The 57,671-nt window shown below is 66.7% G+C and carries 43 protein-coding genes and 1 riboswitch (2 of these 44 cut by a window edge); of the genes, 20 read left to right on the top strand and 23 right to left on the bottom strand.

Annotation, left to right across the window (positions count from 1 at the left end):
• Both ACUXVE_RS11890 and ACUXVE_RS11885 read left to right on the top strand, forming a co-directional pair.
• Positions 1-76 carry the end of a carbon starvation CstA family protein gene (locus ACUXVE_RS11890; RefSeq protein WP_093818622.1) on the top strand. Its footprint begins 2,006 nt before the window's first position, so only the last 76 of its 2,082 coding nucleotides appear in the window; the start codon falls outside the window, past its left edge; the stop codon is at positions 74-76.
• Complete coding sequence (locus ACUXVE_RS11885) at positions 76-300, top strand: YbdD/YjiX family protein (protein WP_025877091.1); 225 nt, start codon at positions 76-78, stop codon at positions 298-300. Before ACUXVE_RS11890 ends, ACUXVE_RS11885 begins: the two co-directional genes overlap by 1 nt.
• Before the next feature lie 335 nt (positions 301-635).
• Here ACUXVE_RS11885 and ACUXVE_RS11880 read toward each other — a convergent pair whose 3' ends face one another.
• Positions 636-1,778: a DUF3103 family protein gene (locus tag ACUXVE_RS11880; RefSeq protein WP_222388584.1), complete on the bottom strand. Its 1,143-nt coding sequence runs from the start codon at positions 1,776-1,778 to the stop codon at positions 636-638.
• A 173-nt stretch (positions 1,779-1,951) separates the two neighbouring features.
• Complete coding sequence (locus ACUXVE_RS11875) at positions 1,952-3,202, bottom strand: DUF819 family protein (RefSeq protein WP_025877087.1); 1,251 nt, start codon at positions 3,200-3,202, stop codon at positions 1,952-1,954.
• A 156-nt stretch (positions 3,203-3,358) separates the two neighbouring features.
• On the opposite strand from ACUXVE_RS11875, the gene ACUXVE_RS11870 reads away from it, so the two are divergent.
• Positions 3,359-3,748, top strand: coding sequence for a VOC family protein (locus ACUXVE_RS11870; protein ID WP_445514461.1), 390 nt, complete (start codon positions 3,359-3,361; stop codon positions 3,746-3,748).
• 87 nt (positions 3,749-3,835) lie between these two features.
• On the opposite strand, the gene ACUXVE_RS11865 is transcribed toward ACUXVE_RS11870, so the two are convergent.
• Entirely contained in the window at positions 3,836-5,116 is a 1,281-nt protein-coding gene (locus tag ACUXVE_RS11865; RefSeq protein WP_222388583.1) for a sensor histidine kinase, read from the bottom strand.
• Entirely contained in the window at positions 5,106-5,816 is a 711-nt protein-coding gene (locus ACUXVE_RS11860) for a response regulator transcription factor (protein ID WP_093818626.1), read from the bottom strand. The genes ACUXVE_RS11865 and ACUXVE_RS11860 overlap by 11 nt, the downstream gene beginning before the upstream one ends.
• Before the next feature lie 132 nt (positions 5,817-5,948).
• Between ACUXVE_RS11860 and ACUXVE_RS11855 the strand changes: the two genes are divergently transcribed.
• The 4 genes from ACUXVE_RS11855 to ACUXVE_RS11840 all read left to right on the top strand — a co-directional run bounded on the left by ACUXVE_RS11855 (position 5,949) and on the right by ACUXVE_RS11840 (position 12,665).
• Positions 5,949-7,652 (top strand): ArnT family glycosyltransferase, encoded by a 1,704-nt coding sequence (locus ACUXVE_RS11855; RefSeq protein ID WP_093818627.1) that lies wholly within the window; start codon positions 5,949-5,951, stop codon positions 7,650-7,652.
• Positions 7,653-7,764: 112 nt separating this feature from the next.
• A complete protein-coding gene (locus tag ACUXVE_RS11850) occupies positions 7,765-8,517 on the top strand; it encodes a phosphatase PAP2 family protein (RefSeq protein ID WP_445514460.1) in 753 nt (250 codons plus the stop codon).
• On the top strand, positions 8,514-10,163 hold the full coding sequence (locus ACUXVE_RS11845) for a phosphoethanolamine transferase (protein WP_445514459.1): 1,650 nt from the start codon (positions 8,514-8,516) through the stop codon (positions 10,161-10,163). The genes ACUXVE_RS11850 and ACUXVE_RS11845 overlap by 4 nt, the downstream gene beginning before the upstream one ends.
• 537 nt (positions 10,164-10,700) lie before the next feature.
• Entirely contained in the window at positions 10,701-12,665 is a 1,965-nt protein-coding gene (locus tag ACUXVE_RS11840) for a M2 family metallopeptidase (RefSeq protein ID WP_222388579.1), read from the top strand.
• A gap of 120 nt (positions 12,666-12,785) precedes the next feature.
• Here ACUXVE_RS11840 and ACUXVE_RS11835 read toward each other — a convergent pair whose 3' ends face one another.
• From ACUXVE_RS11835 to ACUXVE_RS11825, 3 genes are all read right to left on the bottom strand, one after another.
• Positions 12,786-13,178 (bottom strand): hypothetical protein, encoded by a 393-nt coding sequence (locus tag ACUXVE_RS11835; protein WP_025877073.1) that lies wholly within the window; start codon positions 13,176-13,178, stop codon positions 12,786-12,788.
• 77 nt (positions 13,179-13,255) lie between these two features.
• Entirely contained in the window at positions 13,256-14,152 is an 897-nt protein-coding gene (locus tag ACUXVE_RS11830) for a siderophore-interacting protein (RefSeq protein WP_445514458.1), read from the bottom strand.
• A 141-nt stretch (positions 14,153-14,293) separates the two neighbouring features.
• Positions 14,294-15,520, bottom strand: a complete 1,227-nt coding sequence (locus ACUXVE_RS11825; RefSeq protein WP_222388577.1) for a multidrug effflux MFS transporter — start codon at positions 15,518-15,520, stop codon at positions 14,294-14,296.
• A gap of 299 nt (positions 15,521-15,819) precedes the next feature.
• Positions 15,820-15,922: riboswitch (glycine riboswitch) on the top strand.
• Between the two features lie 61 nt (positions 15,923-15,983).
• Between ACUXVE_RS11825 and gcvP the strand changes: the two genes are divergently transcribed.
• Positions 15,984-18,851: an aminomethyl-transferring glycine dehydrogenase gene (gcvP, locus tag ACUXVE_RS11820; RefSeq protein ID WP_093818633.1), complete on the top strand. Its 2,868-nt coding sequence runs from the start codon at positions 15,984-15,986 to the stop codon at positions 18,849-18,851.
• Positions 18,852-18,951: 100 nt separating this feature from the next.
• Here gcvP and ACUXVE_RS11815 read toward each other — a convergent pair whose 3' ends face one another.
• The 3 genes from ACUXVE_RS11815 to ACUXVE_RS11805 all read right to left on the bottom strand — a co-directional run bounded on the left by ACUXVE_RS11815 (position 18,952) and on the right by ACUXVE_RS11805 (position 21,639).
• Positions 18,952-19,362, bottom strand: a complete 411-nt coding sequence (locus tag ACUXVE_RS11815; protein WP_445514457.1) for a VOC family protein — start codon at positions 19,360-19,362, stop codon at positions 18,952-18,954.
• Between the two features lie 102 nt (positions 19,363-19,464).
• Positions 19,465-20,835, bottom strand: coding sequence for an amino acid permease (locus tag ACUXVE_RS11810; RefSeq protein WP_032951979.1), 1,371 nt, complete (start codon positions 20,833-20,835; stop codon positions 19,465-19,467).
• A gap of 81 nt (positions 20,836-20,916) precedes the next feature.
• Positions 20,917-21,639 (bottom strand): AraC family transcriptional regulator, encoded by a 723-nt coding sequence (locus tag ACUXVE_RS11805; RefSeq protein WP_222388575.1) that lies wholly within the window; start codon positions 21,637-21,639, stop codon positions 20,917-20,919.
• Between the two features lie 118 nt (positions 21,640-21,757).
• On the opposite strand from ACUXVE_RS11805, the gene ACUXVE_RS11800 reads away from it, so the two are divergent.
• Both ACUXVE_RS11800 and ACUXVE_RS11795 read left to right on the top strand, forming a co-directional pair.
• Positions 21,758-23,854, top strand: a complete 2,097-nt coding sequence (locus ACUXVE_RS11800) for a catalase (protein WP_222388574.1) — start codon at positions 21,758-21,760, stop codon at positions 23,852-23,854.
• A gap of 21 nt (positions 23,855-23,875) precedes the next feature.
• On the top strand, positions 23,876-24,361 hold the full coding sequence (locus ACUXVE_RS11795) for a hypothetical protein (RefSeq protein WP_093818636.1): 486 nt from the start codon (positions 23,876-23,878) through the stop codon (positions 24,359-24,361).
• Here ACUXVE_RS11795 and ACUXVE_RS11790 read toward each other — a convergent pair.
• Positions 24,358-25,038 (bottom strand): alpha/beta fold hydrolase, encoded by a 681-nt coding sequence (locus tag ACUXVE_RS11790; RefSeq protein WP_445514456.1) that lies wholly within the window; start codon positions 25,036-25,038, stop codon positions 24,358-24,360. The two genes, ACUXVE_RS11795 and ACUXVE_RS11790, sit on opposite strands and share 4 nt — an antisense overlap.
• Positions 25,039-25,408: 370 nt before the next feature.
• Here ACUXVE_RS11790 and ACUXVE_RS11785 point away from each other — a divergent pair, with 370 nt between their 5' ends.
• The 3 genes from ACUXVE_RS11785 to ACUXVE_RS11775 all read left to right on the top strand — a co-directional run bounded on the left by ACUXVE_RS11785 (position 25,409) and on the right by ACUXVE_RS11775 (position 31,240).
• Positions 25,409-30,292 carry a fibronectin type III domain-containing protein gene (locus tag ACUXVE_RS11785; protein ID WP_445514455.1) on the top strand — a complete coding sequence of 1,628 codons (4,884 nt, stop codon included), beginning with the start codon at positions 25,409-25,411 and terminating at the stop codon, positions 30,290-30,292.
• A gap of 103 nt (positions 30,293-30,395) precedes the next feature.
• Positions 30,396-30,935: a hypothetical protein gene (locus tag ACUXVE_RS11780; RefSeq protein WP_445514454.1), complete on the top strand. Its 540-nt coding sequence runs from the start codon at positions 30,396-30,398 to the stop codon at positions 30,933-30,935.
• Positions 30,936-30,949: 14 nt separating this feature from the next.
• Entirely contained in the window at positions 30,950-31,240 is a 291-nt protein-coding gene (locus ACUXVE_RS11775; protein WP_222388569.1) for a hypothetical protein, read from the top strand.
• An 84-nt stretch (positions 31,241-31,324) separates the two neighbouring features.
• On the opposite strand, the gene ACUXVE_RS11770 is transcribed toward ACUXVE_RS11775, so the two are convergent.
• Complete coding sequence (locus ACUXVE_RS11770; protein WP_093818639.1) at positions 31,325-33,451, bottom strand: methyl-accepting chemotaxis protein; 2,127 nt, start codon at positions 33,449-33,451, stop codon at positions 31,325-31,327.
• A gap of 235 nt (positions 33,452-33,686) precedes the next feature.
• On the opposite strand from ACUXVE_RS11770, the gene ACUXVE_RS11765 reads away from it, so the two are divergent.
• Both ACUXVE_RS11765 and ACUXVE_RS11760 read left to right on the top strand, forming a co-directional pair.
• Positions 33,687-34,652, top strand: a complete 966-nt coding sequence (locus ACUXVE_RS11765) for a L,D-transpeptidase family protein (RefSeq protein WP_445514453.1) — start codon at positions 33,687-33,689, stop codon at positions 34,650-34,652.
• Between the two features lie 4 nt (positions 34,653-34,656).
• Entirely contained in the window at positions 34,657-35,313 is a 657-nt protein-coding gene (locus tag ACUXVE_RS11760) for a M23 family metallopeptidase (RefSeq protein ID WP_445514452.1), read from the top strand.
• Between the two features lie 30 nt (positions 35,314-35,343).
• On the opposite strand, the gene ACUXVE_RS11755 is transcribed toward ACUXVE_RS11760, so the two are convergent.
• The 5 genes from ACUXVE_RS11755 to hflK all read right to left on the bottom strand — a co-directional run bounded on the left by ACUXVE_RS11755 (position 35,344) and on the right by hflK (position 39,881).
• Positions 35,344-36,000: a hypothetical protein gene (locus ACUXVE_RS11755; RefSeq protein WP_445514451.1), complete on the bottom strand. Its 657-nt coding sequence runs from the start codon at positions 35,998-36,000 to the stop codon at positions 35,344-35,346.
• A gap of 144 nt (positions 36,001-36,144) precedes the next feature.
• On the bottom strand, positions 36,145-37,437 hold the full coding sequence (locus ACUXVE_RS11750) for an adenylosuccinate synthase (protein ID WP_025877044.1): 1,293 nt from the start codon (positions 37,435-37,437) through the stop codon (positions 36,145-36,147).
• A 194-nt stretch (positions 37,438-37,631) separates the two neighbouring features.
• Entirely contained in the window at positions 37,632-37,817 is a 186-nt protein-coding gene (locus ACUXVE_RS11745; RefSeq protein WP_089236459.1) for a DUF2065 domain-containing protein, read from the bottom strand.
• Positions 37,818-37,884: 67 nt separating this feature from the next.
• Positions 37,885-38,748, bottom strand: coding sequence for a protease modulator HflC (gene hflC, locus ACUXVE_RS11740; protein ID WP_025877040.1), 864 nt, complete (start codon positions 38,746-38,748; stop codon positions 37,885-37,887).
• Positions 38,745-39,881: an FtsH protease activity modulator HflK gene (gene hflK, locus ACUXVE_RS11735; protein ID WP_093818645.1), complete on the bottom strand. Its 1,137-nt coding sequence runs from the start codon at positions 39,879-39,881 to the stop codon at positions 38,745-38,747. Before hflK ends, hflC begins: the two co-directional genes overlap by 4 nt.
• 152 nt (positions 39,882-40,033) lie before the next feature.
• On the opposite strand from hflK, the gene ACUXVE_RS11730 reads away from it, so the two are divergent.
• Together ACUXVE_RS11730 and pilH are read left to right on the top strand one after the other, a co-directional pair.
• Positions 40,034-41,029: a YhdH/YhfP family quinone oxidoreductase gene (locus tag ACUXVE_RS11730; protein WP_222388564.1), complete on the top strand. Its 996-nt coding sequence runs from the start codon at positions 40,034-40,036 to the stop codon at positions 41,027-41,029.
• A gap of 88 nt (positions 41,030-41,117) precedes the next feature.
• Positions 41,118-41,489, top strand: coding sequence for a twitching motility response regulator PilH (gene pilH / locus ACUXVE_RS11725; protein WP_005410644.1), 372 nt, complete (start codon positions 41,118-41,120; stop codon positions 41,487-41,489).
• 107 nt (positions 41,490-41,596) lie between these two features.
• Here the strand turns inward: pilH and ACUXVE_RS11720 are convergent, their stop codons facing one another.
• A complete protein-coding gene (locus ACUXVE_RS11720) occupies positions 41,597-42,487 on the bottom strand; it encodes a DnaJ C-terminal domain-containing protein (RefSeq protein ID WP_025877033.1) in 891 nt (296 codons plus the stop codon).
• 258 nt (positions 42,488-42,745) lie between these two features.
• On the opposite strand from ACUXVE_RS11720, the gene ACUXVE_RS11715 reads away from it, so the two are divergent.
• Positions 42,746-43,228 carry a peroxiredoxin gene (locus tag ACUXVE_RS11715; protein ID WP_222388563.1) on the top strand — a complete coding sequence of 161 codons (483 nt, stop codon included), beginning with the start codon at positions 42,746-42,748 and terminating at the stop codon, positions 43,226-43,228.
• A 30-nt stretch (positions 43,229-43,258) separates the two neighbouring features.
• Positions 43,259-43,840 (top strand): ferritin-like domain-containing protein, encoded by a 582-nt coding sequence (locus ACUXVE_RS11710; RefSeq protein ID WP_033831761.1) that lies wholly within the window; start codon positions 43,259-43,261, stop codon positions 43,838-43,840.
• A gap of 168 nt (positions 43,841-44,008) precedes the next feature.
• On the opposite strand, the gene pbpC is transcribed toward ACUXVE_RS11710, so the two are convergent.
• A complete protein-coding gene (pbpC, locus tag ACUXVE_RS11705) occupies positions 44,009-46,393 on the bottom strand; it encodes a penicillin-binding protein 1C (RefSeq protein WP_445514450.1) in 2,385 nt (794 codons plus the stop codon).
• Between the two features lie 49 nt (positions 46,394-46,442).
• Complete coding sequence (locus ACUXVE_RS11700) at positions 46,443-51,350, bottom strand: alpha-2-macroglobulin family protein (protein WP_445514449.1); 4,908 nt, start codon at positions 51,348-51,350, stop codon at positions 46,443-46,445.
• Positions 51,351-51,804: 454 nt separating this feature from the next.
• Between ACUXVE_RS11700 and ACUXVE_RS11695 the strand changes: the two genes are divergently transcribed.
• On the top strand, positions 51,805-52,869 hold the full coding sequence (locus ACUXVE_RS11695) for a hypothetical protein (RefSeq protein ID WP_445514448.1): 1,065 nt from the start codon (positions 51,805-51,807) through the stop codon (positions 52,867-52,869).
• A gap of 148 nt (positions 52,870-53,017) precedes the next feature.
• Here ACUXVE_RS11695 and ACUXVE_RS11690 read toward each other — a convergent pair whose 3' ends face one another.
• The 3 genes from ACUXVE_RS11690 to acnD form a co-directional block, all read right to left on the bottom strand.
• On the bottom strand, positions 53,018-54,478 hold the full coding sequence (locus ACUXVE_RS11690) for a bifunctional 2-methylcitrate dehydratase/aconitate hydratase (RefSeq protein ID WP_222388560.1): 1,461 nt from the start codon (positions 54,476-54,478) through the stop codon (positions 53,018-53,020).
• Positions 54,479-54,577: 99 nt separating this feature from the next.
• Complete coding sequence (gene prpF, locus ACUXVE_RS11685) at positions 54,578-55,762, bottom strand: 2-methylaconitate cis-trans isomerase PrpF (protein WP_445514447.1); 1,185 nt, start codon at positions 55,760-55,762, stop codon at positions 54,578-54,580.
• A 51-nt stretch (positions 55,763-55,813) separates the two neighbouring features.
• Positions 55,814-57,671, bottom strand: the 3' portion of a protein-coding gene (acnD, locus tag ACUXVE_RS11680) for a Fe/S-dependent 2-methylisocitrate dehydratase AcnD (RefSeq protein WP_445514446.1). The gene runs 761 nt beyond the window's last position; the window shows 1,858 of its 2,619 coding nt (coding positions 762-2,619); its start codon lies off the right edge, out of view — the gene reads right to left on this strand; its stop codon occupies positions 55,814-55,816.

The following is a 57,671-nucleotide window of genomic DNA, read 5'->3' as shown; positions in this document are numbered from 1 at the left end:
GCGCCGCAATCCGCAGCGCAGCGACCGCGAGACCCCTTACGTGGCGCTGAAGCCGCATGAAATGGTGGACCTGTAATGAGTACACAACTGGTTCCGGTGGGGCAGTACCAGGCGCATCGCCGGATCTGGCGACGCCTGGTGCAGACGGCGCGGCTGTGCTGCGGCATTCCCGACTACGACAACTATGTGCGGCATGTGCGGGAGAAGCATCCGGACCGCGAGCCGATGGACTACAAGACGTTCTTCCGCGAGCGGCAGGAAGCGCGGTATGGCGGGCGCAACGGTGGTCGCTGCTGTTGAGGTTTCCGGTGGGTGCCGGGCTTGCAGCCCGGCGCCCGCAGAGGCAACGGCAACGGCAACATCAACTGCAACCGCAACTGCTGGAGCGTCGGCTCTGGGGTTCTGTGGGTTTGGCGGGGCGGTGTGGGCTTGCAGGACACGCCGTAAACCCGTCCATGGGGGCTCGATGGCGCCATCCATGGCGCCAACGGTCCTGCAAGCCCACACCGCCCCGCCTTTGACAGATTTCCGGTGACGGTGCGAATCATCCGGGGCCTGATCCGTTTTCCCTGGAGAACGGATCAGGCCCCTTTCTGTTCGTGGATGCCGGCAGTTGCGGGCCCCGCCCGGCGGGACTACTCCGTGAGGGTGATCGGGGTCAGGGTGACCTTGGCGTTGTTGGCCGCGCCCATGCGGTCCTGGTAAGCCTGGCCGCGCTGCAGCAGGTAGTAGCTGTCGAGATAGTCGATGTCATTGGCAAACCACGACGTGGGCATGGCCTTGAGGATCGCGCCTGCGATGTCGGCGATGACGGCATACTCAGGGGCGAAGGCGCCCAGCGCGGCTTTGACGCCGTTGCTCAGCGCCACCAGCAGTTCCTGGTAGTTGGTATCGCCATCATCTTCGAACAGCTGCACGTTGGCGGCGTTGAAGCGATAGTTGCCCCAGATGATCAGCGGTTGCTGCGGGGTGTAGTCGGTACCGTCGTAGTCCAGGTACGGCATGTCGACGGTGACCATCTCCGGTGCGGTGGCGCCCACCTGCAGACCGGAAACAACAGCGAACACCTCGGCTGCCCCCAGCGCCCACGGCTCCTGGTCGTCGGCCAGGCGGATGCGGTCCAGGCGGGTGATATCCAGCGACGCCTGCGTACCGTCAGCCGACAGCTGGATGCGTTCAGGCGATTGCAGGCCGCGGGCCTTCAGCCCCGCATTGACCAGGGCCATGCCCTCCTGCACGGCACGCCGCGTGTCGACGTCGACGATCAGCACCGGAAAGTCCGGGGCCCGTTTCGCATCCAGTACATGCGCGCGGCCCTGCGCATCGTAGGCGGTGATCGTGGTCCAGTCGCGATCATTGCCACGCGGCAGACTGGCCACCCACAGCGGATGCACATTGATGGCCGCCAGCGAGTGACCCTCGGGCACGTACGCACGCAGCTGCAGCAGCCCCTGCCCCTGTGCCGGGAGCCCCTTGCGCTGGCGCAGCTGGCGATCGCCGGCAGCCAGCGATGCACTGGCCAGCGTCTGCGCCTGCGGATCGAAACGGCCCATCAACGATTGCACCGGCACGCCCTGCTCGGGCGCCGCATGCAGCGAGCTGCGCACTGCATCGGCGAACCCTGGCTGGGCGATCAGTGCCGCCACCTCGCGCGCACCGGCATCGGTCAGCACCTGCACATCGGCGCCGCCGGCCCTCACCTGTCCCTGCGCGAAGGCCCCCGTGCTGGCCAGCAACAGCACCAGTGCGGAAACCCGAAACCTCCATTGCTTCGTCATCGACGGCCCCATCGAACGTCGCCGGCAACCCCGGCAGGAGCTTCCCACGCTACGACGCACGCGCCATACGTTCCGGTATGTGCCGCACAGTTCCGGCAGTGTGCGGCGAAAAGCAGCCGAGCGTGGGCTCGGCGCTGCCCGTTCCTGATTTCCGTCGCTGGCCGCGAGGGGGCTCAGCCGTTGGCCATCCACTTCAGGATCAGCCCGGTCACATACGCCAGGCCGGTACCGGTGGCATAACCGACCGTACCGAGCAGCACGCCCACCGGCGCCAGCGTCGGATGGAATGCTGCCGCCACCACCGGTGCCGAGGCGGCGGCGCCGATGTTGCCCTGCGAACCAATCGCGAAGAAGAACAAAGGCGCACGCACCAGCTTGGCCACGATCCACAGCACAAGCACGTGGGTGGCCATCCAGATGGCCCCCAGCAGGAACAGCCAGGGACGATCCAGCAGCGACAACAGGTTCATCTGCATGCCGATGCAGGCGATCAGGAAATACAGGAACACGGTGCCCAGGCGCGAAGCGCCTGCCGCTTCCAGCCGGCGTGCACGGGTGAAGCTGAGCGTCAGGCCCATCGCGGTGGACAGCAGGATCACCCACACAAACTGGCTGTCGAGGCTGAACTGGCTGGCCCAGCTGACATTGGCCTTGAACCAGCCCGACAGCGGTGCGGCGATGGCATGGGCCAGGCCGACGCCGCCCAGTGCCACGCCGACGATCACCATCAGGTCGGTCATGCTGGGGATGCGCGCGTTCTGTGCCTCGTAAGCGCTGATGCGCGCCTTCATCTCATCGATGGCGCGGGTGTCGGCACCGTTGCGTGCATCGATCTGCTGGGCGCGGTTGGCCATGAACAACAGGATCGCCATCCACAGGCTGGCGCAGGCCACGTCGACCACCGCGAACTGGCCGAAGGTGGTGGCATCGGTACCGAACACTTCGCGCATGGCGACCATGTTGGCGCCACCGCCGATCCAGCTGCCGGCCAACGCGGCCATCCCGGCCCAGGTGTCGCCAGCCACGGTTTCCGGATGGATCAGCTTCATCACCTGGAAGGAGACGATTGCGCCGAGCATGATGCCGGCGGTGCCGGCGCAGAACACCAGCAGCAGCTTCGGCCCCAGCTTGGCGATGCCCTTCAGGTCGATCGACAGGGTCAGCAGGACCAGGGCCGCCGGCAACAGCACATCGCGGGCGACCGGGTTGTAGAGCGAGGTGTTGTGGCCATCGATGACACCGGCGGTGTTGTAGATGGCGGGGATGAAATAGCACAGCAGCAGTGCAGGCACCCAAGCGAAGATCTTCTTCAGCAGGGGCGTCGGGCCACTGGCGGCCCAGAAGATCAGGGCAAGGGTGGCGGCGATCAGACCAAGCCCAACGATGTCGTTGCTGATCAGGGCAGTAGCGGGTTCGGTCGGCATGGGATCCTCTGTCGATCGAAAGAGCGGAAAAGAAAAGCGCCGCATAAGCGGCGCGGGTCGAAATTAACATAGTCTTCACGCAGGGTCATGCTGCGCTGCTTGCGGCAGCGCGTGGGCCTGCCGAGAATCGCTGCATTCCTTACTGGAGCCTGCCCCATGCAACTCGGCGCTTTTTCAGTCAGCCTGGCGGTGAAGGACCTGGCCACCTCACGTGCGTTCTACGAAGCGCTGGGGTTCTCGGTGACCGGTGGTGATGCGGCGCAGAACTGGCTGGTACTGCGCAACAATGGCATCGTGGTCGGCCTGTTCCAGGGCATGTTCGAGGGCAACCTGCTCACCTTCAATCCCGGCTGGGACCAGCACAAGCAGGAACTGGCGTCCTTCCAGGACGTGCGTGAGGTGCAGGCCGAGCTGGACGCCAAGGGCATCGAGCTCACGGCGCGTGCCGATCCCGATGGCGAAGGTCCGGCCTATCTGCAGCTGACCGATCCCGATGGCAACGTGATCCTGATCGACCAGCACGTGGCGCGGCCAACGGGGCGGTGACACGGCCAGCGTGCCAACCAGGGTTGGCGCCTACCAGAACGCACGCGGCCATTGCCTGGTAGGCGTCGACCTTGGTCGAGGGACAGGTCAGCCTGGCCGCGATGTACCAAAGTCGAGCGAGGCCAGGGTACCGCGCGGCTGGCAGGGCTGCAGCTGCAGGGTCCAGCCCAGGTGCTCGCACAGCCGCGCAATCAGCTCCAGGCCGATGCCGCCGCGGTCGCCGCGCCCACCGCGGGCCATCCGCGCGTGGATCGCTGCGATCTCCTCCGGGCTCATGCCATGGCCGGGATCCTGCAGGGTCAACACCGCTGCCGAGGTCAGGCGCAGCTCGATATGACCGCGGCCGCTGTTCTCGATGGCATTGCGCAGCAGGTTGCCGATCGCTGCCTGCACCACCGCCAGCGGCGCGACGATGTCGACCGGCGCGGCCTGGATGCCGATGCTCAGGTCCTTGTCGCCCAGCAGGTGGCGATGGTCGTCGACGATCTCCGGCAGCAGCTGGTCCAGCGCGATGCGCTCGGCACGGGCAGCCAGGCGAGCGGGATCACGCGCCAGCACCAGCAGCAGCTCGATCAGCTGCTCAACGCCCTGCGCGGTACGCAGCACGCGCTGCATCTGCTGTCGTGCGCGCTCAGGCAGGCCGGGCTGCTCCAGCGCCAGTTCGGCGGCACCGGTCATCACGGCGATCGGCGTGCGCAGTTCATGGCTTGCGGTACTGATGAACACCCGTTCGCGCTCGACGAACTGCTCGTTGCGATCAAGGTAATCGTTCAGCGCATCGGCGATGGTGTGCAGCTCGGAACTGCCACGCGGATCGACGTCAATGCGCTGGCCCTGCACGCCTGGCCGCAGTGCACCGATGTGCTGGGCCAGCAGGCTCAACGGGCGCACCATGCGCTCCATGCCGAAGGAGGCCATCAACACGGTGACGAAGATCATGATGATGCCGGCCAGCATCACCCAGCGCGTTGCGAATTGTTCCAGATCGTGGAAATCGGAGATGTCCAGGGCCAACGCAACCCGCCCCATCGAGCCGGTATCGCGCACCATCACCGCCGTCTCGCGCTCGCCGATCATCACCCCGTCATGCAACCCCGGATGCAGGGTGCGCAGGCTGGCGGGCAAGTTGGCCTGGTTGAAGCGGAACAGGCTCAGCGTGTCCGAGTCCTGCCAGCGATAGTGCGGCTCGTGCTCGGTGTGCTCGACGATGCTGTCCAGTTCGGAATTGAGCAGCGCGCGCCACGCCGCGTGCTCGGCGTGTTCGTGCACGTAGTTGCCGACGCTGAACACCGCCAGCGAAATCAGCGCCAGGTAGCCCAGCAGCCACCACACCACCCGGCGGTAGAGCGGCCCGGGCTTACGCGCCATCGTCATCGTTCCGTGCGTCCGCGCCTGCGGTGGACGCCAACCGGTAGCCCACCCGCGGCAGGGTGTGGATCAGCTTGTCGGCAAAGGGGCCGTCCACGCTGCGGCGCAGTTCGTACACATGCGAGCGCAGCAGGTCGCCGTCCGGTGGTTCGTCACCCCACAGGGCAAATTCCAGCTGCTGCCGGGTGACCGCGCCCGGGCTGGCGCGCATCAGCACTTCCAGCAGCTTGCGGCAGGCCGGGTACAGGTGCAGTACCTGGCCGGCGCGCTGCGCCTCCAGGCTGGCCAGGTCCAGCACCAGGTCGCCCACCTGCAGGCGCTTGCGTGGATTGCGGCCCTGCGCGCGCAGCAGCAGCGCCTCCAGGCGCACTTCCAGCTCGGGCAGTGCGAACGGCTTGGTCAGGTAGTCATCTGCACCGGCCCGGAAACCGGCGATCTTGTCCGGCAGTTCGTCGCGTGCGGTCAGCATGATCACCGGCACTTCCGAGGCGTGCTCGGCGCGCAGCCGGCGCAGCACCTCCGGGCCTTCCATGCGTGGCAGCATCCAGTCCAGGATCACCGCGTCATACGGGTGGCTGCCGGCCAGGTGCAGGCCGGTGATGCCGTCCGGGGCAACGTCGAGCACATGCCCGCGCGACTCGAAATAGTCGAACAGGTTGGCCACCAGCTGGCGGTTGTCCTCGATCACCAACAGGCGCATGCACGAAACATCCACGGGAAGTGCCACCATGGTAGCGCCGTGGATGTCGGAATGCGGTCGCCTTCACGGCGGCTCCGACGGCTTTCCCACGCCCCTCTCATCAGAATGGCCGTTTTGCTCCTGGAGCCTGCCGTGCCCGTAGCCCTGCCCCGTCGCTGGCACCTTCCCCTGCTGTGGCTGCTGATCGTGATGGCGCTGGCGGCCGGGCTTGGCATGCGCCAGCCGCAGCCACCGGACGAACCACGCTTCGTGCTGGCCGCACGCGCCATGGTGGAGAGCGGCGAGTGGCTGCTGCCACACCGGGGCAGCGAGCTGTACGCCGAGAAGCCGCCGGTGTTCATGTGGCTGCAGGCCGCCGCCCACCAGGTGGTCGGCAGCTGGCAGTGGTCGTTCCTGCTGCCGTCGCTGCTGGCCGCGCTGCTCAGCCTGTGGCTGGTGTCTGACCTGGCACGCCGTCTATGGTCGCCACGGCATTCGTTGTACGCGCTTGGCGCACTGTTCTGCACCCTGCAGTTCGGCCTGATGGCCAAGCGCGCGCAGATCGACATGGTGCTGGTGGGCATGACCACGCTGGCCCTGTGGGGGCTGCTGCGCCATCTCTGCGAGCGCCGCAACCTGCCGGCCCTGTGGCTGGCGGGCTTCGCCGCCGGCGTCGGCACGGTGACCAAGGGGGTGGGCTTCCTGCCCTTGCTGATGGTGCTGCCCTGGCTGGGCTGGCGGCTGTACCAGCGCCGTCGCGGCCAGCGGGTGGACGGCCCCCACCCCGCCAGCCTGCTGTGGCTGATTCCGGCCTTCCTGCTGGGCACGGCGGTATGGCTGGCGCCGCTGGGCTGGGCGCTGCTGCACGAACCCAGCGCATCGCTGCAGTCGTACGCGCACGAGCTGCTGTTCAAGCAGACCGGCACCCGCTATGCCAACGCCTGGCACCATCGCCAGCCGGCCTGGTACTACCTGCAGGTGATCGCCACGCTGTGGCTGCCAGGTGCGCTGCTGCTGCCGCTGATGGTCACGCCGTGGTGGCGCCGGCTGCGTCGCGGCGACCAGCGGCAGTGGCTGCTGCTGGGCTGGGCCGCGCTGGTCCTGCTGTTCTTCACTGCCAGCCCCGGCAAGCGCGAGGTATACGTGCTGCCGATGCTGCCGGCGATGGCACTGGCGGTGGCGCCGCTGCTGCCCGGCCTGCTGCGTCGCCCGTGCGTGCGCCGCTACCTGTTCGGCTACAGCCTGCTGCTGATGCTGGCCACCGGCGTGCTTGGCGTGATGATGCTGACCGACAGCCCCTGGGCGCAGGCGCAGCTGGCACGGCGGGCGATGCCCGACACCCTGCTGCCCGTATTCGGCGATGGCCTGCTGACCTTCGCCATCGCCGTGGCGACGCTGGCGGTGTGGCTGCGGACACGACGCGCGGCCACGTTGGTGCTGCTCACCCACGGCCTGCTGTGGATGCTGTACGGACTGGTGCTGATACCGGCGCTGGACCCCTACGCCTCGGCGTCGGCGGTAATGCGCCGGGTGGGCACGCGGATCGGTCCCGATGCGGAGCTGGCGCTGGTGGCCTGGCGCGAACAGAACCTGCTGCAGGCCGACCGGCCGGTGCGCGAGTTCGGCTTCAAGCGGCCGTGGGCAGAGCAGTGGCACGACGCCGGTCCCTGGTTGGCCGAGGCGCCGGACAAGCGCTGGTTGCTGGTGCTGGACAAGGCCATGAGCCCCTGTGTCGATCCCACCCAGGTCATCGAGATCGGTGTTGCCAATCGCAATCGTTGGCAATTGCTTCCGGGCACCGCCTGGAATGCGGCCTGCCATGCCGAGCGTGCAGGCGCCAACGACGAAGAAGACTGAATGATGATTCGCGCCGGGCACGGATTAACCCGGCGCGAACGCGTGTACGACCCTTCTCCGACATGCCAGTGACGAGCATGGCTGCGGATTCCCGTAACGGCCCCTTCCCTGCATGCCCGCTCGCCCTCTTGTCTCGGCAGTCTCCTTTGCGCCCTCGCTGCTCGCGTCGCGTTTTGCCGTTACCCATCTTTGGCTGCCCTCTGCTATCGGCGTTGCGGTGTTCACCGTGTTGATGGGCCTGGGGGGCGACCAGTGGCTGGCCGACCACCTGTTCCGGCTGGAAGGCGGGCGCTGGGCGCTGCAGGATGCGTGGCTGACGCGTTCGGTGGTGCACAAGGCCGGCAAGTGGCTGAGCACCGCTGCAGCACTGGTGGCGATGCTGCTGTGCTTCCACCACTGGCGCCGCGGCCGTGATCGCCCGCTGCGGTGGGCGCTGTTGTACGTGGTGGTGGCCGTGGCACTCGGCACCGGGCTGATCTCGCTGCTGAAGTCGCTGGTGCCGATGGACTGCCCATGGGATCTGCTGCGCTATGGCGGACACGACCCGTTCGTCGGCCTTTTCAGCAGCCGCCCGGCCGGCATGGCCGCCCGCGCCTGTTTCCCCGCCGGCCACGCAAGTGCGGGATACGCGTGGATGTGCCTGTACTTCTTCGCGCTGCTGTGGCGCCCGGCCTGGCGTTGGGCCGGGCTGTGGATCGGCCTCGGCAGCGGCCTGGTGTTCGGCATCGGCCAGCAGCTGCGCGGCGCCCACTTCCTTTCGCATGACGTTGCCACCGCCTTGATATGTTGGCTGCTGTCGCTGGGCCTGTACCTGATGGTCCGCCACCAGTTGGATCGCTCGACCCGCCAGGAGGCGATTGCATGAACGCAACGGTCCAACGCTCCTTCCGTCTACCCACGCTGGCCAGCATCCGCGCATGGCGGCCGCAGCTGTCCACCGAAGCACTGATCGTGCTGACCAGCCTGTTCTTCGCTGTGGCCGGCAATGGCCTGTTCTGGCACAGCGCCATGGCCAGCCATCCGGGCAGCCTGCGCTATGCACTCTCGCTGCTGTTGCTGCTGCTGGGCGCGCACGGTGTGCTGCTGGGCATCCTGGTGTGGCGCTGGAATGCCAAGGTGGTGGTCAGCGTGCTGCTGCTGGTCACCGCGTTTGCCGCGCACTACATGAGCCGTTACCACATCTATCTGGATGCGGACATGCTGCGCAACGTGCTGGCTACCGACCCCAAGGAAAGCCGCGAGCTGATGACGGTGTCGCTGCTGTGGCCGGTCCTGCTGCTGGCTGTGTTGCCGATGGTGGTGCTGTGGCGCGTTGACCTGCGCCGCCGCAGCTGGGGCCGCAGCCTGCTATGGCGCATCGGCTTCCTGCTGGTCGCTGCGGCCACCGCACTCGGCGGCGCGCTGGTGTCCTTCCAGGATGTGTCGGCGCTGATGCGCAACCAGCGCGAAGTGCGCTACCTGGCCACGCCGGCCAATGTGCTGCTGGGGCTGCCACGTGCGCTGCGCGGCGACAACCCGGTGCAGCGCGCGCCGAAGCTGCCGATCGGTACCGATGCCAAGGCGACCCCGCGCGCAGCGACCAGCAAGCCACGCCTGCTGGTGATCGTGATGGGCGAAACGGTGCGTGCGCAGAACTGGGGCCTGAATGGTGGCCGAAATACCACGCCGGAGCTGGCCCAGGCGGCGGTGGTCAATTTCCCGGACATGCACTCCTGCGGTACCAGCACCGAGGTTTCGCTGCCCTGCCTGTTCTCGCCTTGGGGACGCCACGAGTACGACGAGAAGAAGATCCGTGCGCACCAGTCGTTGCTGCATGTACTGAACCGCGCGGGCATCGCGCCGCTGTGGCGCGACAACCAGTCCGGCTGCAAGGGCGTATGCGAGGGCCTGGACTTCCAGTCGCTGTCGGACGCGACCACGCCGGGGCTGTGTGCCGATGGCCGTTGCATGGACGAGATCCTGCTGCAGGACCTGGCGACGCAGGTGCGTGCGCGCCCGGGTGATCGGGTGGTGGTGCTGCACCAGCTGGGCAACCATGGCCCGGCCTATTTCGAGCGCTACCCGCCCGCCTTCCGCCGCTTCACCCCGACCTGTGACACCCAGGACATTGGTCGCTGCTCGCGCGAAGAGATCACCAACAGTTACGACAACGCCGTGCTGTACACCGATCATTTCCTGAGCAAGACCATCGGCACGCTGCAGGGCCTGCAGGACTACGACACGGCGATGATCTACCTGTCCGACCACGGTGAATCGCTGGGCGAAAAGGGCCTGTACCTGCACGGTGTGCCGTACGCGATCGCACCGGCCGAGCAGACCCGGGTGCCGATGACGATGTGGTTCTCGCCGGGCTTCGCCAGCAGCCGTGGACTGGACCTGCAGTGCGTGCGCAAGCGCTCGGCCAGCTACACCGACCACGACAACCTGTTCCCGTCGGTGCTGGGGCTGATGCAGGTGAAGACCTCGCTGTACGAGCGCGATCGCGACCTGTTCGCCAACTGCGAGAGTTAGAGTTGTTCGGCAGGGCTTGCAGCCGTGCACCTGCTGCAAGCAACAGCAACAGCCGAAGCAGACGCAGAAGCGGGTTTCCTGAGGGATGGCGGGGTGGGTCCGGTGGCGGGAGACGCCGTAAACCCGTCCATGGGGGCTTGGCCGCGGCATCCATGCCGCGGACACTCCCGCCACCGGACCCACCCCGCCTTCGACAGATTTCCGCTGCTGTTGGTGGGTGCCGACCGTTGGTCGGCACGGGGTCGGATCCGAATTTGAGTCTCGATTTCTGACAGGTCTCATCCACGCATGGCGTGGATCTACTGCCATCACCGAATTGCGTCTGGGGCAAAGCCCCCTGAGTCAGGGGGCGGCCGCGAAGCGGCGGGGGTCTGGGAGCGGGTAAGTGGGGCCCACGTTTCGCGCAGCGAAGCGTGGGAGCGACAGCGCGCATGCGATGTCGCGGTCCCCGGGCGCCGCCCGGCCGACTTCCGCCACTTGCGGTGGCAACGCCTGCCCACTAGCCTTCGGCGGTCGTTCACCACCCAAGGACCGCCCGTGAAACACCGTCATCTCCTGCTGGCCTCGGCAATCGCCGCCGCCACGCTGGCCCTGGCCGCCTGCAAGAAGGAACCCACCCCAGGCGCCGAGACCGCCAGCAGCAGCGCACCGGCCGGCGAAACCGCTGACCAGTTCGTGGCCCGCATCAATGCCGAATTCAAGGCGGCCTACCCGGAGATGACCTCGGCGCAGTGGCTGTCCTCCACCTACATCAACAGCGATTCAGAGCGCATCGCGGCCAAGGCCAACGAGCGTTCGCTGACCCAGCTCAACAGCTGGATCGAGCAGGCCGGCAAGTTCGATGGCAAGCCGATGAGCGAAGACAGCAAGCGCGCGATCCATCTGCTGAAGCTGATGTCGTCGATGCCGGCGCCGCGCGACCCGGCCAAGCTGGCCGAGCTGACCCAGATCGCCACCCGCATGGAAGGCAGCTACGGCGCAGGCAAGTACTGCACCGACGCCAACGATCCCAACTCCTGCCGCCAGCTGGGCGAACTGGAGCAGGTGCTGGCGCGCAGCCGCGACTATGACCAGCAGCTCGATGCCTGGCAGGGCTGGCACAGCACCACCAGGAGCATGCGCGGTGATTACCAGAAGTTCGTCGGCCTGGTGAATGAAGGTGCCAAGGGCATGGGCTTCACCGATGCCGGGCAGATGTGGCGCAGTGGCTATGACATGCCGCCGGAGCAGATCGGCCCGGAAACCGATCGCCTGTGGGAGCAGGTCAAGCCGATGTACGAGCAGCTGCACTGCTACGCGCGCGGCAAGCTGGACAAGACCTACGGCAAGGACAAGGCCGAGGTGGGCAACGGCCTGATCGCCGCGCACCTGATGGGCAACATGTGGCAGCAGGACTGGTCCAACCTGTGGGACCAGCTGGAACCGTACCCGGGCGCCGGCAGCCTGGACATCACTGCAGCGCTGGAAAAGCAGTACCAGACCAACCTGAGCGCGGCGCTGGCCAAGGCCGGCAAGGATGCGAACGTAGCCGCGCAGTACAAGGCGCAACGCGAGGCCGAACTGCGCACCGCCAAGCAGATGACCGAGCGTGCACAGGATTTCTACGTCTCGCTGGGCATGCCGTCGTTGCCGCAGTCGTACTGGGACAAGACCCAGTTCATCAAGCCCGATGACCGCGACGTGGTCTGCCACGCCAGTGCGTGGGACATGAACATGGAAGGCGATGTGCGCACCAAGATGTGCATCAAGCCCAACGAAGAGAACTTCACCACCATCTACCACGAGCTGGGCCACATCTATTACGACCTGGCCTACAACCCGCTGCCGCCGCTGTTCCAGGGCGGCGCCAACGATGGCTTCCATGAAGCGATCGGCGACACCATCGTGCTGGCGATGACGCCGAAGTACCTCAGCTCGATCGGGCTGGTCGACGCGCCGACCGAGAGCCGCGAAGCGGTCATCAACAACCAGATGCGCATGGCGCTGTCGGGGGTGTCGTTCCTGCCGTTCGGCCTGATGATCGACCGCTGGCGCTGGGGCGTGTTCGATGGTTCGATCACCCCGGACAACTACAACAAGGCATGGTGGGACCTGAAGGCCAAGTACCAGGGCGTGGCCCCGGCCAGCGCCCGTGGCGAGGAATTCTTCGACCCGGGTGCCAAGTACCACGTGCCGGGCAACACCCCATATACCCGCTACTTCCTGGCGCGCATCCTGCAGTTCCAGTTCTACAAGGGCCTGTGCGATGCCGCCGGCTTCAAGGGCCCGCTGCACGAGTGCACCTTCTACGGCAACAAGGAAGCCGGCCAGAAATACTGGGCGATGCTGAGCAAGGGTGCCAGCCAGCCGTGGCAGGCCACGCTGAAGGAACTGACCGGCTCGGACAAGCTCGATGCCGGCCCGATGATCGAGTACTTCAGCCCGGTCAATGCCTGGTTGAAGCAGCAGAACGAAGGCCAGATGTGCGGTTGGCAGGCCAGCGCGGCACCGGCAGCGAAATGAAAAAAGGGCGGATCCGCGAGGATCCGCCCTTTCCCTTTCGGTAGCGCCGGGCCGTGCCCGGCGAGCGCAGCGGCGTAATGAAAAGCCACCAGGCATGGCCCGGCGCTACCGCAATGAGGATCAGTTGCTCTTCTTCGCCGCCAGCTGCGCAGCCAGTGCGGCCTTGAATTCCTCGAAGGTCTGCCCCTTCTCGTTGGCTTCGGCCTGCGCCGCATCGCGCAGCGCATCCGAGTAAATCAAGCGCACGGGCGTGCCCTGCCGTTCGTGCAGCTCACCGGCCTGCATGATCAGCGCCAGCACCTGGGCCGCACTTTCGCTCTGGCCGGCGATGCGGCCATCCATGCCCAGCACCCATTCGCCGTCGCGGCGGACGATGCCGGCCAGCAGCGTGCGCTGCGTGTCGCGCAGCTCGGCGTGCGGCTCGACGGGCGAGGCAGTGGCGGCGGCCTTGTTGGCAGCCTGCTGTTCCTGGCGACGGCGCTGGTCGCGGCGGGATTTGGAAGAGGTCGACATCAGTGGGGCTTGCATTGCGGGGGCGCAAGGATAACCCACACCCCCTGCATGCCGGTTCACGCCGATGCGGTAGCGGCTCAGTCCAGTACCCGCCCCTGGCGCCAGTACCCCATGAAGGTGATCGCGCGGCGATCCAGGCCGCAGTCTTTCAGCAGATGCCGGCGGATCGCCATCACCGCGCCGGCCTCGCCCGCTACCCAGGCATACAGCGCGCCGTCCGCGCTGGCGTCCGCTTGCTCCCACAGGATCTGCGCATCAACGTCGATGTCGTCCAGCTCGGCAGCCCCGGCGACGGTCGCGGCCGCCGCCAGCCGCGCCTGCACCGCCTGCAGCAACCGCTGCCCATGGGCCTGCTCCCCGCGTGGCAACCACACCAGTTCGGCCGTAGCCGGGGCCTTCAATGGCACCGCATCACCGGCCTGGGCGATCTCCAGCAGGGCCAGCGTGCGCGGCGGATCGGCCAGCCCGGCCAGTTCCTCGAGGATGCCGGCCACCGCCGGCAACGCGGTCTCATCGGCCACCAGCAGCACCTGGCCTACCCCGGCTGGCGGCTTCCATTCCCAGCCCTCGCTGCTGTCCGCACAGTCGGCATCGGGGGCCAGCAGCACCACGCGGTCGCCCGGCCGTGCATGCGTGGCCCAGCGCGAGGCCGGTCCGGTCTGGCCATGCAGCACGAAGTCGACGTCGACCTCGCACTCGCCGGCACGCAGCTGGCGGAGAGTAAAGGTGCGCATCGGCGGCCGCGCCTCATCGGGCAGTGCCCGGTAACGGTCATACCAGTCTTCGCCGCTGGGCACGTCCGGCGCGTCCTGGCCGGGCAAAGGGAAAAACACCTTGATACGCTGGTCCGGGCCTTCGGTCTTCATGTGCGCCACGTCGGCGCCGGTGAACACCATGCGGTCCAGGGAAGGAGAAAGAACGCGGCGCTCCTTCAGCGCCACCTCGAACAGGCGGTAGGTCTGCTGCGCAGCCATGCGGGTACCTCATGCGACGACATCGGAATGGCTGGCTGTCGTGCACCCACGAACCGGCTCGCTGGAAACCCCAGCCTAATCCCTGGCCGCAGCGCCGCAACGGATCCGCGCGTGATGACGCGCCCTACCCCTGCACGACGCTCAATGCGCCGTGCTGGCTGCCTCTGATGCGCGCTCGCGCTGGTGCTCCCAGTACCAGAACACGAAGCCGGCCGCGAAGAAGCCCGCCTGTCCCAGTGCCAGGTGCAGCGGGTTGTTGTGCAGCAGCGGCGATACCACGCCGGCCACCACGGTGCTGATCATCAGCTGCACGAACGCCTGCAGCGACGACGCCAGGCCGCGCTGCAGCGGATACATGTCCAGCACCGCCAGCGCCAGGATCGGGAAGATCAGCGCCATGCCCATGCCGCCAAGGAAGATCGGCATCACCGCCCACGGCAGCGCGAACTGCGGCGCCAGGGTGACGTAGCCGATGTTCAGCACGGCAGAGACCGCACACAGGCTGAAACCGAGCGCGACCTGTCGGGTCGGTGTGCTGTGCCCGGCCATGCGCCCGGACAGGAACGAACCGGTGGTCATGCCGCCAATGGTGGGAATGAACAACCACGCAAAGCCACCTTCACCCAGATGCAGGTGCTGCATCACGATGGCCGGCGCCGAGGAGATGTACAGGAAGATGCCGCCGAACCCGATGCTGCCGGCCAGGGCCAGGCGCAGGAACCGCGGGTTGAAGCCGATGCGCACGTAATCGCGCAGCAACGTGCGTGGCGACAGGGCGATCCGCGCCTGCACCGGATGGGTTTCCGGCAGGAAGCGCGCGGTGGCCGCCAGCAGCACCAGCGCGAACACCACCAGGAACCAGAAGATCAGCGGCCAGCCGGCACCGCTGAGCAGGATCCAGCCACCGATGATCGGCGCGATGGCCGGGGCGATACCGAACAGCATCGACACCTGGCTCATCAGCCGCTGCGCGTCGTGGCCGTGGTACAGATCGCGGATCACCGCGCGGCCAACGATCATGCCCACGCCGGCGGACAGGCCCTGCAGTGCGCGGAACGCCAGCAGCGTGGTCAGGTCGGTAGACAACGCACAGCCCACCGAGGCGCCGACGAAGATCACCAGACCGCCGAGGATCACCCGCTTGCGTCCCCACGCATCGGACAGCGGGCCATGGGCCAGGCTCATCAGGCCGTAGAACAGCAGGTAGACGCTGATGGTCTGCTGCACCGCCACTTCGTCCACCGCCAGGCGCTGGGCCAGCTGCGGAAACGCGGGAAAGATGGTGTCGATCGAGAACGGACCGAACATGGCCAGGCCAGCGAGCAACAGGGCCATGCGGCGGGTGGAAGGAGCAACGGCGGCGGTCATCGGGCAAGCGTCCGGCAGGGCCATGCATGACACGCACGGCGGGCGCCGATCCCCTGCAGCAGGGACGGCGCCAGATGAATACGAGAATCCCACCATCATAGGTGGGGAATGCGCGCGATGCCATGCAAGGATGCACAGAACGCACGCCCGGGCCATCGGCCATTCAGCCCCGTGAGGCCAGCCCGGGCCACCGTCAGGCGCCGGCAACGAGCTATAATCGGCGGGCAACACGGTGGGAGAAGCAGGTCACCGCTGCCGAAGGCGCAACGCCCGTAATCGCTCAGGCCCGATACCACCCGTAACAGAACTCTGGAGAGACCGGTTCGATCCGGCGCCGAAGGGGCACGAAGCTGCGGTTTTCCGCGCTTTTAAACTCTCAGGCAAAAGGACAGAGGGGCGCCCGCAGACCGCCGACCGGCGGCTTGTGCCCGTGCGTGTGCCCTTTCCTGACGGATCCTTCGCCATGTCCCAGAACACCCCTTCCCTGCGTGAGCTCGAGCACCATTCGGCGTTCGTCGAGCGCCACATCGGCCCCAACGATGCCGAGATCGCGCAGATGCTCGGCGTCATCGGCCACGCCTCGCTGGATGCGATGACCGATGCCATCGTGCCGGCCAAGATCAAGTCGCCGGCACCGCTGGCGCTGCCGGAGTCGATCACCGAAGTGCAGGCGCTGGCGAAGATCCGCGCGATCGCCGACAAGAACACCGTGCTGCGCAGCTTCATCGGCCAGGGCTACTACGGTACCCACACGCCGAACGTGATCCTGCGCAACATCCTGGAAAACCCGGCCTGGTACACCGCCTACACCCCGTACCAGGCGGAAATCTCGCAGGGCCGCATGGAAGCGCTGATCAACTTCCAGACCCTGTGTGCCGACCTGACCGGCATGGAAATCGCCAACGCCTCGCTGCTGGACGAAGCCACGGCCGCCGCTGAAGCGATGACCCTGGCCAAGCGCTCGGCCAAGTCGAAGTCGGACACCTTCTTCGTGCACGACGCCGTGCACCCGCAGACGCTGGAACTGCTGCGCACCCGCGCCGAGCCCATGGGCATCGTGCTGCGCGTGGGCACCCCGGCCGAAGCGCTGGAAGCAGAAGCCTTCGGCCTGCTGCTGCAGTACCCGGACACCTTCGGCCAGGTGGGCGACTACAAGGCGCTGGTCGATGCCGTGCACGCGCGCGGCGGCCTGGTGGCCGTGGCCACCGACCTGCTGGCACTGACCCTGCTGGCCGCCCCGGGCGAATGGGGTGCGGACATCGTGGTCGGCAACAGCCAGCGTTTCGGCGTGCCGTTCGGCTTCGGTGGCCCGCATGCGGCGTTCATGGCCTGCCGTGACGCCTACAAGCGTTCGATGCCGGGCCGCCTGATCGGCGTCTCGATCGACGCACAGGGCAACCCGGCCTACCGCCTGACCCTGCAGACCCGCGAACAGCACATCCGCCGCGAGAAGGCCACCTCCAACATCTGCACCGCACAGGTGCTGCTGGCGGTGATGGCCTCGATGTATGCCGTCTACCACGGCCCGGAAGGCCTGACCCGCATCGCCCGCCGCACCCATCGCCTGGCCGCCATCCTGGCCAGCGCGCTGCGCACTGCCGGTGTGCAGGTCGGTGCCGACTTCTTCGACACGCTGCACGTCACCGGTGTCGACGCCGACGCGATCCATGCCAAGGCCCGTGCCGCCGGCTACAACCTGCGTGCGATCGACAGCAGTTCGGTCGGCATCAGCCTGGACGAGACCGCCACCCGCGCCGACATCGTCGCCGTAGGCGCGCTGTTCGGTGCCACCGTTGATGTGGACGCGCTCGATGCCAGCACCGCCGATGCGCTGCCGGCCGGTCTGCTGCGCCAATCCGCGTTCCTGACCCACCCGGTGTTCAACACCCACCACAGCGAGCACGAACTGCTGCGCTACCTGCGTTCGCTGGCCGACAAGGACCTGGCGATGGACCGCACGATGATCCCGCTGGGCTCGTGCACCATGAAGCTCAACGCCACCGCCGAAATGATCCCGGTGACCTGGCCGGAGTTCTCGCAGATCCACCCGCTGGTGCCGGCCGAGCAGGCGCTGGGCTACAAGGAACTGATCGATTCGCTGGAAGCGATGCTGGTCGAGTGCACCGGCTACGACGCCGTCAGCCTGCAGCCGAACTCCGGTGCGCAGGGCGAATACGCCGGCCTGCTGGCGATCCGCGCCTACCACCGCTCGCGTGGCGAAGATCACCGTGACATCTGCCTGATCCCGGATTCGGCGCATGGCACCAACCCGGCCTCGGCGCAGATGTGCGGCATGAAGGTCGTGGTCACCAAGACCGATGCCAACGGCAACGTCGACGTTGAAGACATCCGCCTCAACGCCGAGAAGTACAGCGACCGCCTGGCCGCGATCATGATGACCTACCCGTCCACGCACGGCGTGTTCGAGGAAGAGGTGGTGGAGATCTGCGAGATCATCCACAAGCATGGCGGCCAGGTGTACACCGACGGCGCCAACATGAACGCCCTGGTCGGCGTGGCCAAGCCGGGCAAGTGGGGTTCGGACGTTTCGCACCTGAACCTGCACAAGACCTTCTGCATCCCGCACGGCGGCGGCGGCCCGGGCGTTGGCCCGTGTGCGGTCAAGTCGCACCTTGCCCCGTTCCTGCCGGGCAAGCTGGGTGACAACGGTCCGGTCGGCATGGTCAGCGCCGCCAGCTTCGGCAGCGCCTCGATCCTGCCGATCAGCTGGATGTACATCGCGATGATGGGCACCGAGGGCCTGCGCAAGGCCACCCAGGTCGCCCAGCTCAACGCCAACTACATCGCCAAGCGCCTGGCCCCGCACTTCAAGACCCTGTACACCGGTCGCAACGGCCTGGTCGCGCACGAGTGCATCCTGGACGTGCGTCCGCTGGAGAAGGCCAGCGGCATCGGTGCCGAAGACGTGGCCAAGCGCCTGATCGACTTCGGCTTCCATGCCCCGACCCTGAGCTTCCCGGTGGCCGGCACGCTGATGGTCGAACCGACCGAAAGCGAATCGCTGCACGAGCTGGACCGCTTCATCGACGCGATGATCCAGATCCGCGAAGAGATCACCGCGATCGAAGACGGCCGCCTGGACCGCGAGGACAACCCGCTGAAGAATGCTCCACACACGGCCACGGCCGTGACCGCCAGCGAGTGGACCCACGCCTACCCGCGCGAGCTGGCCGCCTTCCCGCTGCCGAGCCTGAAGCTGCAGAAGTACTGGCCGCCGGTGGCCCGCGTCGACAACGTGTACGGCGACAAGAACGTGATGTGTGCCTGCATCCCGGTCGATGCCTACAAGGATGACGAAGTCGAGGCGTAAGCCATCGCGGCATCGGAAATGAGAACGGCCCGCGCAAGCGGGCCGTTCTTGTTTTCCGGTAGCGCCGGGCCATGCCCGGCGAGCACAGCGGCAGAACGCATCATGGGTCGGGCATCTGTCCCAGGCTCAACTGCCACGACACGCCGAAGCGGTCCTGCACCCAGCCGTAGCGGCTGCTGAAATCCTGCTCGCCCACCGGCATCAGCCAGTGCCCGCCGTCACCCAGCACGCGCGCGGCACGCTCGAATGATTCGGCGCCGGAACACTCGACGAACAGCGACATCGAGGGCGTGAAGGTGAAGTCGTGCACATCCAGGCTGTCAAAGCACAGGTAGTGGGTGCCGCCGAGCAGGAAAATGGCCTGGCGAACCTGCCCGGGCACGCCCGCAACCGCTCCGTCCGGGTGGCGCTGCAGGGCCAGCAGGCGGAATTCGGCGAAGGCTTCGGCATACAGGGCCAGCGCCGCTTCGGCCTGGCCGGTGAACATCAGGAAGGGACGGCTGCGCAGCATGCGGTGCTCCCGATCGTCGGGCCGGTGATGGCCCACCCGATCAGGATGGCACGGCGGATGTGCAGCCCCCGTGGTAGCGCCGGGCCATGCCCGGCGGCCCCATCACGCCTCGCGCATGCGCCGGGCGATGGCGCTGCTGGCCGCGATGGTCGCTGTCAGTGCCACCATCGACAGGAACTGCAGGCGCGTATGCGCTTCACTCAGCAGCAGGCCGAAGATCAGCGCCAGGATCGCCAGCGCACAGACAGTCAGCCACGGGAAGCCCGCCATGCGGAACGGCAGGCGCGTGCCCAGGCGGTCGGCGCGACGGCGCAGCACCAGCTGCGAGACCAGCGACAACGTCCACACCAGCAGGCAGGTGGAGCCGACGATGTTCAGCAGCACCGGCAACACCTTGTCCGGGAACAGCAGTTCCATGATGGTGGCGGCAAAGCCGAACAGGACGCTGGCCAGCACCGCGATCACCGGCACCTGGCGCGGATCGGTCCAGCCCAGCACGGCCGGTGCTTCGCGGCGTTGCGCCAGCGAATACATCATGCGCGAGGCGCCGTAGAGGTTGGCATTGAGCGCTGACAGCAGGGCGATCACCGCGATCAGGGTGATGGCGGTGGCCGCGCCCGGAATATTGGCGACATCAAGAACCGCGGCAAACGGCGACTTCAGCGCTTCGCTGGTCCACGGCACCACGGCGATGATCACGCTCAGCGAACCGATGTAGAACACCAGGATGCGCCAGGCCACGGTGCGGATGGCACGGGCGATGCTGCGCTCGGGGTCTTCGGTCTCCGCCGCAGCGACGGCCACGATTTCGGTGCCACCGAAGGCGAACACCACCACCAGCAGCGCCGCGCCGATGCCGGCCAGTCCCTTCGGTGCGAAGCCACCGTGCTCGGTGAAGTTGCTCAGGCCTGGCGAGGCCACCTGCGGCAGCCAGCCCATCAGCAGCGCCACGCCCACGGCGATGAAGGCCAGGATCGCCGCCACCTTGAGGATGGCGAACCAGAATTCGAACTCGCCGAAGTTCTTCACCCCGAGCAGGTTGATCGCGGTGAAGAACAGCATGAAGGCCAATGCCGCCATCGGTACCGGCACCACCGGCCAGACCGTGGCCAGCAATCCGGCCGCACCCACCGCCTCGGCGGCGATCACGATGACCAGCTGCACCCACCACAGCCAGCCCACGGTGGCGCCGGCGGTGGCGCCCATGGCATCGGCCGCATACACCGAGAACGCACCGCTGGTCGGCTTGGCCGCAGCCATTTCCCCCAGCGCGTTCATCACGATGATCACCAGCGCGCCGGCCACCAGGTAGGACACCAGCACCGCCGGGCCAGCCGCCTGCACGCCCACGCCGGAGCCGAGGAACAGGCCGGCGCCGATGGCGCTGCCCAGCCCCATCATGATCAGCTGGCGTGGCTTGAGCGAATGGCCGAGGCGGGAGGGCGAAGCGGTGGTATCGGGGGTGGCGGGCATCGGCAGGGCTGGCGGCGGCTACAAGGGCGACACCTTACCGTGTCCAGCCGCCGCGGGGATAGGCACAGCGCAGCAGGAAACTCAGGCCGGTACCGGCTCGCCGACATTGCCGCCGATGCGGGCGCGGTAGGCACGCGGGGAGAAACCGGTTTCAGCCTTGAACTTGCGGGTGAACGCGCTCTGGTCGCTGAAACCGCAGGCCTGGCCGATGCAGGCGATGCTCTCGTTGCCATGCAGCAGGTGCATGGCCATCTGGATCCGCAGCCGGGTCAGCACCTGCTGCGGCGTCATCTGGAACACCTTGCGGAAGCTGCGCTCCAGCTTGGACAGCGAGAATCCGGTGATGTCCAGCAGCGTCTGCATCCGCACGTTCTCGGCGTAGTGCATATTGAGGTGGGCCAAGGCCAGACGAAGCTGCTCGTACTGGGTCCCGAGGCTGTCCTTCTGGCCAAGGTCGCGGGAAATGCCGATCAGCCCCTCGACCTGCCCGTCCACCAGCAGCGGGCGTTTGCAGGTCAGGCACCAGCCCGGTTCGCGGTTGGCGAACAGGTGCAGCTCCATCAGGTTCTCGATCACCTCGCCGGACAGCACGCGTGCGTCCTGGTCGACATAGTCCGCACTCAGGCCGGTGGGGTAGATCTCGGCCGCGGTGCGTCCGATCACGTCCTTGCGCGCACGCAGGCCCAGCCGTCGCAGCATGGTCTGGTTGACGTAGGTGTAGCGGCCCTGGCGGTCCTTCATGAAGAACAGCACGTCCGGAATGGCGTCGAACAGGGCTTCGATGTCGGCGGGTTCGACTCGCATGCGGCAAGCATACCCGAGCCGCCGATTTGTCTGCGCGTTCACTCCCACGGGACCGTGCATTAACGCCGGCGGCGCCACTGTCTGGGGTCTGCCCCCTACCCGCTCCAGGAGATCCTCCATGGCCGCCAGCAAGCCGACCGGCAAGCGCGCTCCCGCCACCACCTCCGCTGACCGTGACAGCCGCGGCCAGGGCGATGAACTGCATCAGCTCGCAGGAGGCGCCCATCCGGTACTGACCAGCAACCAGGGCATTCCGGTTGCCGACAACCAGAACTCCCTGCGCCAGGGACCGCGTGGCCCCACCCTGCTGGAAGACTTCCTGCTGCGCGAGAAGATCACCCACTTCGACCACGAGCGTATTCCCGAGCGCATCGTCCACGCGCGCGGTTCGGCTGCCCACGGCTTCTTCGAGCTGACCCGGTCGCTGGGCAAGGTGACCCGGGCGAAGATCCTCACCGAGGTCGGGGTGAAGACGCCGGTGTTCACCCGCTTCTCCACGGTTGCCGGCGGCGCCGGCTCGGTCGACACCCCGCGCGACGTGCGCGGCTTTGCGGTGAAGTTCTACACCGGGGAAGGCAACTGGGACCTGGTCGGCAACAACATTCCGGTGTTCTTCATCCAGGACGCGATCAAGTTCCCCGACCTGATCCATGCGGTGAAGATGGAACCGGACCGCGCCTTCCCGCAGGCGGCCAGCGCACACGACACGTTCTGGGATTTCGTCTCGCTGATGCCCGAATCGATGCACATGATCATGTGGGCGATGAGCGACCGCACGATTCCGCGCTCGCTGCGCACCATCGAAGGCTTCGGCATCCACAGCTTCCGCCTGCTGGATGAAGAAGGGAACTCCACCTTCGTCAAGTTCCACTGGCGGCCGAAGCTGGGGCTGCAGTCCACCGTCTGGGACGAGGCGCTGAAGCTGCAGGCCGCCGACAACGATTTCCACCGCCGCGACCTGTTCGAGGCGATCCAGCGCGGCGACTTCCCCGAGTGGGAGCTGGCCGTGCAGCTGTTCACCGAAGAACAGGCCGATGGCTTCCCCTTCGACCACCTGGACCCGACCAAGATCATCCCCGAGTCGCTGGTGCCGCTGCAGGTGATCGGACGCATGGTGCTGGACCGCTGGCCGGACAACTTCTTCGCCGAAACCGAGCAGGTCGCCTTCTGCCCGGCCAACGTGCCACCGGGCATCGATTTCAGCAACGACCCGCTGCTGCAGGGGCGGCTGTTCTCCTACCTGGATACCCAGCTGATCCGCCTGGGCGGACCGAACTTCAACCAGATTCCGATCAACGCACCGAAGTGCCCCTTCGCCAACCACCAGCGCGATGGCCACATGCAGATGCAGGTGCCGAAGGGGCGCGTGGCCTACGACCCCAGTTCGCTGCAAGAGGACAGCCCGCGCGAAACGCCCGCCGGTTTCCGCAGCCACGCCAGTGCCGATGATGGGCGCAAGGGCCGCACCCGCGCGGAGAGCTTTGCCGACCACTACAGCCAGGCGCGGATGTTCTTCCGCAGCCTGGAAAAACCGGAACAGGCGCACCTGGCCTCGGCGCTGGTGTTCGAGCTGTCGAAGGTGGAAACCGAGAAGGTGCGCGTGCGCACCGTCAGCCATCTGCGCAACATCGACGAAGGCCTGGCCAAGCGCGTGGCCGACGGGCTGGCACTGGGCACCCTGCCCGCCCCGGCACCGACGGCAACCCCAGCACAGGACCTGCCCGCCGCACCCGAGGTCCGCGTGATCGGCCGCAACAAGCCCCTGCTGCAGGGGCGCTGCATCGGCATCCTGTTCGACGAGGGCTCCGATGCACGGGTGATCGCCACTCTGCGCAAGTCCGCCGAAAAGGCCGGCGCCAGCGTCAAGCTGGTCGCACCGAAAGTCGGTGGCGCCACGCTCAGCGACGGCAAAGTACAGGCCGCCGACGGACAGTTGGCCGGTACCCCGTCGGTAGTGTTCGACGCAGTGGCGGTCGTGCTGAGTGCCGACGCCGGCAAGGCCTTGGCCAAGGAAGCGGCAGCCGTGGGCTTTGTCAGCGATGCCTGGGCGCACCTGAAAGCCATCGCCAGTGACGAAGGCGCACAGGCCCTGTTGAAGGCAGCGCGCGTCGGCAACGATGCCGGCACCGTGGAGGCCGAGGACAGCAAGGCCTTCCTCACCGCTGCCGCCACCCGCCAGTGGGCTCGCGAGCCGAAGCTGCGCCTGCTGGCCTGACCATCCGACAGGAGAATCCCCATGCCCCGTGGTGACAAATCCGCCTATACCGACAAGCAGAAGCGCCAGGCCGAGCATATCGAAGAGAGTGAGCGCGAACGCGGTGCCAGTGAAGGCACCGCCGAGCGTATCGCCTGGGCCACCGTGAACAAGCAGGATGGGGGTGGCAAGCGCAGCGGCAGCGCGCGCAAGGCAACGAAGAAGGTGGCCAGAAAGACAACGGCGAAGAAGACTTCCGCAAGCAAGGCGCCGGCGAAGAAGGTGGCGAAGAAGACCGCCGCGAAAAAGACGCCTGCTAAGAAGACACCTGCAAAGAAGGCTGCAAAGAAGGCTGCAAAGAAGGCGGTGAAGAAGGCCCCCGCAAAGAAGGCGGCCGCCGGGAAGGCAACGCAGAAGAGCGCCTCACGCAGCACCGCAGCGAAGAAGGCCGCGAAAACCCGTGCAGCAAAAAAGGCGGTACGCAAGACTGCCGCGAAGAAGGCCGCACGCACCCGCGCCGGCAGTTAGCCGGTAGCGGGTAGCGCCCTCACCCAACCGGCCACCACCGCGGCGGCCGGTTCGGCACAGGCCTGCAGCAGCAGATGCGGCCCGTCCAGGGCCACGTGCCGCGCGTCCGGCAGCAGGGTCTGCAGCTCGGCTACGCTCGGCGGCCACAGCAGCCGGTCATGGCCTGCCTGCAGGCACAGCGTCGGCACCCCGATCTGCGGCAGCAATGCGCGTACGTCGACCCGCAGGGTCGCTGCGGCGCGCTGCCGCAACGTGGTCGCTGGAACCTGAGCCAACGCATCGCGCAGCATCGACATGTGCTCGCCGGTGCGCCACTGCCCCAGCAGCAGTCGCGCCAGCAGCGGCAACGGCGGCATCGGCCATGCAGGCGCAAGCGCCATCGCGGCGGCGGGGGGCAATGGCACCGGCCGCCGTGCGAAGGTCGTGCACAACACCAGCCCCCGGAGACCGGGAAGCAGGCCTGCGGCCAGTTCAACCGCAAGAGGGCCGGCAAAGGACTCGGCAACAAGCACGAACGGCTGCGCAGGCAGTTGCGGACGTACCACCTCTGCCAATGTTCTGTAGTCCTGCGCCCCCACGCTGGGCAGCGCCAGTACGCGCGCATCGAGTCCACCTGTGCGCAGCGCCCCCAGAAAAGGCACTGACAGCCGCCCGGTGCCATCCAGCCCCGGCAACATGACGACCTGCAGTGTCAACCCCGCACTCAATGCGAAACCGGCCCATGTCCGCAACGGAGGACATCAAGCATGATCGAACGCGCACAGGTACGCCATACGCAGGGGTACGCGGGCATGCGGCATGACCGGTTCAGAAGCCCCCGTTGGCAACGGCGAAGAAACGGATAGAATCGCCGCCACACGGGTCGCCAGCGGTGGCCCAGGGGATTGAGGAAGGACGTGCCACGGCACGGAAATTGCATCACGGCAATGGACTGTCGACCGGCAACCCGGCCGACATCGGGAATCTGACAGGAAGGAACGGCCCACCGGCAGAGGCGCCCAAGCGCAGTGCGGTGGCTGACATTCGTGGATTGATCAGGGGGATCGCATGTCCGCACCAAACTTTGCCCGTCCGCTGCTGCGGGCGGCGCTGCTGTTGCTGTGCCTTGCCGTGGCGCTGACCGCGCATGCCGCACCTACGGTCCTGACGTTCAGCAACAACGGCGGTCTCGGCGGCCCCATTGCCAGCAGCGGCCAGGGCGGCTCCGCCCCCATACCCGGGCTCAGCATCCAGATCGGCCATATCTCCGACAGCAACGGTACGCCCTCCGGCATGATCGGCTGGCAATCGGCGGCGGCGCTCTATGACAGTGACAACTTCGACGGTCTGACCGACGCCGCGCTTGTCGATGGCTATCGCGGCATGATTGTCCGCTCTGCCGACGGCAAGGAGTTCCAGCTGACGGCATTCCGCTACTACAACTGGGGGGAGACCAGTAGTGCCCCGATCATCGTCGCGGGCTTTCGCAATGGTCGTCAGGTCGCCTCGACATCATTCGAAGCCTACAAGGCAGATTTCAGTTCAGTGCAGGTCACTCTGCCGTACTTCACCAACGTCGATGAGGTCCGCCTGTACACCGCCAGCGGAAACCCCAGTTGGCACACGATCAACAACCTGGTGATCGATCCGGTGCCGGTGCCTGAGGCACCGGACGCTCCACAGATCGGTGCTGCGACGGCCGGCAATGCGCAGGCATCGGTGAGCTTCACAGCCCCTGCCGACAATGGCGGCGCGACCATCACCGGATACACCGTGACCTCCTCACCTGGCGGCCTGCTCGCCAACGGCAGCAGTTCTCCGCTGGTGGTGACCGGATTGACCAATGGCACCTCGTACACGTTCAGGGTCACAGCTACCAATTCGATCGGGACCAGCGAACCTTCGGCGGCCTCGGCACCGGCAATCCCCAAGGGTGACCAGACGATCTCCTTCGCCGATCCAGGTGCGCAGGCTTTCGGCAGCAACCCGACATTGACCGCTTCCACCACGTCCGGCCTTGCAGCGACGTTCACCTCCAGCACCACGGGGGTGTGCAGCATCACCGGTGGCGGCACCCTGACCTTTGCCACCACGGGCATCTGCACCATTGATGCCCACCAGGCTGGCGATTCCGCCTGGAATCCCGCGCCCACGGTCAGTCGTTCCTTTGCCGTCAACGCCGTCGCACCAGATGCGCCGACCATCGGTGCGCCCACGGCCGGCAACGGCCAGGTGTCGCTGGCCTTCACCGCACCGGCAAGCAACGGTGGTTCGGCCATCACCAGTTACACGGCAACCTCCGCACCGGGTGGCTTCACCGCCTCGGGCGCGGGCTCGCCACTGGTCGTCACTGGCTTGGACAACGGCACGACCTACACCTTCACCGTTACCGCAACCAATGCCATCGGCACCGGCGCACCATCGGCCAGCTCCAGTGCCGTCACACCGAAGGGCACGCAGACCATCACCTTCAACAATCCCGGCTCGCAGAACTTCGGCACCTCGCCGACGTTGACCGCCAGCAGCAGCTCCGGCCTGCCGGTGACGTTCACCTCCAACACCACCGGCGTGTGCACGATCACCAGCGGCGGCGCACTGACGTTCACCACCGCCGGCACCTGCAGCATCGATGCCGACCAGAGTGGAAACGGAACGTTCGCTGCGGCACCCACCGTTGCGCGGAGCTTCACGGTCAATGCCGTCGTGCCGACCGCACCCACCATGGGCACCGCGACGGCGGGCGATGGCCAAGCGACAGTGACGTTCAGCGCCCCCGCCAGCAGCGGAGGCGCTGCCATCACCGGCTACACCGTTACTGCAAACCCAGGCGGTGCCACCGGCACCGGTGGCGGTTCGCCGATCACCGTGACCGGCCTTACCAACGGCGTGAGCTATACCTTCTCCGTGACGGCCACCAACAGTGCCGGCACCGGCAGCGGATCATCCGCCTCCAACGCCATCATTCCCGCCTCGCCGCAGACCATCACCTTCGCCAATCCGGGTGCACAGAACTACGGCACGACACCGACGCTGACGGCCACGTCGACGTCGAATCTGCCGGTGTCGCTCACTTCGTCCACCGCTGGCGTCTGCACGATCAGCAGCGGCACCCTGGCGTTCCTGAGCGCCGGCACCTGCACCATCAATGCCAATCAGCCGGGCGACAGCGCCTATCTGGCTGCGGCCCAGGTCACCCAGTCGTTCACCGTCAATGCCGTGGCGCCGGGCGCGCCTACAGCGGTCAACGCGACGCCATCGGGCACCGGTGAAATCAGGGTGGCGTTCACCGCACCGGCGGGCAACGGTGGCGCCACCATCAGCGGCTACACGGTGACCTCCAGCCCCGGTGGCATCACTGCATTTGGTGCGGCCAGCCCACTCACGGTCAGCGGCCTCACGGTCGGCCAGTCCTATACCTTTACCGTCACTGCCAGCAACAGCGCCGGCACCGGTGGCCCGTCCACCGCGTCCAATGCAGCGGTGGCGGCCGATGCCATCGTCGCCAGCAACTCCACCGCCGCGGTACCCTATGGCACGCCCAGCACCATCACTCTGAGCATCAGTGGCGTGGCCACGCAGGTAACCGTCGGCAGCGCGCCGACGCACGGCAACCTGACGCTCTCCGGCATCACGCCCACCTACACGCCGACCGTGGGTTACGCCGGGCCCGATACCTTCACCTACACCGCGACCGACGGCAACATGACCTCGGCACCGGCTACGGTCAGCATCACCGTCGGCGCAGCGACGCTGGCGTTGACACCGGCCACGCTGGCCAGCGCCACGGCCGGCAGCAGCTATCAGCAGACCCTGTCCAGCAGTGGAGGCGCGGCACCCTACAGCTACCAGCCGGTCGGCGCACTGCCGCCAGGCATCAGCCTGTCGGCCAGCGGCGAGCTCAGCGGCAATCCGACCACGGCCGGCAGCTACAGCTTCGACATCACCGCCACCGACAGCAGCACCGGTACCGGTCCGTTCTCCGCTACCCGCAGCTACACCGTGGTGGTAGCCGCACCGCAGATCGGCTTCGCGTTGTCGAGCCTGCCGCAGTCGTCGACCGCCGTTGCCTACACACAGCAACTGCAGGTTTCCGGCGGTGCCGCGCCGTATGCTTTCCAGGTGACGTCCGGCGCTCTGCCTTCCGGTCTGAGCCTGGGCAGCGACGGCACGTTCTCCGGCACGCCGACGGGCGCCGGCAGCTATGCCTTCACCGTGACTGTCACCGACGCCAACAACTTCACCGCCAGCCAGGCATTCACCCTGCAGGTGATCGAGGCCGTCCAGCAGATCACCGCATTCGTGGCCAATCCCACGGCGCCGGTTTACAGCGTCGATGGTCGCTTCTCAGTCTCCGCCAACGGCGGCGCGTCGGGCAGTCCGGTGGTCTTCGCCAGCACCACCCCTGACATATGCCGCGTGGAAGGCAACGCCGTAGTGATGCTGGCAGCTGGACGTTGCAGCCTGACCGCCAACCAGGCGGGCAACGCGCAATACCAGGCCGCCGTGCAGGCGACGCTGGACGTGGACATCACCGCCGCTGTGCCGGTGCTGCAGTGGCCGCAGGAACTGCACAAGGTGTTCGGTGAAGCGGCGTTCGACCTGGTTGATCCGCAGAGCCCCAGCCGCGGCGCCTTCAGCTACAGCAGCAGCAATACGTCGGTCGCCAGCGTACAGGGCCGTACCGTCACCGTGGTCGGCGAAGGCGTGGCCGTTCTCACCGTCAGCCAGGCCGCCGCCGGTGGCTTTGCGGCGGGCACCGCGCAGTTGCGCCTGGTGGTCAGCCAGCGCCCGGATCCGAGCCGCGACCCCGGCGTGATCGCCAACGTGCAGGCGCAGGTCGATGCCAGCGTACGCTTCGCCAGCGCACAGCAGGCCAACATCCGCGACCGCCTGCGCCAGGTGCGTAGCGGCAGCAACGCGTCGAGCAACCAGTTGTCGTTGAGCTACAGCGGTGGCAATGATCTGCCCAGCGTGTCGGTGCCGATGTCGCGGCTGGGTGGCGACGCGCTGCCCGCACTTCCTGCCGGCTGGGGCATGTGGGCTTCGGGCAGCGCCAGCTATGGTACCGGTGCCGGTCACAGCAGCTACGACTTCCGCACCGATGGCCTCAGCGTGGGTGTGGACCGTGCCTTCGGTGACCAGTTCCTGTTCGGCGTCGCCGGTAGTATCGGCCGCAACAACAGCGACATGGAGGGCAGCGATGCGCGGGTGAAATCCGATCAACGTTCGCTGGCCGCCTACGGCCTGTGGCGCGGTGGCGACCACCTGTTCGTCGATGGTGTGATCGCGACCGGCACGCTGGATTTCGATATCCGCCGCTGGAGCGCGGACGCTGATGCCTTCGCACAGGGCACGCGTGATGGTGACCAATGGTTTGGTTCGCTGGCCGTCGGCTACGAACACCGCAACGCGGGGATGACGCTGACCGGTTACGGCCGTATTGAAACAAGCCGCAGTACGCTGGACAGCTACCGCGAGAATGGCGCAGGCCTGTATGACCTGGTCTATCGCGAGCAGGTGGTGCGCAACAGCGCGGTTGCGCTGGGGTTGGAGGGTGCGTATCTGCAGGCAGACCCGGAAGCGCGTGTGCGTCCGTTCTGGAGCATCGAGTACCGCCAGGCGCTGGATGACAAGGGCGATGCGTACCTGAACTACGCGGTGGGCCCACGTGCGCAGGACTATCAGCTGCGCATGCAGAGCTACAACGACCATGCGTTGTCGATTGCCGCCGGCATGGACGTGCGCCTGCAGCGTGGCTGGTTCATGTCGCTGCTGCTGGGCCATGAACAGGCCCGTGGCTCGGGTCGTGCCAGCAGCATCGGACTGCGTGTCGGCTACGGTGCCGCCGGCGGCGCTGCCGCGACCGGCGCTGTCGGCAGCACCGACGCCACCGGCAAGCAACGCTGCAACCCGCGTCGTTGCCCGCCGCAGGCCAGCGCCGCACCGCGCTGAGCCTGTCCTGGAACCGGCATGCCGCCGCCGCTTTTGGGGGGCATGCCGGATCGGCGATACTTGCGCCCCCGCCGCAGGACGCGGCTGCCAAGGAGAAGCGATGATGCGATGGACATCCGCACTGGCCATGATGGCCCTGATGCTGCCACTGACCACCTTTGCCAGCGATGGCTGGATAGATGGCGACGGCAAGGCGGTGCCGCAGACCGATGCCATGAAATCCAGCGATGGCTTTGCGGCATCCCTGCTGGTCACCTCCGACGCCGATTGGCAGGCCAAGTGGGAAACCCCCGCGGACACCACGCCGCGCTTCACCGAGGCCAGCGACGTGCAGCTGGGCGGCGAGCTGTTCGTGCTGACATTCCTGTCCAACCCGCAACTGGGCGAAGATGGCGCAGCCAAGGTGCACTGCGACGTGCGCATGCTTCGCCCGGACGGCAGCAGCAGCGCGGAAGAACGCGATGTTCCCTGTTTCACCGCTCGCCTGCCGGGTCCGCCCACCCTGTTGTACATGACCAGTGTGCAGCTGAAGTTCGTCGCCGAACCCGACGATCCGAAAGGTACGTGGACGGCACAGGTGGTGGTCAAGGATCTGTTGCGGGGTGTGAGCCTGCCACTGCAAGCGCGCTTCGAGGTCCGTTGACAGGAGGCCTGCAGATGAAGATGCGACGAGTGCTGAGCTGGACCGGGCTTGCGCTGTGCGTGGTCTACCTGCTGTTGACCGCGTGGCTGGTCCACGGCGCGCAGACAGACGCCGACCCGAAGGGTATCTACATCCTGATGGCACTCCCCATCACCCTGCAGTCTGCCGCGCTTGATGCCATCGGCGCAGGCAGCCTGTTGTACGGCAAGCCCTGGTCGACCGCGTATGCGGTGCTGGTCCCGCCAACCCTGCTGTTGCTGTACGCGGCCGGTTGGTTGATCGAACGCTCGGCACGCGGGCGCTAGCGGCCCTCAACCATTGCGTGCATCGACGCCCTGCATGCGGGTCATCGCATGCAGGGCGCCATCCAACATCGCGCTGTCGTTGGCTTACGCCGCGCGTGCAGGCACGATGGGCATGCGCGCTCCCTGCTCCAGCTGGAACACCGACACCGACGTGGTCAGCGCATGCGCCTGCTCTTCCAGCGCGCGGCTGGCAGCGGTGGCCTCTTCCACCAGCGCGGCGTTCTGCTGGGTTACCTGGTCCATCTGCACCACCACCTGGTTGACCTGCTCGATGCCGGCCGCCTGTTCCTTGCTGGCGGCGGCGATGTCGCTCATCAGCTGGGTGGTACGCGAGCTCGCCTGGGCCACGCGGGCAATGGCGGCTTCCGATTCCACGGTCACGGCCAGGCCGCTCTGCACCTTGGCAGCGGCGTCCTCGATCAACTCCTTGATCTCCTTGGCAGCGACACCGGCACGCTGCGCCAGCGTACGCACTTCGCTGGCCACCACCGCAAAGCCGCGGCCCTGTTCGCCGGCACGCGCCGCTTCCACTGCAGCGTTCAGCGCCAGGATGTTGGTCTGGAAGGCGATGCCATCGATCACCGTGGAGATTTCCGAAATGCGCGCCGAAGACTGGTCGATCTCGCCCATCACCGTGGCCATCTGCGCCATGGCCTGCTCGGTCTCGCGCACGGCAACGCCGGCCGCATGCGCTTCGCTGTCGGCCTGGCGTGCCAGCTCGGCGTTCTGGCGCACGGTCGAGGTCAGCTCTTCCATCGAGGCGGCAGCCTCTTCCAGATTCGCGGCCTGTTGTTCGGTACGGCGCGACAGATCGTTGTTGCCGGCCGCCAGTTCCTGTGCCGCGTTGTTGATGCTGTCGGCGGCCACCTGGATGCCACGCACGATTCCGGTCAGCTGCGTGGTGGTGGCATTGGCATCGTCGCGCATGCGCGCGAACACGCCCTCGTACTCGCCCTCCATGCGCGCGGTGAGGTTGCCATGCGAGATGGCGCGCAGCACGTCGGAGACATCGGCGATGCTGGCCTGCGAACTGGCCATCATGCCGTTGAGGTGGTTCACCATCGCCTGGAACTGGTACTGGAATGCCGCGGCGTCGCCGCGCACGCTGAAATCGCCAGCGCGCGCGGCACGGGCCAGTTCATCGATCTGCGCGTTGATCGCCATCAGGCTCTGCTTCACCGCCGCCAGGGTACGGGTCAGCATGCCCTTCTCGCCCGGGTACTCGGGCAGATCGCGGCTGAGGTCGCCGATGGCATAGCGCTGCATCACCTCGGCCATCAGCAGCTGCACCTGCACGTGCGATTCGACCAGGTGGTTGGTGGCCTGCACCATGCGGCCGAAGTCGCCGGGGAACGCACTGGCGTCCATCCGGTAACGGATCGCGCCGGCTTCATGCTGCTCGGCCATCTGCAGCTGCGCGCCGATAGCGGCCTGCACGCTCTGGCGCACGCTGGCCATGGCCTCGCCGAGCTGGGTCAGCTCGTCACGGCCACCCAGGCGGAATTCCTGGTCCAGTTCACCCTTGGACAGGCGCTCGGCCAGCTGCACTGCACGCGCCAGCGGGCCGGTCATGCTGCGACCGATCAGCACCGATGCGGCGATGCCTGCCAGCAGCGCCACGCCACCCAGCACCAGCAGCTGCAGCAGGCTGCGCTCGCCCAGGCGGATCGCCTCGGCAGCGGCCTCGCGGCTTTCCTTTTCTTCATAGGCCACGCCATCGGCCAGCGCCTTGTTCCAGCCATTGGCCGCTTCCTGCACCGGGCCCAGGGTCAGCGCCACGGCGCCGGGGAAATCGCCCTGTTCCATCAGTTCGCTGGTCTGCTTGTTGAGCGGACGGGCGAGCGCGCGCTTGGCGGCGATGGTCTCGCCGATCACCTTGCCTTCGGCATCGCCGGGCAGGGCCTGGTAGGCCGTCCAACTGGCCTCGTAGCGCTTGACCAGATCGGCAATGCGCTGCTCGTCGTTGGCACGGTCTTCGCCCTGGCGGATCAGCATCTCGCGGCGCACGACCATCATCTGGTTGTTGGCATCAAGCATCTCCGACAGCAGCCGCACCTTGGCTACGCCGACCTCGACCACCTGCTCCATCGCGCGCTTCTGCACCATGGTGGCGGTGGCACCGGTAGCGACCACGGCGGCAACCAGCAGCAACAACAGGCCAAAGCCAAGCCCAAGACGCCAGGCGACCCTGACGTTCCTCAAGTAGTTCATGGGGTGAATCCAAAACGGGGGGGATGCGCCCATATCGGCCCGCCAGCCGGGAATCTTGATCGCCTCCCGCTCGACTGCGTGGGAAGCCGTTCACCTTGGTGAGACCCGGCCTCCCGCTTCTGCGGCGGGAGGATGGCCCGGCGGTGCGGCCCCACTGCTCATGCTGGCATCAGTTTTCTTTCACGGCGGCTGCGCAGCGTCTACGGGCAGGGTGGGGGGCGTGATCTGCCTGGAGATGCCCATGCCCGTATGCCGCCCCGCCCTGCTGGCCCTGTCGCTGCTGATGTCGCCCGCCTTTGCGCAGACGTCCCCGCCCGCCGGCCTGCCAGCACCCATCGCCGAAAAGGCCGGCCCTGACACGGCGGCGCACTCGCCCCTGCACGCCCAGGTACTTCTGGACCGCGCCAATTTCTCTCCGGGCGAAATCGATGGCGAAGTGGGCAGCAATCAACGCCGCGCGGTATCCGGCTTCCAGGCAGCGCACGGGCTGACAGTCAGTGGCGAACTGGACGACGCCACCTGGAAGGCCCTGCAGGCCGACTCGGTCGGCCCCCTTGCCAGCTACACGCTGACCGCAGAAGACGTGGCCGGTCCGTTCGTCGCGATTCCAAAGAAGCCCGCCGACCAGGCCAAGCTCAAGGCACTGGGCTTCAGCAGCGTGGAGGAAGCGCTGGGCGAGCGCTTCCATGCCGCACCGGAGCTGCTGAAGGCGCTCAATCCCGGTGTGGATCTGAGCAAGGCCGGCAGCCGCATCCAGGTGCCCAACATCGCGCCCGCTGCATTGCCCAAGGCCGCCAAACTGGTGGTCGACAAATCCGACTCCACCCTGCAGCTGCTGGACGCGCAGGGCAAGGTGATCGCGCAGGTACCGGTGTCGTCGGGCAGCGAGCACGACCCGCTGCCGATCGGTGAGTGGAAGATCCTCGGCGTCTACCCGGATCCGCCATTCCACTACAACCCGAAGCTGTTCTGGGATGCCAGGAAGGGCGATCGCAAGGCCACGATTCCGCCCGGACCGAACAATCCGGTCGGCCGGGTCTGGATCGACCTGTCCAAACCCCATTACGGCCTGCACGGCACACCGGTGCCCGGCCATGTCGGCAAGACCGAATCGCACGGCTGCGTGCGCATGACCAACTGGGATGCGCTGCGCGTGGCTGCAGCCGTGGATACGTCGGTACCGGTCGTCATGCAGGAGTGAGCCGATGCGACTAGCGCAATTGATCGTACTGGGACTGGTGATGGGCGTGGCAGCCGGCTGGTGGCTGCAGCGTGATGGCGCGCCGTCCGATGACACGGGGGCCGGCGCCCTTGCAGTGGCGCAGACCTCCGCTGCAGCCGACAGCGCCCGTGCCGTACCCGTGGAGCAGGCGACAACGGCAATCGCTGCGCCCGCCCCAGCAGCAACGGGCGACACACCCTCCGGCCTGCTGCTGCCAGTACAGGGCATCACGCCCTCGCAACTGCAGGACACCTTCACCGACGCACGCAGCGAAGGCCGCGTGCACGATGCGATCGACATCATGGCTGCTGCCGGCACACCGGTGCTGGCGGTGGCCGATGGCCATGTCGAGAAGCTGTTCGACAGCGAACGCGGCGGCCTGACCATCTATCAGTTCGAACCCAGCGGCCGCTGGTGCTACTACTACGCGCACCTGCAGCGCTACGCCGACGGCCTGGCCGAGAAGCAGACCATCAAGCGCGGCGACGTGATCGGCTACGTCGGCAGCACCGGCAACGCCAACCCCGAAGCGCCGCACCTGCATTTCGAAGCGCACGTGCTGGGCCCGGAGAAGCAGTGGTGGAAGGGCGAGTCGATCAATCCCTATCCATTGCTGAAAAAAGGGGACGGAGGGGATTAAGTCGCAACCCGCACGGTCTGGTCGTGGCGCCTAGGCAGCGCGTGGACGCTGCCTGCGCAGCGCGATGGTGAAGATCACCAGTGCGATGCCTGGAACCAGCAGCAACAGCGCTGCCAGTTTCCAGAAGAAGAACGGCCACAACCAGAGGTAGTCCAGGTCGGTCAGTTTCAGAAGATCCAACGGCGGCTGCACTTCGATCGTTGCCGGCCTGCCGGCCAGCGCCGGCTCCACTTCCAGCACGGTCACCCGCAGCCAGGAGCGGCCACGGGGCAATGCATCACCGCGGCCATAGCCGAAGTACGCGGCGGTAAAAACAGCCGTTTCAACGGTTTCCAGCCTGCGCACAACATCCGTCCCGGCTGGGCCAGAACGCACGCCCGCACGGAAGTCCGCATGCTCGTTGGGGGTGTCGACACGCATCAGCACGTCGGGGTCGAGGGCCGGGTCGGCGGCGTTGGGCGGGTAACGCAGCCGCAACCGCAGACGATCATCAATGAAGCGGTAGACCGTGATCTCCGCGCTCGCACCGGGGCTCAGCACCAGCGGCAGGGTCTGCGTGCGTGACGCCAGGTGGTTGGCCACGGCGCCCACCGCCAGCACCACACAGGCGACTGCCCACAGGCCCCAGAACACCCACAGGGTGATCCGCACCACCCGCGTCCCTTTCGCGCTGACATCGCCGGTCATCGATCCGCTTCCCTGCTGGCATTGCGTACACACTAACGAAAAAGCCCCGCTTTCGCGGGGCTTCTTCTTTCAGCGACGCCGGGCATGGCCCGGCGCTACCGGTGCGGCAGCGTTGCCAGGCAGCGTCTGGCAGCGCCGCATCGCTCAGGCGAACGGATCCTGCAGGACCATGGTGTGGTCGCGGTCCGGGCCGGTGGAGACGATGCTGATCGGGCAGCCGGCCAGCTCTTCCAGCGAACGCAGGTAGGCGCGTGCGGCCGGCGGCAGGTCGTCCCAGTTGGTGATGCCATGGGTGTTTTCGGTCCAGCCCGGGAACTCCAGGTACACCGGGGTGCACTCTTCCCAGCCCTGCGCGTCCAGCGGCGCGTACTCGGTACGCTTGCCGTTGTATTCGTAGGCGATGCAGACCTTCAGCTTTTCCATGCCGTCCAGCACGTCCAGCTTGGTGATGCACAGGCCGCTGATGCCGTTGATGGCCACGGCGCGCTTGAGCGCGACGATGTCCATCCAGCCGCAGCGACGCGGGCGGCCGGTCGAGGCACCGTATTCGGCGCCGCGGTCGCGGATGCCCTGGCCGATTTCATCGTCCAGCTCGGTCGGGAACGGGCCGCCGCCAACGCGGGTCGCGTAGGCCTTGGCAATGCCCAGCACGTAGTCGATCGCGTCAGCACCGACGCCGGCACCGGCCAGCGCACCACCGACGGTGGTGTTGGAGCTGGTGACATACGGGTAGGTACCGTGGTCGATGTCCAGCAGCGCGCCCTGCGCACCTTCGAACAGCACGCGCTTACCCTGCTTGCGCAGGTCATGCAGGATGCCGGCAACGTCCGACTTCATCGGCTGCACGTATTCGCCGAAGGCCAGCGCCTCGTCGAAGGTCTTCTGGAAATCGACCGCATCGGTGTTCAGGTACTTGGTCAGCACGAAGTTGTGGTAATCCAGCGCGGTGCGCAGGAGTTCTTCCAGCTGCTTCGGATAATGCAGGTCGGCGATGCGGATGCCGCGACGCGCCACCTTGTCTTCGTAGGCCGGGCCGATGCCACGACCGGTGGTGCCGATCGCCTTGCCGCCGGCAGCGCGTTCGCGCGCCTGGTCCAGGGCGATGTGGTACGGCATGATCAGCGGCGCGGCCGGGGAGATCTTCAGGCGCGAACGCACTTCCACACCGGAGGTTTCCAGCTCGGCGATTTCCTTCTGCAGCGCGGCCGGCGAGATCACCACGCCGTTGCCGATCAGGCACAGCGCATCGTCACGCAGGATGCCCGACGGGATCAGGTGCAGGACGGTCTTCTTGCCGTTGATCACCAGGGTATGGCCGGCATTGTGGCCGCCCTGGAAGCGCACGACGGCGCCGATTTCCTCAGTGAGCAGATCGACGATCTTGCCCTTGCCTTCATCGCCCCACTGGGCACCAAGCACTACGACAGACTGACCCATGACGGGTTCCTCTATTTGTTGCGGCCATCGGGGCCGCGGACGGGTAAACCGCAGCGGGGCTGGCCAGCGCTTGGGTGGCGGCTCCAAACGGGGAGCGGCCGGCGATGGGAGGCCCAGACACGGAAAAAGCCGAACGGGGAGGCCCGTCCGGCTTTTGTGCATTATCCGGGTTTCCGGGGGCCGGCACTACCCTTCTAATGCCGTACCCACCACAGCAGGCTCAACCCGGCCAGCAGGACCAGGCCACCGAAGCTGCGCAGGGCCGGGCTGGGCAGGTCCAGCAGGCGTTCAGCCATGCGCTTCCAGGCCACGGGGGCCGCGAACAGCAACAGGCCTTCCAGCACCGCGACCAGGCAGACGGCGGCGAACAGATCTTTCATGGGGGAACTCCGGAAAAGCACGAGGCCCGGCGCATGGCCGGGCCCCGTGAGGTACTGCCGTGCGGACTCAGCGATCGTTCTTGAGGTACTGCAGGAACGGGTCGTTCTTGTCCAGCACGATCACGCCGTTGCCGTCGGTCATCGAGCCGCGGTAGGCCTCGAGGCTGCGATAGAACGCGTAGAACGACGGGTCAGCCGAACCGGCCTTGCCGTAGATGCGCGCGGCCTCGGCATCGCCTTCACCACGCAGGCGCTGGGCATCGCGTTCGGCTTCTGCGATCAGCACGGTGCTGTCACGGTCGGCCTGGGCGCGGATGGTCAGCGACTGCTCCTCGCCTTCGGCGCGCAGTTTGGCGGCTTCCTGCTTGCGCTGGGCGCGCATGCGCTCGTACACGTCATTGATCACCTGGCTGTCGGTGGGCAGGTCCACCTGCTTGATGCGCAGGTCGATCATCTGCATGCCCAGCCCGGCAACGGCTTCGTTGATGCCCTTCAGCTGCTCGGCGATCAGCTCGCTGCGGTCGCCGGAGACCAGCTGCTGCAGGGTGCGCGAGTTGATCTGGTTACGCAGCGAGTCGGTGATGATCGGTGCCAGGCGGGCGTTGGCGATGCGCGGATCGCCGCCGGTGGCACGGAAGTAATCACCCACGTTGGAGATGTAACCGATGGCGAAGAAGTCGACGCTGACGTCCTTCTGCTCGGCCGTGAAGTAACGGGCCGGCGCGGTGTCCAGCACCTGGAAGCGGCGGTCGAACACCCGCACCGTTTCCACCACCGGCAGCTTGAAGTGCAGGCCCGGCTTGATGTCCGAACGCACCACCTTGCCCAGGTTCAGGACCATGGCGGTCTGGTCCTCGCGGACCACGTACACCGAACCCAGCAGGCCCAGCAGCACCGCTACGACAACGGCGATCCAGATTGAATTTCTCATCGGCTGCCCTCCTCACGGCCGCTCGAACGCCCGGTCGGGCGGCCCACCGGCCGGCCCGGATCACGGGAAGCTTCCACTGCGGTGGTACCCGGCAGCGACGGCATCACCACGTCGGGGTTCGGCACCGGCGCCGGTGCCGAGGTGCTGGCACGGGTATCACCGGTCATCGGCACGTAGATCAGCTGGCGGCCATCGCCACCAATGACCTTGCGGTTCTCGCTCAGCACCTGCTGCACCGTTTCCAGCCACAGCCGCTTGCGGGTGACTTCCGGTGCGTCCTTGTACTGGGCCTGCAGCAGGCTGAAGCGCTGGCCATCACCCTCGGCCTTGGACACCACTGCCTGCTTGTAGCCCTCGGCGGTGGTACGGGCACGCGAAGCCTGGCCGCGCGCTTCAGGCACGACCTTGGCCGCATAGGCCTGGGCTTCGTTGATCAGGCGCTCCTTGACCTGCTGGGCACCGTTGACCTCGTCGAAGGCCGGCTTGACCTCCTCCGGCGGACGGGCGTCCTGCAGGGTCAGGCCGGTCACGGTCAGACCGGTCTTGAAGGCTCCCAGCAATGTCTGCAGGCGCTCTTCGGCGGCCACGGCGAGAGGGCCACGGTTGTTCAGGACGGCGTTGAGGTCGGCGCGGCCGACTTCCTCGCGCACCGCGCTCTGCGCCGACTGCTCCAATACCTGGTTGGCATCAACGGTGCCGAACAGGTACTGCTGCGGGTCATCGATGCGGTACTGGACGTTCAACGAGACATTGACGATGTTCTCATCGCGGGTCAGCACCGGCACCTGGATCGAGAAGGTCTTGATCTCGGTGGCGTTGACCTTGGTGACCGATTCGATCGGCCAGGGCAGCTTGAAGTTCGGGCCTGGGGTCAGGATGCGCGAGAACTGGCCGAAGCGCAGCACCACGCCACGCTGCTGTTCGCCGATCAGCTGGAAGCTGGAGAACAGCACCAGCAAGACCACTGCCGCCACCACCCAACGCAGGATGCCGCCGTCGAACAGGTCCTTCAGCGGTCCGGGCAATCCGCCCCAGCCGCCACCATTGCCACCGCCACGCGACCCGAACGGCCCGCGTCGATTGTCCTCGGGGCCTTGTCCGCCCTTGTTGCCGCCGGGTGTATTCCAGGCCATGCACGCTCCATCAAGATGTGGGCTGCGACGCGGGCCCTTCCCGCAACGCCAGCCGTTAACCACTACCGATCATACAAGATGGGGCGGACCGGCAGGATTGAAAGGGGCCGGACCGGGTAAGGTGGCGTTTTCCTCGAAGTCAGGCAACGCCGATGGCCCCCACCACCCCGTTCACCGCCTTCCGCATCGAAAAAGACGACGCCGGCTACCGCAGCGGCCTGGTCCCGCTGCGTCTGGACGACCTCAACCCCGGCCAGGTGCTGATCCGCGCCCACTGGTCCTCGGTCAACTACAAGGATGCCCTGGCCGGCACCGGCAAAGGCCGCATCCTGCGCCGCTTCCCGCTGGTGGGCGGGATCGACGTGGCCGGCACGGTGGTCGCCTCCACCGATCCGGCCTGGCGCGAGGGCGATGCGGTACTGGCCACCGGCTGCGGACTCAGCGAAACCCGTGATGGCGGCTACAGCCAGTACGTGCGACTGGAATCGAGCGCGGTCATCGCCCAGCCGGCGGGCCTGAGCCCACGCGAGGCGATGGTGCTGGGCACCGCCGGCTTCACCGCCGCGCTGGCGCTGCTGCGCCTGCAGGACAACCGGCAGACGCCCGAACTTGGGCCACTGGCGGTTACCGGCGCCAGCGGTGGGGTCGGTGCTCTGGCCGTGGACATCTTCAGCCGCGCCGGCTATGCCGTGCACGCGATCAGCGGCAAACCGGAACAGAGCGACTTCCTGCGCGGCATCGGTGCTGCCGAGGTGCTGCCGCGTGACGCCCTTGCCGACACCAGGCCGCTGCAGTCGGCACGTTTCGGCGGTGGCCTGGACAACGCCGGCGGGCCGATGCTGGCCAGTCTGCTGGCCCAGACCGTGCCTTATGGCAGCGTGGTCAGTGCGGGCCTGGCCGCCAGCGCGACGCTGGACATGACCGTGATGCCCTTCATCCTGCGCGGTGTCTCGCTGCTCGGCGTTTCGTCCGCCAATGCCCCCCGCGCGCTGCGCGAAGAAGTGTGGGCACGCTTGGGTGACGCGTGGAAACCACAACACCTGGACCGCATCTGCACCGCCGAAGTCGGCCTGGACGGTCTGCCTGCGGTGTTCGATCGCATGCTGGCGGGCGGCTCGCTTGGCCGCACGGTGGTGCGGATCGACTGAACGTCGCAGGCAGGCGACGGACGGCAGCTGTCGCCCTCCCGCCAACGTGATGCCGGCACTACACTTCCGGCATCACATGGGGAACAACATGGCACGCATTCTGATCGTCGACGACTCACCGTCGCAGCTGTTGGGGATACAGCGCATCGTCGAAAAGCTCGGGCACCAGATCCTGACCGCCACCGATGGTGCGGCCGGGGTGGAGACCGCCAAGGCCGAGCTGCCCGACTTGGTGCTGATGGACGTGGTGATGCCCAACCTCAATGGCTTCCAGGCGACCCGCACGCTCGCCCGCGATGAGGCGACCCGGCACATCCCGGTGATCCTGGTGACCACCAAGGACCAGGACACCGACCGCATGTGGGGCATGCGCCAGGGCGCCAAGGCCTACATCACCAAGCCGTTCTCGGAAGACGAACTGTCCGAAGTGCTGGAGCGGGTGTTCGCCGGTCAAGGCTGACCCACCGCTCCGGTAGATGCCAACCTTGGTTGGCACGCCGCTGCCGGCCAGCGGCCGGCACTACCGCAAGGCGTGCGGACCGAGGTCCGCACTCACCGAAGGGAATGTCAGATCGTTTCGCCAAACGCCTTGGCCAGATTCCGATAGGCCTTCTTCTGCGCGTCGTCCGTCGCCGCCGGGGCGACAATCTCCAGCTCGACGATCTGGTCACCCTCCGGACTGCCCGGCAAGCCGCGCCCACGCAGCCGCAGCTTGCGACCTGCGTCGGAATCGGCCGGAATCTTCAGTTCCACCGCGCCGCCCAGGGTCGGCACGCTGATGCTGGTGCCCAACGCGGCCTGCCACGGTGTGACCGGCAGCGTGTACAGGATGTTGCGGCCGTCGACCTCGAACTGCGGATGGGCGGCGTACTCTACTTCCAGCAGCAGGTTGCCGCCGTGGTTGCCCTGCCCGGCCAGGCGGATCACCTGCCCGGGGCGGATGCCCTTGGGCACGCGCACATCCAGCTGCTTGCCGTTGACGGTAATGCGCAGGCTGTCGCCGTTGTAGGCCGCCTCCAGCGGTACCGACAACTTGGCCCGGGTATCGCGGTTGGGCGCATGGCCATGGCTGCTGAAGCCCGGGCCCGGGCCTGCACCCTGGCCGCCGCGCTGGCGCGCGAACAGGCTCTCGAAGAAGTCGCTGAAACCGCCGTTGGGGCCACCGCCGCCGAACACTTCCTCGAAATTGAAACCGCCACCGCCGTAGTTCGGCGGTACGTTGAATTCCTCGCCCGGGCGATAGCCCTGCGCACGCAGCTGGTCATAGGCCGCGCGCTTCTCGGGGTCGCGCAACGCCTCGTAGGCCTCGTTGATGGCCTTGAACTTGTCCTCGGCCCCGGCCTCCTTGCTGACGTCCGGGTGGTACTTGCGTGCCAGCCGGCGATAGGCGGTCTTGATCTCCGCCTCGCCCGCGCTCGGTTCCACCCCCAGGGTGGCGTAATAATCCTTGAATTCCATCCAGCTACCTCGATTCGCTTCGGCCGCGCCGGTGGGCGCAGCCCCGGGTTCATTCTACGCGCCGGCGATGCTACGCCGCCGGCCGTGCGGCAGCAGTGAGGCCGACTGATCCAGCGCAATGCGCCTGCCGTCGCCCTGCCCCATGCTGTGGCTGACGGCCCCCGCAGAAAACACAAATGGGGTGTATACGTGGGTTTTCCAATGTCTTGACGCGCCCGTCCCCTCCTGGCCCCTACCCTCACCCAGCAAGGAGTTCCCATGACCATCCATGTCGGCGACCGCATTCCGGAAGTCACCCTCAAGCGCATCCGCGAAGGTATCGAGACCCTCGATACCCACGCCCTGTTCGATGGGCGCAAGGTGGTGCTGTTTGCCGTGCCCGGTGCGTTCACCCCCACCTGCTCGGCCCGCCACCTGCCCGGGTACGTGGAAAAGTTCGAGGCGTTCCGCCATCGCGGCATCGATGTCTACTGCGTGGCGGTCAACGACCCGTTCGTGATGAAAGCCTGGGCCACCGACCAGCACGTACCCGACGGTCTGCTGATGTTGTCCGACGGCAATGCCGAACTGACCCGTGCACTTGGCCTGGAACTGGATGCAAGTTCATCCGGCATGGGTACGCGTTCTCGTCGTTTTGCCCTTTACGTGGAGGACGGCACCGTGCGCGCGGCCTGGATCGAGGAGCCCGGCCAGTTCGAGGTGTCCTCAGCCGACTACGTCCTGGATCACCTGCCCACCTGAAACCCTGACTGCAGAGGAAACCGGCCAGCCATGTCCAACAAGCCAGCCAAAGCCAGCAACACTTCCCCTTCCGCCAAGGTCGCCGGCATCAGCGATCGCCAGACCTTGCGCGAGCGGGCCCGGAAGAACATCGAGGACGGAGCGATCACCGACAGCTACAGCGCCGACCGCAAGGTGGTGATCAAGCTGCTCAACGACGCGCTGGCCACCGAATATGTGTGCGTACTGCGCTACTACCGTCACTACTTCATGGCCAAGGGCATGCTGGCCGACGCGGTCAAGGGCGAGTTCCTCGAGCACGCGCAGCAGGAGCAGGCACACGCTGGCAAGCTGGCCGAACGCATCGTCCAGCTCGGCGGCGAGCCGGACCTCAATCCGGACACGCTGACCGCACGCTCGCACGCCGAATACAAGGAAGGCAGCGACCTGCGCGACATGGTCCGCGAGAACCTGGTGGCCGAGCGCATCGCCATCGACAGCTACCGCGAGATGATCAACTTCATCGGCGACAGCGATACCACCACCAAGCGCATCCTGGAGGAGATCCTGGCGCAGGAGGAGGAGCACGCCGATGAGTTCGCCGACCTGCTGGATGGGTGGATCGGGGAGTAACGCCGCACCGTGCCAGCGAACACCCCGGTAGTCGCCCACCTTGGTGGGCGGCTTCTGCGCGTGCCAACCAAGGTTGGCACCTACCGGGTCATGGTGGACCGGTAGCGCCGGGCCATGCCCGGCGGGCTGGTGCCCGATCACCTGACATCCGCCGGGCATGGCCAGGCGCTACCGCAGCACGTTGAACCGTACCTGCGTCCAGGCGCCGTCAGCAGCCAGCGCGGTCAATGTATGCGCGCCGGGATCGGCGAACTCGCGCTGCATCAGCTGCGCACCGCGCGTCTGCGCGATCCATCGACCATCCAGCAGCCAGTCCACGGCCTGTTCGCTGCCCAATGCGCGCAGCTGCAGGCGTACGCCATGTTCGGCATTGGGTGCACGCGCCAGCGTCGCGCCTTCGTTGAGGCCATCAATGTGCAGGGCCACGCTGGCCTCGCGACCATCATCGCGACAGTCCGGCGACAGTGCGGGAAGCTGTGAGGCATCGCGGGTAGCCTTGGGCAGCCAGGGTGACAACAGCGCCGGCCATCGCGCGATCTCACGCGCGACTTCCTCATGCGGCGCGCTGCAGTCAGCCGATACGCGCAGTCCGGTGCGCGCGTCCGCCAGGTAGCGTTGGCGGCCAGGCTGCCATCGCCGTGCCTCGCGTTCGGGGAACGTCGGCGGCGCCGCACCGTCCAGCAGATAGGCCGACAGGCGTCGCTGGCAGAGTGCCGCTGGCATCCCTTCGGCCAGTTCTCCGGTTGGCCAGCAGATGTCTGCCTGGGTCACGCTGGCCGGCATCGGCGCGGCCGCCGCATCGCCGCGTTGGCGCGGCAGGCTGTCGACCACCTCGAACATCAACGGCAAGGCGGTGACCGCGCCGTACTGCCCCGGCAACGGCGTGCCATCGGGGCGCCCCACCCACACGCCCACGGTGTAGTGGCGGGTACTGCCGATCGCCCACGCATCGCGGTAGCCATAGCTGGTGCCGGTCTTCCAGGCCACGCGCGGCCGCCCGCCAACGTCGAACGTGCCAACGCCGTACCCCGGGCGCGGATTCGATTCCAGCATCTCGCGCACGATCCAGCTGGCACCAGGCGAAGCCAGTCGTCGCTCGATCATCGGTTCGTCATCGGTGTAGCGCACGCGGCCGGCAATGCCGTTGCGGTTGAGCGCAGCGAACGCACCGACCAGGTCTTCCAGCCGCGCGCCGGTGCCGCCGAGGATCAGCGACAGATTGGGCGAACTGCCCGGCGGGAAGCGCAACTGGATGCCGGCGTGCGACAGGCGCGCGGCGAAGCGTGCCGCACCTACCCGCTGCAGCAGGTCGACGGACGGCACGTTCAGCGACAGGCGCAGCGCACTGGCAGCACTGACCGGGCCGTTGAAGGCCATGTCGAAGTTGCCCGGCCGATAGCTGCCGAAGCTCTGCGGCGCATCCACCAGCAGGCTCTCGGAATGGATCAGGCCATCATCGAGTGCCATCGCATACAGGAACGGCTTCAGCGTGGAGCCCGGCGAGCGCCAGGCCTGCACCATGTCCACGTGGCCCAGTCGTTGCCGATCACCGAAAGACAGCGTGCCGACATACGCACGCGCCTGCAGGGTCTGGTTGTCGACCACCAGCAGTGCGGCTGACGTGCGCTCGGGCAGCGTTGAGAAATAGCTGGCCACGCGCTCTTCAAGGGTGCGCTGCAGGCCGATGTCGATACTGCTCTGGATCCGCGCCTGCCCCGGATGTGCCGAGTGCAGGCGCTGGGCCAACAGTGCCGCATGCAGCGGTGGACGCAGCGAGCGTGCGACCACGTTCTCGATGCGCGCATCTTCCACTTCCTCCGGCGACCATGCGCCCAGCTCGGCCATGCGCGCCAGCACCTTGTCGCGAGCCTTCTGCGCGGCTTCGGGATGACGATCCGGGCGCAAACGGCTGGGTGCCTGTGGCAGCACCGCCAGCAACGCGGCCTCGGCATGCGAAAGCTGCGCGGCCGGCTTGCCCAGGTAGGCCCAGCTGGCCGCCTCCACGCCTTCGATGGTGCCACCGTAGGGCGCGCGCTCCAGATACAACGCGAGGATCTCGCGCTTGGACAGATGCACCTCAAGCTGCACCGCACGCAGCATCTGCTTCAGCTTGCCCCAGGGCGTGCGCGTATGCGGATCGAGAATGCGCGCCACCTGCATGGTCAGGGTCGAGCCACCGGAGACGATGCGGCCACCCCGCAGCAGCTGCCCACCGGCACGCAGGATCGCCAGCGGATTGATGCCCGGGTGCTGCCAGAACCAGCGATCCTCGTAGGTCAGCAGCGCCTGCAGGTACAGCGGCGATACGCTGTCGACCGACGCCGGATAGCGCCACACGCCCTCGGCATCAGCGAACGCCCGCATCGGGCTGCCGTCAGCGGCGACCACCAGCGTGCTGGTGTCGCGTTGCCGGGGCAACGGCGGCGGAAAGGCGAAATCCAGTATCAGCAGCAGCGCCAGCAAGGCTGCCGTGCCCCAGCGCAGCCAAGGCCACAGCGGTTGCAGCCGCTGCCGCAGGCGCGGCAGCCGCGTTTTCAACGATCCCACCTTCATCCACGGCATCCAGTGGGACGGGCCGCGCCGTCGCGGCCCGTCCGCACGGTCACGGCTGTACCACCGTCAGCGTGGTCGGGTTGCTGCGGCCGACGCCACGCAGCTGCGGCCGGTACATGTCCTCCACCAGCGACGGCGGCACCGTGTAGGTACCCGGAGTGACCGCACGCACCAGGTAGAACACGTTGGCCTTGCTTCCACGCGAGAGCTTCAGCGCCGCCACGTAGCGGTCATCGCGGAACTCTTCGTGCTTGGTATCGGCCGCTGCGCTGCGGTCGCTGATGGTGATGCCATCGACCACCACATCGGCCCATTGCTTGGCGTCGCCCAGGTTGAGGTTCTCGATCTCCAGGCCTGCCGGCAGCAGGTCGGTCAGCAGCGCATCGGGCATCTCGCTGTCGGCGGTGATGGTGACCCGCACGATCAGCGCTTCACCTTCCTTCAGCGGACGCGGCGACCACGGCTTGCCATCGGTGCCGAAGTAGCTTCGCTCCACGCCGATCACGCTGTTGTCCGGCGCCGGCGCACTGCGCGGAATGCCGGCCACGTCGATGCTGGCGAACATCGGCGGCTGTCCCTGCGGGGTGAAGCGCACGCCCGCTGCCAGCTGCCCTGCATCGAAGTTGCGGCCAAACAGCTTGCGTTCGCCGATGGCCTCGCTGTTGCCACCGATCACCAGCTCACCGGCCACCAGCGCCTTCTGGTTGGCGGCCAGTGCCTTGCCAAGGCGAGCGATGGCCACCTGTTCCTGCGTGCTCAGCCACATCCACCCGCTGCTGCGGCGCGCATCCAGGCCACGGCCAAGATCAACCGCGCGTGCATCCCACGCCGGCTTGGCCAGCTTGTTTTCGTGGGTCAGCGCGATCATCAGCGCATCATCACGAACGGCACTGCCGTAGTCGCCGAAGTAGGACGGGCGCTCGCTGCTGGACTTGGCAAAGCCCGCCGCAAGGGCCGCCTGGCCGCGCTTGGCATCGCCCTGCAGCGACAGCGCCACGCCCAGGTGCACCAGCGACAGGCCACCCACGGCCTTGCCGCGTTCGTTGTCGTACAGCGTGCGCAGGGTACCCAACGGCGCGCGGTTGACGCGGGCCAGCACGTATCCGGAGTACGCCTGGTTGGCGAACTTCAGGCTCTCGCGTTTTTCCTGGCCGTAGAACTGGTTGCCACCGGACAGCAGGTCTTCGCTCAGGCGGTTCAGCGCCTTCTGCAGCACGTTGTCCGGCACCGCGAAGCCACCGTCCTTGGCGTCAAGCAGGAACTCGGCGATGTAAGGCGTCAGCCACGGGTTCACGTAGCCGTCGTCACCCCACATCGAGAAGTTGCCGTTGGCCACCTGCATCGATGCCAGGCGACCGAACGCACCTTCCATGCGCTCGCGACGGGTCTTCGCGTCCAGGCCGTCAGCGCCGAGCATCGACGACGTGGCCTGGTCCAGGATCAGCGCGGCGTAGCCCTTGCTGGTGGTCTGTTCGGCGCAGCCGTACGGGTAGTTCAGCGCGCCCTGCAGCGCGCTGGCGAACGGGATCGGCGGCAGCGGGCTGACCAGCAGGCGGGCATTGACCGATTCGGACATCAGCCCGTCCATCAGGGTGCCATCCAGGCTCACCGCCGCCAGCGGATCGAGCGTGCGCACCTGCGAGCGCAGTACCTGCGGCCACGCCGCGCGTACCGGCAGATCGTAGCGGCGGTCGGCCTTGAAGCCGTTGCCATCCACACGCACGCGCACCTTGGCCACGCTGTGGCCCTCGCGCGCCGACAACGGGAAGCTCAACGTGGTCTTGGCATCGGCATTGAGCTGCACGCTGCGCGTGCCTTCGCCCAGGCTGAGCGGGCCTTCGCTGTCCACGCGCACGTTGAACTGACCGGGCTTGCCGGTGAAGTTCTGCACGTCCAGGGTCACCGTACTGCGGTCGCCCGGGGCGAGCACGCGCGGCATGCTGGCCTCGGCCAGGATCGGCGCACGCACCACGGTTTCCACATCGCGCTTGCCGTACTGGTCATCGCTGTAGACCAGCGCCGACACCCGCAGGGTGCCATTGAAATCCGGCACTTTCAGGCGGATGCGGGCAATGCCCTTGGCATCGAGCTGCACCGGGCCGGAGAACAGGTCCACGGTCTGCACGCGCGCGGTCGGCCGCTTGGCCTGCGGCAACGCCTGCAGCGCCATGTCACCGCCGAACTTCAGCTTGCCACTGCCGCCGTCGAAGCTCTCGATCACCCGGCTGTAGATGTCATAGGCATCGATGCCGAGGCGGCGCTGGGCGAAGAAGTGCGCACCGGCATCGGGCACCGGGAAGCGGGTGATGTTGAGAATGCCCACGTCCACGGCCGACACCGTGACGTGCGCGACCTTGCCGGCCAGCTGCGGTGCGCTGACCGTCACTGGCAGGTCCTGCTCCGGTCGCATCTGCTTGGGCGCGGCCAGGCCGACGGCCACAGTGCGGCCTTTGCGATCCATCGGCACGTGCACCACGCCCACCGCGCGGGCCGGGGTGATCTTGCTCGGCGCACTGCCACCGCGGAACACCAGCGCGGTGATGTAGACGTCGTGGCGCTCCCAATCGGCGGTGACCGGGATCTTGTAGGTGGCACCAGGCTTGGCGTCGATGTCCTGCACGTACAGCATGCGGTCGGTCTCGACCATCAGCACGCCCTTGCCGGCGTGCGGCGGGGTCACCGTCACTTCCAGGGTATCGCCGGCCTTGTAGCCGGTCTTGTCCAGCCCCAGCTTGACCTTGTCCGGGCGGGCATCGAGGCCACGGTTGTCATCGCCCCAGCTCCAGCCGGCGCGGAACGGATAGCGGCTGGTCAGGCCGGTGGACGGATCGAACACGTCCACCCGGTACTCGCCCCATTCCACCGGGAAGTCGAAGGCGACCGCGCTGCCGCCGGCATCGACGGTACGGGTTTCCTTGTTTTCGAAGCGGCGGGTGAAGTCGTAGTCCCAGCGGTTGTCGTTGAAGGTCCAGTGGTAGTCGCGCAGCTCGCGCACCAGGGTGATCTTCAGGCCCTTGGCCGGCTGCGGCTTGCCGGCCGCATCCACGCGCATCAGTTCAAACCGCGCGTTGCCGTTGGAATCAGCGCCGTCGTCCGGATTGAACAACGGGCGCACGCCGACCAGTGCGGCGGCCGGCCATACCACCCGCTTCAGGGTGCGGGTAACCGTGCGGCCACCGGTTTCATACAGGCTGCCGGACAACACCACTGCGATTGGCGCCTTCGCCTTGGTTGCCTCTTCCGGCAACGACACGTCTTCGCGCAGCTGGCCATTGGCCGGCAGCGTGGTGTCGATGACATCCTTGGCTTCGCGCGGCAGCTGCAGGGTCGGGTCGCCGAAGAAGTAGCCCGGCAGGCCCTCCACCGGCTTCAGCTCGGCGGCCACCGCCATGCGCGCGGTGAAGCGGTTGCCATCGGCCGGGGCACCGTACAGATAGGCACCGTTGGCCTGCAGGCGCAGGTCCTCACCCGGCTTCAGCGTCTTCTGCGTGCTGTCCAGGTCCAGCTTCATGCGCTCGGGCAGGAACTCCTCGATGCGCAGGGTCATGCCCTGGATCGCTTCCTTGCTGGCCGGGTCGGTGCGGAACTCCACCTGCCAGCGCCCGGTCGGCGCCTCGGCGGGAATGGTCTGCTCGAAGTTGATGTAGCCCTGTTCGCCCGGCTGCACGCGGGTTTCGCGGAAGGTCTTGCCGTCGGGCTGCTTCAGGCGCAGGAACACCGGTTGGCTCTTGACCGGCTTGCCGTCGTTGTCGCGCAGCAGCGCCGACAGGCGCACCGTCTCACCCGGACGGTACAGGTCGCGGCCCGACCAAGCGTAGACATCGAACCAGGCGTTGTCACGGCCGGCCACGGCGAACTCGCTCAGGTCCAGCGCCGGCTGGTTGAAGGGCAGGAAACTGGTGTCCTTGCCACTGCTGGCCACCAGCACGTGGGTGGCATCCAGGGTGTAGTTCAGCAGCGCATTGCCGTTGCTGTCGGTACTGCCCTTCAGCACCACTTCGCCCTTGGCATCGAGCACGCGCAGGTCGATGCCCTTCAGCGACGCACCATCCTTCAGCGCGGCGGTATGGACGAACAGCTTGTCCTTGTACGCGCGGGTGTGCAGGCCGATGTCGCTGACCGAGAAGAACGCGGTATCGAACTCGCCCTCGTAGTCACCGGTGCGCTTGAGCAGGGCGAAATACAGCCCCGGCTCCTGCAGTTCCTTGATGTCCTGGGTCGGCAGGTAGGTCAGCACCCGCTCGTTCTGCTTGCCGCCCAGGATGAAGCGGTTGACGTAGACCGGCTCGGCCAGCTTGTTGATCGGGCTGCGCTCGTAGTCGCTGCTCAGTTCCCAGCTGCCGCGGCGACCACCGCGCTGGTACTGGCTGAAGAAGGTCGGCAGATCCTTTTCGCGCACGCGCAGGAACTCGACGTCGACCTCCGGCACGTTCACCGACACCACCGGCAGGCCGCGGCTGTCCTTGGCCGGCAGCACGCTGCCCTGCGAGGCGAAACCGGCCACCGGCTTCAGCTCGCCGCTGAAGACCTTCTGCTTCAGTTCCTTGCCCAGGCGGCTGCCATCGGCGGCCAGCAGGTCCGGCGAGACCACCAGGCTGAATTCCTTGCCGGCTTCGACGAAGGGATAGCGCAGGGTCAGGCCGTCATCGGACAGGGTCCAGCTGCTGTCATCGTTGCCGACCTTCTCTTCGAAGCGCACCAGCTTGTCGAAGTCCTGGGTGCCGACCAGCGGGCGCGAGAACTCCAGCGCCAGCGACAGGCCTTCACTCTTCTGGTCCGGGTAGGCGCGCAGCAGGGTGAACTCCTTCACCTGCTCGGCCTTGGTGGCGATGGCTTCGCCGCTGGCCTTTGGCAGCTGCCCGCTGTCGTTGCGGCAACCGGCCAGGCCCAGCAACAGGCCTCCTGCCAGCAATGCTGCCGTCCATCCCCACCGCATCCGCCGTGCCGGACCGCTCATGTCGTCACTCCTTGATCGAGGTGGCCATTATAGGCGCGTCGCGTCAAGGCGTTGACGCGGATTCGGCAGGAATGCATCGGAACGGTAGCGCCGGGCCATGCCCGGCGGGGTCGATGACCCGAAGCCCGGCCGGGCCCGCCCGGCAAAGGCAACTGGGGCCGTCCGACCCGCCCACCTCCCGTGCCCCCCGAGCACAAGGCCATCCGTCAATCCGCCACGGTCGTTGTCCCAGGTTCCGCCGAGACACGCAACGTCGTACATCGAGGAGACCGAAGCCGGCCCCGCATGTCGGATATGCCCCTCAATCAGCCATCTCCCGACCTGCCTCCGGTCATGCCTGTAGCATCGACATAATGCTTCCCGTATTGCAGTGACCATCGTAATGACAAGAGTACGACTACTTCAGGATCCAACGACCGCAAAGGTATGGGGGACCCGACAGGAGGACCACTCCGTGGAAGTGATTTCCGGAAGTCCCGCAAAGCTGAAGTCACAGTTGAAAGACTTTCCCAATCCGGACGAAGCGCTGAAATGGGCCATTCAACAGGAGTGGTCTCGGCTGAAAAAGGGCTTCGTACTGGTGAACCCCGATGCTTGCGCAGGGCAACCGAGCATGCATCGTTACATTGGTGGAGGTTACACGGGCGCCCTGATGATTGCCGGTTGCAATGGAAAGGTGTCGACCAATCAACATCAGGATGAAGACGCGCTTGGTGCAGCAACCGATGTGCTTCTGCTCGTTGGCGAAGGTGCTGATATCAGCCAATGTTGGCGACCAAGCAAGACTGACCTCGCCTGGTCCGCAATATCTATCATCGACAAAGACCAACTCCTGATCCAGTTCGACTCTGGAATCTATCTTTGGTCCACAGACGGCACACCACCTCAGCGAATCAGTGAAGCAACAGCCATGTCGCCCTCCTTCCTCACCACGTCCAACGGACATGTATCGTGGCATTCCGGTGAGCAGATCACGGTGATGAGGCCCACGGATGGCAAACGCACCCTGCACTTGCCTCGCAAGGCTGCGATGGTAGGAGGTCATTCCCCGCAGATGATGGGCGCTCTCTCTCCGGATGCAGCAACGCTCGCCTGCTGTGCCAATCCTGGTGAGATCGAGTACATCGATGTCGCCCTGGCGAAGACAGTGCGCCAACATCAAGGCGATTTCGAAATGATCACCAAGATGGCGTGGAGCGTGGATGGGCGGTGGCTGTTGGCGTTGGAACAGTATGGCAAATGGCGCCTGCTGTGCTTGGACACGGCAACCGGAGAATCCCGCCCCGGATGGCCGGAGTTCGCTGATATGACGCGAACTGACTTTGCACTGGACAACGATGGCAAGCGACTGGCTGTCATGCGTCGTGGAAAGATTGCCGTCTATGACTTCGCGGGCATGAGGGAAATTCGACGCTTCCCCGTCGATCATGTGGTCCGTACCGCAAAGATTGCATGGACGGGAGAAAACGCCATTTCGGTGCGAACAGACTACGGATGCCTTTCCACGTATGTGGTTTGATCCGGCGCAGCCTTTCCGGACGTGTAATCGCACCATCTCCAGGGAAACTTCGCCAAGGGCGACGTCGACCAGAGCAGCCCTGTAGTCGCCAACTTTGGTTGGCGTTGGGTGCGTGCCAACCAAGGTTGGCACCTACCAAAGTGCCCCCCTACCCCGGCAGGTACAGGTCCACGTAGTCGGTCACCGGCATCGCCGCCAAGGCCACCGGATCCAGCGAGGCGGCCAGGATGCGCTGCTGCTGGGCGGTGGGGAAGCGGTGCGCCAGGTGCCGGCGGAACTTGTCCATCAGCAGCGGGATACCCTCCGCGCGCCGGCGTGCGTGGCCCAGCGGGTACTCCACCAGCACCTCCGGCAGCGCGCTGCCGTCGTTGAAGCGTACCGTCAGCCCGTTGGCGATGCTGCGCTTGTCCGGGTCCAGGTAGTCGGCGCTGAGCTGCGGGTCTTCATGGCAGGTCATCTTCGCGCGCAGCGCGTCGATGCGCGGATCGGCCGCCATGTCGTCCTCGTAGTCCTCGGCCACCAGCCGCCCATGCAGCAGCGCGATGGCCACCATGTACTGCACGCAGTGATCGCGGTCGGCCGGGTTGTGCAACGGCCCCTGCTTGTCGATGATGCGGATGCAGGCTTCCTGGGTACGGATCGCGATGTGCTCGATGTCCTCGGCCGTTCGCCCCTGCGCGCGCAGCTGCTGGTGCAGGATGATCGCCGCCTCCACCGCCGTCTGCCCGTGGAATTCGGCCGGGAAACTGATCTTGAACAGCACGTTCTCCATCACGTAGCTGCCGAAGGGGCGACCGAGGGTCAGCGCCTGGCCATGCATCGATACCGCCTCAAAGCCCCAGGTCGGTGCACTGAGCACGCTGGGGTAGCCCATCTCGCCGGTGGCCGCCATCAGCGCCAGGCGTACGCCACGGCTGGTCGCATCACCGGCTGCCCAGCTTTTGCGCGAACCGGTATTGGGCGCATGCCGGTAGGTGCGCAGCGCCTGTCCATCCACCCAGGCCAGCGACACCGCATTGAGCATCCGCTCGCGGTCCAGACCCAGCATCTGCGCGACGACGGCGGTGGTGGCCACCTTGACCAGCAGCACGTGATCCAGGCCGACCCGGTTGAAAGAGTTGCGCAACGCCAGCACGCCCTGGATCTCGTGCGCCTTGATCATCGCCAGCAGCACGTCATGCACGGTCGGCGGCGGGCGTCGCAACGCGGCCGCGTTGCGGCCAAGCCAGTCGGCCACGGCGAGGATGCCACCGAGGTTGTCCGAGGGGTGGCCCCATTCGGCGGCCAGCCAGGTGTCGTTGAAATCCAGCCAGCGCACCATCGCGCCGATGTTGAAAGCCGCCTGCACCGGATCGAGCACGAAGTTGGTGCCGGGGACGCGCGCGCCGTTGGCCACGCTGATACCCGGCACCAGCGGGCCCAACAGCTTGCTGCAGGCGGGGAAGGCCAGCGCCTCCAACCCGCAGCCAAGCGTGTCGAGCAGGCAGTGATGCGCGGTCTGGAACGCCAGCGGCGAGTCGATGCGCGTGTCACGCACGTAGTCGACGATGTCCACCAGCAGCGCATCCCAGGCTGCACGGGCGTTGGATGGGGTGTGGCTGTCGGACATTGTTCGCTCTCCGGTAGCGCCGTGCCATGCCCGGCGGTTCATCGGCGGGTCCCGTTGCGCCCGCCGGGCATGGCCCGGCGCTACCACAATGAAACTGCCTTACAGCGTATCGGCCGGCACGCGCACTTTGCCTTCCATCAGCACGCGGGCGCTGCGGCTCATGATGGCCTTGGACACCGTCCACTGGCCGTCAACGAGTGCGGCCTGCGCACCCACGCGCAACGTGCCCGACGGATGCCCGAAGGTCACGGCCTCGCGCTCGCCGCCGCCAGCAGCACGATTGACCAGCGTGCCGGGGATCGCCGCTGCGGTACCGATCGCTACTGCAGCGGTGCCCATCATCGCGTGGTGCAGCTTGCCCATCGACAGCGCGCGGGCATGCAGATCGATGTCCGCGGCCGGGATCGCCTTGCCGCTGGACGACACGTAATCCTGCGCGGGGGCGACGAAGGCCACTTTCGGCGTGTGCTGGCGGGTCGCCGCGTCTTCCAGTTTCTGGATCAGGCCCATGCGCAGCGCGCCGTAGGCACGGATCTTCTCGAAGCGCGCCAGCGCCGCTTTGTCTTCATTGATCGCCGGCTGCAGTTCGGTGCCGGTGTAACCGAGGTCGGCGGCGTTGAGGAAGATGGTCGGGATGCCGGCGGTGATCATCGTCACCTCGAAACTACCCACGCCCGGCACGTCCAGCGTATCGACCAGGTTGCCGGTGGGGAACATCGCACCGGCGTCACCATCGTCGGACGGATCGAGGAATTCCAGCTGGATCTCGGCAGCCGGGAAGGTCACGCCATCCAGCTCGAAATCGCCGATCTCCTGCACCTGCCCATCGCGCATCGGCACATGGGCGATGATGGTCTTGCCGATGTTGGCCTGCCAGATGCGCACGGTGCACAGGCCATCGCGCGGCACGCGGGCCGGATCGATCAGGCCGTTGGCGACCGCGAACGGGCCGACGGCGGTGCTGAGATTGCCGCAGTTGCCGCTCCAGTCCACGAACGCGGTATCGATCGACACCTGGCCGTACAGGTAGTCCACGTCGTGATCAGGCACCGAGGCGGTGGAGATGATCACGCACTTGCTGGTGCTGGAGGTCGCCCCGCCCATGCCGTCGGTCTGCTTGCCATACGGGTCGGGCGAGCCGATCACGCGCATCAGCAGCGCATCGCGTGCGGCACCCAGCACCTGAGCGGCTTCGGGCAGGTCCTGCAGGCGGAAGAACACGCCCTTGCTGGTGCCGCCGCGCATGTAGGTGGCGGGAATACGGAGTTGCGGGAGAAATGCCATGGAACGGTTCCTTGCAATGAAAGACGGCCCGTTGCCGGGCCGTCGGATGCTTTACGCCACCTTGGCGCCTTCCAGGAAGTCCTGGGCGAAGCGCTGCAGCACGCCGCCGGCCTCGTAGATCGCCACTTCCTCGTCACTGTCCAGGCGGCAGGTGACCGGCACGATCACGTCCTGGCCGTCGCGGCGGTGGATGACCACGCGCAACTCGGCGCGCGGCGTACGTTCACCGATGACGTCGAAGGTTTCGGTGCCATCGATGCCCAGGGTCAGACGGGTGGTGCCCGGCTTGAACTCCAGCGGCAGCACGCCCATGCCGATCAGATTGGTGCGGTGGATGCGCTCGAAGCCTTCGGCAACGATGGCCTCCACGCCAGCCAGGCGCACGCCCTTGGCGGCCCAGTCACGCGAAGAGCCCTGCCCGTAGTCGGCACCGGCGATGATGATCAGCGGCTGCTTGCGCTCCATGTAGGTCTCGATGGCTTCCCACATGCGCATCACCTTGCCTTCCGGCTCGACGCGCGCCAGCGAACCCTGTTTCACGCTGCCGTCTTCATTGCGCACCATCTCGTTGAACAGCTTCGGGTTGGCGAAGGTGGCACGCTGCGCGGTCAGGTGGTCACCTCGGTGGGTGGCGTAGGAATTGAAGTCCTCTTCCGGCAGGCCCATCTTCGCCAGGTATTCGCCAGCCGCACTCGAGGCCAGGATCGCGTTGGACGGCGACAGGTGGTCGGTGGTGATGTTGTCGGGCAACACCGCCAGCGCACGCATGCCGGCCAGCGAGCGCTCACCGGCCAGTGCACCTTCCCAGTACGGCGGACGACGGATGTAAGTGCTCTGCGGGCGCCAGTCGTACAACGGGCTCACCGCTGCGCCGTGTTCGACGCGCACGTTGAACATCGGGTTGTAGACGCTGCGGAACTGCTCCGGCTTCACTGCCGCCTTCACAACCGCATCGATCTCGGCATCACTCGGCCAGATGTCCTTCAGGCGCACCTCGTTGCCGTCGGTGTCCACGCCCAGCACATCCTTCTCGATGTCAAAGCGGATGGTGCCGGCGATGGCGTAGGCGATCACCAGCGGCGGCGAGGCCAGGAACGCCTGCTTCGCATACGGATGGATGCGACCGTCGAAGTTGCGGTTGCCCGACAGTACCGCCGTGGCGTACAGGTCACGGTCGATGATTTCCTGCTGGATCTTCGGATCCAGCGCGCCGCTCATGCCATTGCAGGTGGTGCAGGCGAAGGCAACGATGCCGAAGCCCAGCTTCTCCAGGTCCGGCAGCAGGCCCGCTTCTTCCAGGTACAGCTGCACTGCCTTGGAACCGGGTGCCAGCGACGACTTCACCCAAGGCTTGCGCAGCAGGCCGCGCTCGTTGGCCTTGCGTGCCAGCAGGCCGGCGGCGATCACGTTGCGCGGGTTGGAGGTATTGGTGCAGCTGGTGATGGCAGCGATGATCACCGCGCCATCCGGCATCAGGCCCTGTGCCTGCTCGGCCTTGCCGGCTTCCAGCTTGGCGGCATCGGCAATGCCGCGCTCGACCAGTTCCGATACCGGCAGGCGGCGATGCGGATTGCTCGGGCCGGCCATGTTGCGCACCACCGTCGACAGATCGAAGTGCAGCACGCGCTCGTATTCCGCAGTGGCCAGGTCATCGGCCCACAGGCCGGTGCTGCGCGCGTAGGTTTCAACCAGTGCGACCTGCTTTTCCTCGCGACCAGTCAGGCGCAGGTAGTCGATGGTCTGGCCGTCGATGTAGAACATCGCGGCGGTTGCGCCGTATTCGGGGCACATGTTGGAGATGGTGGCGCGATCACCGATGGTGAGTGCAGCGGCACCTTCGCCGAAGAATTCAAGCCAGGCGCCGACCACGCGCTCCTTGCGCAGGAATTCGGTCAGGGCCAGCACCACG

It is taken from the genome of Stenotrophomonas sp. 3(2025) (assembly GCF_052665395.1).
This window is presented reverse-complemented; position numbering and strand designations above follow the sequence as displayed.

Coding starts and splice junctions, on each gene's coding strand:
- ACUXVE_RS11885 (WP_025877091.1), top strand. CDS start 76: ATGAGTACACAACTGGTTCCGGTGGGGCAGTACCAGGCGCATCGCCGG.
- ACUXVE_RS11880 (WP_222388584.1), bottom strand. CDS start 1,778: ATGACGAAGCAATGGAGGTTTCGGGTTTCCGCACTGGTGCTGTTGCTG.
- ACUXVE_RS11875 (WP_025877087.1), bottom strand. CDS start 3,202: ATGCCGACCGAACCCGCTACTGCCCTGATCAGCAACGACATCGTTGGG.
- ACUXVE_RS11870 (WP_445514461.1), top strand. CDS start 3,359: ATGCAACTCGGCGCTTTTTCAGTCAGCCTGGCGGTGAAGGACCTGGCC.
- ACUXVE_RS11865 (WP_222388583.1), bottom strand. CDS start 5,116: ATGGCGCGTAAGCCCGGGCCGCTCTACCGCCGGGTGGTGTGGTGGCTG.
- ACUXVE_RS11860 (WP_093818626.1), bottom strand. CDS start 5,816: ATGCGCCTGTTGGTGATCGAGGACAACCGCCAGCTGGTGGCCAACCTG.
- ACUXVE_RS11850 (WP_445514460.1), top strand. CDS start 7,765: ATGCCCGCTCGCCCTCTTGTCTCGGCAGTCTCCTTTGCGCCCTCGCTG.
- ACUXVE_RS11845 (WP_445514459.1), top strand. CDS start 8,514: ATGAACGCAACGGTCCAACGCTCCTTCCGTCTACCCACGCTGGCCAGC.
- ACUXVE_RS11835 (WP_025877073.1), bottom strand. CDS start 13,178: ATGTCGACCTCTTCCAAATCCCGCCGCGACCAGCGCCGTCGCCAGGAA.
- ACUXVE_RS11830 (WP_445514458.1), bottom strand. CDS start 14,152: ATGGCTGCGCAGCAGACCTACCGCCTGTTCGAGGTGGCGCTGAAGGAG.
- ACUXVE_RS11825 (WP_222388577.1), bottom strand. CDS start 15,520: ATGACCGCCGCCGTTGCTCCTTCCACCCGCCGCATGGCCCTGTTGCTC.
- gcvP (WP_093818633.1), top strand. CDS start 15,984: ATGTCCCAGAACACCCCTTCCCTGCGTGAGCTCGAGCACCATTCGGCG.
- ACUXVE_RS11815 (WP_445514457.1), bottom strand. CDS start 19,362: ATGCTGCGCAGCCGTCCCTTCCTGATGTTCACCGGCCAGGCCGAAGCG.
- ACUXVE_RS11810 (WP_032951979.1), bottom strand. CDS start 20,835: ATGCCCGCCACCCCCGATACCACCGCTTCGCCCTCCCGCCTCGGCCAT.
- ACUXVE_RS11805 (WP_222388575.1), bottom strand. CDS start 21,639: ATGCGAGTCGAACCCGCCGACATCGAAGCCCTGTTCGACGCCATTCCG.
- ACUXVE_RS11800 (WP_222388574.1), top strand. CDS start 21,758: ATGGCCGCCAGCAAGCCGACCGGCAAGCGCGCTCCCGCCACCACCTCC.
- ACUXVE_RS11795 (WP_093818636.1), top strand. CDS start 23,876: ATGCCCCGTGGTGACAAATCCGCCTATACCGACAAGCAGAAGCGCCAG.
- ACUXVE_RS11790 (WP_445514456.1), bottom strand. CDS start 25,038: ATGTTGCCGGGGCTGGATGGCACCGGGCGGCTGTCAGTGCCTTTTCTG.
- ACUXVE_RS11785 (WP_445514455.1), top strand. CDS start 25,409: ATGTCCGCACCAAACTTTGCCCGTCCGCTGCTGCGGGCGGCGCTGCTG.
- ACUXVE_RS11780 (WP_445514454.1), top strand. CDS start 30,396: ATGCGATGGACATCCGCACTGGCCATGATGGCCCTGATGCTGCCACTG.
- ACUXVE_RS11775 (WP_222388569.1), top strand. CDS start 30,950: ATGAAGATGCGACGAGTGCTGAGCTGGACCGGGCTTGCGCTGTGCGTG.
- ACUXVE_RS11770 (WP_093818639.1), bottom strand. CDS start 33,451: ATGAACTACTTGAGGAACGTCAGGGTCGCCTGGCGTCTTGGGCTTGGC.
- ACUXVE_RS11765 (WP_445514453.1), top strand. CDS start 33,687: ATGCCCATGCCCGTATGCCGCCCCGCCCTGCTGGCCCTGTCGCTGCTG.
- ACUXVE_RS11760 (WP_445514452.1), top strand. CDS start 34,657: ATGCGACTAGCGCAATTGATCGTACTGGGACTGGTGATGGGCGTGGCA.
- ACUXVE_RS11755 (WP_445514451.1), bottom strand. CDS start 36,000: ATGACCGGCGATGTCAGCGCGAAAGGGACGCGGGTGGTGCGGATCACC.
- ACUXVE_RS11750 (WP_025877044.1), bottom strand. CDS start 37,437: ATGGGTCAGTCTGTCGTAGTGCTTGGTGCCCAGTGGGGCGATGAAGGC.
- ACUXVE_RS11745 (WP_089236459.1), bottom strand. CDS start 37,817: ATGAAAGATCTGTTCGCCGCCGTCTGCCTGGTCGCGGTGCTGGAAGGC.
- hflC (WP_025877040.1), bottom strand. CDS start 38,748: ATGAGAAATTCAATCTGGATCGCCGTTGTCGTAGCGGTGCTGCTGGGC.
- hflK (WP_093818645.1), bottom strand. CDS start 39,881: ATGGCCTGGAATACACCCGGCGGCAACAAGGGCGGACAAGGCCCCGAG.
- ACUXVE_RS11730 (WP_222388564.1), top strand. CDS start 40,034: ATGGCCCCCACCACCCCGTTCACCGCCTTCCGCATCGAAAAAGACGAC.
- pilH (WP_005410644.1), top strand. CDS start 41,118: ATGGCACGCATTCTGATCGTCGACGACTCACCGTCGCAGCTGTTGGGG.
- ACUXVE_RS11720 (WP_025877033.1), bottom strand. CDS start 42,487: ATGGAATTCAAGGATTATTACGCCACCCTGGGGGTGGAACCGAGCGCG.
- ACUXVE_RS11715 (WP_222388563.1), top strand. CDS start 42,746: ATGACCATCCATGTCGGCGACCGCATTCCGGAAGTCACCCTCAAGCGC.
- ACUXVE_RS11710 (WP_033831761.1), top strand. CDS start 43,259: ATGTCCAACAAGCCAGCCAAAGCCAGCAACACTTCCCCTTCCGCCAAG.
- pbpC (WP_445514450.1), bottom strand. CDS start 46,393: ATGAAGGTGGGATCGTTGAAAACGCGGCTGCCGCGCCTGCGGCAGCGG.
- ACUXVE_RS11700 (WP_445514449.1), bottom strand. CDS start 51,350: ATGAGCGGTCCGGCACGGCGGATGCGGTGGGGATGGACGGCAGCATTG.
- ACUXVE_RS11690 (WP_222388560.1), bottom strand. CDS start 54,478: ATGTCCGACAGCCACACCCCATCCAACGCCCGTGCAGCCTGGGATGCG.
- prpF (WP_445514447.1), bottom strand. CDS start 55,762: ATGGCATTTCTCCCGCAACTCCGTATTCCCGCCACCTACATGCGCGGC.